Genomic DNA, 57,671 nt, shown 5'->3' on the forward strand with positions numbered 1-57,671 from the left:
CCCGGTGACCGCATTTCGGCCGACGGAACGATCCTTTCTGGCCAAAGCGCCATTGATGAAGCACCCGTAACGGGGGAAAGCGTGCCGGTTCATAAAAAGCCCGGTGACACCGTTTTTGCCGGAACTGTGAATGGCGATGGTGCCATACGGGTGAAAGTGACCGCCACGGCGCAGGATAACACCATTGCTCGCGTGGTGAAGCTGGTGGAGGAAGCACAGGAGAAAAAAGCGCCGACCGAACGGTTCATCGATCGCTTTTCCAGATATTACACACCGGCCGTGGTTGTGGTTGCAGCCTTGGTGGCGACCATACCGCCACTCTTCATGGGGGGTGAATGGGACGAATGGGTCTACAAAGGCCTTGCCATTCTGCTGATCGGTTGCCCTTGCGCATTGGTCATTTCCACGCCAGCTGCCATTGCCGCGTCCCTTTCCGCCGGTGCGCGTCAGGGTCTGTTGATGAAAGGTGGCGCGGTTCTGGAAGGTCTTGGCAAGTTGACGGCCGTTGCGCTGGACAAGACCGGTACATTGACCGAAGGCAAGCCGAAGGTTACCGACATCGTTCCTTTCGAATTCACAGAAGCGGACGTCTTGCGTCTGTCAGCCGCCCTCGAAACAGGGTCCAGCCACCCGCTTGCCTTGTCCATTCTTGCCAAGGCTGCCGAACACGGCGTTGATATTCCAGCGGCCAGCGACGCCAAGGCGCTGGGCGGCAAGGGGGTAACGGCCGTCGTTGAGGGGCAGGAAACATTCCTTGGTTCTCCGCGGGCAGCAGGCGAGCGTGTTGCTCTCTCCGAGCACCATCAGCAGGTCATCACGGCGCTCAACGACGAGGGAAAGACCGTTTCCGTTCTCGTCGTCGGCAAGCGGTTGGCCGGTGCCATAGCCATGCGTGATGAACCGCGTGCCGATGCCATCACCGGTCTCACTCAGCTGAAAGAGCGTGGAATCAGAATCGTGATGCTGACGGGCGATAATAAGCGCACGGCAACGGCAATCGGCCAGACACTGGGAATCGACGTGCGCGCCGAACTGATGCCAGAAGACAAGCAACGGATTGTCGGAGAGTTGAAAGCAGAAGGCCTTGTCGTTGGCAAAGTGGGAGACGGCATCAATGATGCGCCAGCGCTGGCGGCGGCCGATATCGGCATCGCCATGGGTGGCGGAACGGATGTCGCGCTGGAGACGGCCGATGCCGCCATCTTGCACGGTCGCGTTGCCGATGTCGCCCGCATGGTCGATCTGTCCAAACGCACCATGCGCAACATCCACCAGAATATCGCCATGTCGCTGGGTCTGAAGGCCGTGTTTCTGATCACGACGATCATAGGCATCACCGGACTCTGGCCCGCTATTCTCGCAGACACTGGCGCGACCGTTCTTGTCACGCTCAACGCCTTGCGGTTGTTGCGGACCTCGAAGGCTTAAAACTCCGCCACCTTGCCCCATACGGAGGTGTTGAGCCGGGCGGGGCGGTAAGGAACGGGATCGACTATGGGTGGCGCACCGCTGACGATATCGGCCACGAGATGTCCCGCGCCGGGGCCGATACCAAACCCATGGCCGCTGAAACCGGCGGCGAGGATGAGGCCAGGGATGGTTTCCACTTCACCAATGGCTGGGACGCCGTCGGGTGTGCTATCGATGAAACCGGCCCAGCTGTTGGCCATGGTCGTCTTTCGCAACTCCGGCAACAGCGCCAGAGCGCGGCGGAGTGTTTCATCGATCTGTGTCTGGTCGGTTTTAGGATCGAGAATGCGGTTCTTCTCCATCGGGGTGACGTCGTCCATCCGCCATTTTTTCAACGTCTCATGGCCCGCTTTCCAACCTTCCAGTCCGCCGATGGCCAGGCTTTTCCGGCGTTTGAGAAACATCGGGACGAACTCGCGGGAGAAGCGAAGCTGCTGCGGTGTGGGATCGACACGTGCCCTGCCGCTGATGGCCAGCGTGTAGCCGCCATCGACCCGGCTGGTGATGGAAACATCTGCCGTGTGCAGCGCGTCGGGTAGCCCTTGCGCGCCTGCTGTGACGGATAGAATCGACGATCGAACCGATGCCTGCGGAAAGCGGATGCCGAGCTGGTGGCAGAAGGAAGAGGCCCAGGCGCCGCCCGCCAGCACCACGGTTTTGGTCGCAATCGTGCCCTTTTCTGTAACGACACCGCAAACGCGTCCAGCCTGTAACTCGAGACCGCGCGCAGCGCACATCTGGTGCACGCTTCCACCAAGCTTCATGATGGCGCGCGCGACGACAGGTGCTGCCCGAGACGGGTCGGCAATGCCATCCGTCGGTGAAAACACACCACCCTTCCAATCGCGGTTGGTCGCGCTGCCGCGCTGCCTCGCCTCATCTGCACTCAACATATGCGTGGTGACGCCAACGGTACGGGCAAAATCGCGCCACCGCGCCCAACCTTCGATTTCGGCTTCGTTATTGCTGAGATAGAGCAAGCCGCAACGGCGGAAGCCGGTGTCTTCACCGGTGTCGGCTGCGAAACGTTCCCATAGCGCCAAGCTATGCGTGGACATTGGCAGTTCACGAGCATCGCGATTCTGCTGCCTGCACCAGCCCCAGTTTCGGCTGCTTTGCTCGGCACCAACACGGCCTTTTTCGACCAGTGCCACCTTCAATCCGCGCTGGGCCAGATAATAGGCGGAAAACACACCTGCAACGCCGCCGCCGATCACGACGACATCCGCCTCATTGGGTAGGTCGGGGGTGGTTTCGATACGGTGTAGCGGTGCGGGCATGGTATTCTCCTGTAGGCGTCCCATACTATCAGCCACGTCGTTTTGCGCCTGCCGCAGGACGCGGCTCTGGCAGAATTTTATTCTGTAGCGAATGGCCCCGCCGCATCTATCTGCCAAAATCGCATTTCAAGCCTCTGCGATGTTGGCATTGTGGCGGTTTTGCTTGCGCGACCAGCGTTGCCGCATATTATGCTGTGTCACGATGACCCAGCAGGAAATGTGGCACCATGAAGCTTGACCGTATCGACATCAAGATTCTCCATGAACTTCAGAAGAACGGCCGCATCACCAATGTGGAACTGGCGGAGTTGGTGAACCTTTCACCAAGCCCGTGCCTGATGCGCGTCAAGAAATTGCAGTCTGAAGGGTTCATCACCAGCTATTCCGCGCATATCAACATCGGCAAGCTCGGTCAGACGCTGACGGTCTTTACCGAGGTGACACTGAAGAACCACCGGCAGATTGATTTTGCCCGCTTTCTCACTGCTGTCGAAAAGCTGGATTCGGTGATCGAATGCCACCTCGTTTCCGGTGGTTATGACTATCTGCTCAAATTCGTTACCGGCAGCATCGGCGAATATCAGACGATCATGGAGCGTTTGATCGACATGGATATCGGCATCGACAAATATTTCAGCTTCGTCGTGCTGAAGTCACCGATCGTCAAACCGCACATGCCGCTGACCAGCCTGTTCCCGATGTAGTGCCTACGCTTAACGCTTGGCAAAGGCGCGCACCAGTTCCGGGTCTCGCTCGAGGCTATCCAGCCAGTGGGTATCGAGCTTGGGAACGGACGAAAACAGAAGCTTGGAGTAGGGGTGGGCATCGGCGTTGCCGATCGCCGATGGCGGCATTTGCTCCACCTTTTCCCCCGCATACATCACAGCGATTTCGTCGCAGATTGCCTGAACCACCGAGAGATCGTGGCTGATGAAGATGTAGGAGAGTTTTAGCTCGCGCTGCAATTCCTTGAGAAGGTCGATGATGGCGGCGGCAACGACCGTGTCCAGCGCGGAGGTAATCTCGTCGCAGAGAATGACCTTGGGATTGGCAGCCAGGGCACGGGCAAGGTTGACGCGCTGTTTCTGCCCGCCAGAAAGTTCACCGGGCCGCCGGAACTTCATGTTGCGTGGCAGTTGCACCATGTCGAGCAATTGCTCCACGCGTGCTTCGCGGGCACGCCTGTCCATGTCGTAGTAAAATGCCAGCGGCCTCTCCAGAATATCGGAAATCGACTTGGAGGGGTTGAGGGCGGTATCGGCAAACTGGAAAACGATCTGCAATTTGCGTAGCTCTTCACGCTGGCGGTCCCGCGCGTTGGGGGCCAGTTCCCTGCCATCGAAAATGACGTGGCCTGAAACGGGTGGCAGGATACCTGCGATCGCACGCGCCAGCGTGGATTTGCCGCAGCCGGATTCACCGATAATGCCGAGATTGCGGCCTTCTTCCAAGGAGATATCGACCGATTTCAGGGCAAGTGCCAGCGGCAGCCCGTTTGGCTGGATCGGACCGTAACCCGCGGTGATGCCCTTTGCTTCCAGCAAAGGCTTTTTGCCAGCAGACGCATTCGCATCGGCGGCACTTGCATGAATACGGGGCTTAAAGGCTGCCAGCAATTCCTGCGTATAGGGATGCTCGGGGCGGTTGATGATCTGGTCCGTCGTGCCGATTTCCTGGATTTCGCCACCCTTGAGAACGACGATCCGGTCCGCGATCTGCGCAACGACGGCGAGGTCATGCGAGACATAGACACCCGCCAGATGACCCGCCTTCATGACGGATTTGAACGCCCGCAGAACCTCGATCTGGGTGGTCACGTCAAGCGCCGTCGTCGGCTCATCGAAGATCACCAGACGCGGATTGCCGATCAGCGCCATCGCAGCCGAAAGGCGTTGCAATTGCCCTCCGGAGACCTGGTGCGGGTAGCGATCACCGATGGTCTCGGCATTGGGCAGAGCCAGCGCTTGAAACAGCTCGACAGCTTTCTGTTTTGCGTCCGTATCGCTCATCAGCCCATGAATGCGGACGACCTCGATGACCTGATCCATGATGCGCTGTGCGGGATTGAAGGCCGCTGCAGCGCTTTGCGGCACATAGGCGACATCCGTGCCGCGCAGCTTGGATAATCCTTTTTGAGAGGTCGCAGCCATGTCGTTGCTGCCCAGTCGTACGGAGCCCCCGACGATTTTGCAGCCCGGGCGGGTGTGGCCCAGCATCGTCAAGGCTATGGTCGTTTTGCCCGAACCGCTCTCGCCGATCAGGGCGACGATCTCGCCATCGGCGATATCGAAGCTGACGCCGCGAATGATCTCGACGGTGCGACCGGTATCGGTTTTGGCCTCGACCTTCAGGTCACGTATTTCAACGAGATTGGCCATCACGCACTCCTGTCACGAATTTTCTGCGGCAGATTGTCGATCAGCATGTTGACGCTGATGGTGAGTGTCGCGATGGCAACTGACGGGAACATCACCGCTGGCGCACCGAAGGAAAGACCTCCGATGTTTTCCCGCACCAGCGCGCCCCAGTCTGCATTGGGTGGCTGTACGCCAAGGCCAAGGAAGGAGAGACCGGAGAGAAGCAGCACGATGAAGACGAAGCGCAGCCCGAAATCGGCCAGCACCGGCCCCAATATGTTCGGCAGGATCTCAGCGCGAATGATGTAGAAGACACCTTCACCGCGCGCGCGCGCCACGGTCACAAAATCCATCGTGTTGATGTTGACCGCGAGCGCACGGGCAAAGCGGTATGAGCCGGGCATGTAAATGATCGCCATCGTCATGATCAGGATTGGGATGGAAGGACCAAGTGCCGCAACGATGACCAGACCGAAAAGCTTGCTGGGTATGGAAATCAATGCATCCAGAAAGCGCGACAGGCACTGGTCGAACCAGCCACCGGCCACCGCCGCACACATGCCCAGCGTCACGCCCGAAAAGCAGGCTATGAGAACGGATGCCAGGGAGATGCCGACCGTGTAGCGCGCACCCATGAGGATCCGTGAGAAGATGTCGCGCCCCAGATAGTCGGTGCCCATGATGAACTTTTCCGACATGGGGCCGAAATAGTCGAAATCAACGATATCCCCGACCGGATAGGGAATCAGCAGCGGTGCGAAGATCGCAATCAGTGCCCAGAAGAGAATGACACTTGCCGCTGCAATGCCGATGGCATTGAAACGATAACCGAAGCTGCGGGGAGAAAGCGCGATACGGGCCATGGTCAGCGAAGCCTCGGATTGGCGACGATGGCGATGATGTCGGCGATGGTGATCAGGACGAGATAACCGAGGCAGAAGATCATCGCACATGTCTGGATGAGGGGCAGGTCACGGGTGGCGACGGCGTCCACCATCAACTTGGCAATGCCCGGATAGTTGAAGATGGTCTCGACGATGATGACACCGCCCAGCAGATAGGACACCGAAAGTGCCACCGCGTTGACGATCGGGCCAAGGGCATTGGGCAGCGCGTGCCGTAACACCATTCGTGACCGTGATGCGCCTTTCAACAGCGCCATTTCCACATAGGGCGTGTCGAGTGTTTCGATCACGGCGGCACGCGTCATGCGGATCATCTGCGCGGAAATCACGAAGCTGAGCGTGATGACGGGCATGGCGAACACCCGCAGCAACTCACCGAACGAGTGGACCTCGTTGGCGAAGGCGAGTGCTGGCAGCCACTTCAGATAGACCGCAAAAATCAGGACGGCGGAGGTTGCGACCATGAATTCAGGCACGGAGATCACCGCGATGGTGACTGTGGTGACGATGCGATCATAGACGGTGCCGCGCATGATGGCGGCGGTGATGCCGAGCGTCAGCGCGATGGGAATGGAAAACAGCGCCGTGACAGCAGCGAGCTTCATCGTATTGGCCAGACGGACGCCGATCAGATCGGCAATGGCCATGTTGTTGGCGTAAGACTTGCCCAGATCGCCCATGGCAAGACCGCCCAGCCAGCGCAGGAACCGCAAAATGGCCGGATCATCCAGATGCATGGCGGTGCGAAGACCCGCTACGGCCTCAGGCGTTGCGGATTGGCCGAGCAGGATCTGCGCCACGTCGCCGGGCAACATTTCGGTCGCGAAAAACACGGTAAAGGAGACGATCAAAAGGGTGATGATCGTGATGAACAGCCGGTTCACCACAAGTGCAAGGACATGTTTGTTCATGCAGCCTCTCTTTCGAAAACGATCACGGCTCCCGGTGATGGCATTGTCCGACCAAAGGCCGCCAATAGCAATGCGGGGGAGGGAGCAAGCGAACTAGTGCCCGCCACAGGATGCGGCGGGCAAAGGTCCGAAATCAGGCTTCGAGCCAGACGTGTTCGGCAAAGCCGTAACCCATCATGCCACCAAGCGGGCTGGGCAGTAGGCCTTTCAGCTTGGAAGAGATGCCATCGACGTTGGAAATATAGACCGGGATGATCGTGCCAGCCTCTTCGGCGATCATAACCTGCATCTCGTTATAGATCGTCTTGCGTTTTTCAATGTCGAGCAGGCCGCGGGCTTCCACCAGCATCTTGTCAAATTTCTCGGACTTGTACTGGCTCTCGTTCCACGGTGCGTTGGATGCATAAAGCAGGGAGAAGAGGATGTCCGGTGTCGGGCGCGGGTTGATATTGCCGAAATGCATGGGGGCTTTCAGCCAGTAATTCGACCAGTAACCATCCGAAGGAACGCGCTGAACATCGAATTTCATGCCGACCTGCGCGCCTGCGGCCTGCACCACCATGGCCATGTCGATGGAGGACGCGGCGGCTTCGGAAGCGACGACCGGGATCGACTGACCGATGAGACCGGCTTTTTCGAAATGGAACTTTGCCTTGTCGGGATCGAAGGCTTTCGGCTTCAAATCCTTGTTGTGATACATGTTGGCTGGCGAAACCGGCTGGTCGTTGCCGATTTCGGCCAGACCACGCAGCACGGACTTCTGGATCTGTTCGCGATTGACCAGATATTTCATGCCCTGCACGAAATCGGCCTTGTCGCCCGGCGCCATGTCGAGGCGCATGTTGAGGTTGGTGTAGTTGCCGGAGGTCGTTTTGGAGATGACGACGTTTGGCTGGCCCTCCATCAGGCGAATGGCACGTGGGTTGACGGATGCGGCCAGCTGGATATCGCCAGCCAGAAGCGCGTTGACGCGAGCCGTATCGTCGGAAATTGCGAAGAATTCGAAGGAGTCGAGATACGGTCCCTCGGACTTCCAGTAGTTCTTGTTCTTCGTGGCGACGGAGCGAACGCCGGGCTCGAACACTTCGCAGACGAAAGCGCCGGTGCCGTTGGCCTTGGTGAAGTCCGTGGTGCCATCGGCGATGATCATGAAGTGGTGCAAGGCGAGGATGGTGGGAAGGTCGGCATTGGCATTTTCAAGGGTGATTTCCACCGTCAACTCATCCACGGCCTTGAAGCCGGTCATCTGCTTGGCGATCGAATTGACCTTGGAGCCAACCGCAGGGTCGAGATGGCGCTTGAGAGAATAGACGACATCAGCCGATGTCAGCGATTTTCCATCGTGGAACGTGACGCCCTTGCGCAGTTTGACGGTCCAGACCTTGGCATCCTTGCTGTCGATGCTTTCAGCCAGCTCCATCGTCGTCATGCCCGCCTGATCGATGTTGGACAGGCGGTTGTAGAAGGCGCTGCAACGAACATAATCCGTGGAAAGCGATGCCTTGGCGGGATCGAGCGTATCGGCGGTGGAGGAGGACCATCCGGCTGCCTTCAAGGAACCGCCCGAAACCGGAGTTGCGGCGAATGCCTGACCGGCGCGTCCCAGAATGGCGGAACCTGCGGTCATGGCAACACCGCCCGCCATCAGCATCTTGAGAAGGTCGCGGCGGCTCGCACCCTGGCGAATGGCGTTCTCAACCATCGCATCGTCGGTGGAAGTCCAGTTGATGAGTGTGTTATCGGTCATGTTCATTCCCCTTTATTGTTAAAGTCACGGGTCGAACGGCTTATGGATGCCGCTTTTACCCTTGGAGGGCAGCGTCAGGCGTCGTGTTTCTCCTCCACAGCGTCGGCAAGCGCGGCCATGGAGGTGAAATGGAAATCGGGTTGGGTGAAATTTTCAGGCTCGATGGTTCCACCATAGCCCTTTTGTGCATGGCGTCGTTCAATCCAGCAGTTCGTCATGCCAAGCTTTCGGGAAATCCCGATATCGTGGTACTGGCTTTGCGCAACATGCAGGATATCGTCCTTGGTGTTGCCTTCGGACTGAACGAATTCAAAGACGTAGTTGAAAAACGCGGGGTCCGGCTTTTCGGTGCCGGTGTCATCAGCGGTGAAGCCCTGATAGAACGGGTTTCCTAGCTCTTGCGAGAAACATTCGAAAGCCCAGCGCTGGGCATTTGTCATGGCGATCAGCCGGTATCGGGTCGCAAGCTGCGCCAGCGCCTTGGTGCTATCTGGAAACGCCTTCCATCCTTTCGCGGAATCGCGAAGACGTTCGCCAAGAACACGGTCGGCAGGTAGGCCGAGCTCTGGTGCAATCACCAGATAAACGCGCACGAGATCATCGGGAAACAGGCCGACATCCGGCAGATAGCGGGCTGCACGGTACAATGTCAGCGCTGCCTCGGCATCGAGAGTAACACCGTTTTCGCCGGCGATCTGCTGCAGGCAATCCGTCAGGCCGCTTTCAAAATCGATCAGCGTTCCCACCACGTCGAAGCTCAGATATTTGAAGTCTGCTAAACTCTTCGGCAATGTCATGCTCCTGTTTTAAAAGCGGATCGCGGATGATGATGGTGGCCTGGCAGAATTCTATGCTGTGGGTTTTTTCCCCTGATCGCGTCTTTTCCGGCTTTTCTGTCCTATTTGGCCTTCGTTGCGTCCATCATCGCAAGAATTGATCGCGAGATTCGCTGAAAGACCAGACCCCTGCGGCACAATATTCTGAATATGCCATCAAAGCGGTATTTCCAGCGCAGCCCCTCAGGCCATGGCTGAACGAACGTCCGGGTCTTCCAGCGTCTGGTCGAGCGTCATCCGCGTGCGCTCGATGATGGCGTCGATCTCGCTGTCGGTGCAGCACAGCGGCGGTGCATAGCCCAGTACGCCGTTACCGAAGGCGCGGATGACAAGGCCATTGTCCCAGGCGCGGTCGAAAATGCGGCGCGATGGATCGGCGGCAGCGGGTAGAGGCGTTTTCTTTTGCTTGTCGGTGACCAGTTCGATGGCTGCCAGCATGCCGCGGCCGCGGACATCACCAACCAGCGGATGGTCGGCCAGGCTGTGCAATCCGGCCATCAGGCGCGCACCGGCTTTGACACCGTTTTCGAGCAGCCCGTTTTCATAAAGTCTCAGCACTTCCAGCCCGACGGCGGCGCTGACCGGGTGTGCGGAATAGGTGTAGCCATGGCCAATAGCAGAGGCACCGGCACCATCGGCAATCGTATGATAGACCCTGTCGGACATGAAGACCGCCCCCATCGGCACGTAGCCGGAGGTCAGGCCCTTTGCCGTGGTCATGAAATCCGGCACAACATCTTCATCCGAACACGCAAACAGCGGTCCGGTGCGGCCAAAGCCGGTAATGACTTCGTCGGCAACGAGAAGAACATCATGGTCCTTGCACACCTTATGCATTGCCTTCAGCCAGCCATCCGGTGGCACCAGAACGCCGCCCGAACCCTGGATCGGCTCCACATAGAAAGCCGCGACCCGCTCAGCGCCGATCTCTTCGATCTTCGCCCGCAGGGCTGCAACCGAACCATCGATAATTGCCTGAGGATCAGTGCCGACAGGGTTGCGATAGGCATAGTGCGACGGAATTTTGTGCTGCCAGTCAAACGGCAATCCGAAGCCAGCGTGGAAGATTGGCAGGGCCGTCAACCCCGCACCAACAGTGCTGGAGCCGTGGTATCCCTGCTCGAGCGAAATGAACTGGTCTTTCTGCGGCGTGCCCAGAGAGTGGTAATAATAGCGGATGAAGCGGATGGTGCTATCCACCGCATCGGACCCGCCCAGTGTGAAGTAGATGTGGTTGAGATCGCCCGGCGAACGATCTGCAAGTTCCGATGCCAGACGGATCGCCGGTTCCGAACCCAGGCTGAAATAACCCGTCGCGTAGGGAAGCTCACGCATCTGCTTTGCCGCCGCTTCCACGATACTCTCATGTCCGTAACCGGCATTGACACACCATAGGCCCGCGAAGCCGTCGATCATCTGGTGGCCGGTCATGTCCGTCACCGTCGCGCCTTTGGCAGATTTCATCACCCTGACACCGAGCTTTTCATGGCCCCTGTAGGATGCAACCGGATGAACCAGATGTGCGCGGTCAAGTTCGATGAGGGAATTGCTGAGCATAACGATCTCCAGGATCAACCGAGGGCCTGACTGGCCAGTGCAAATGTTTTGACGGTGGTGTTTTCGCGCGGCTTGCCATCACGAACCATGGCAATGCCGCCGCCGACATGGGCAAGGCCAAGCTCCGTCAGCCATGGGGCGAGACCGCTCTCCTCGCTGGTATCGACACGCATGAACCGGCCTTCTTGCCCTGCGAAGAGAAAGGACAGCATATGCCTCGCCTCATCAGCATTTCCTGCTACGATCGGCCCGGCGACTTCGCCACGCCCGAAGCGGCGGATCGCGCCGAAACCCGCAATACGCCCATCGTGGCGAATGACGGCCAAACGGCCGTGGACTGCCAGATAGTCGATCAGATTGTGACGGTCCATGCCGCATGCGGCGTGATCAAGTTCCGCGCATTCGGCCGCATCCGCAGCATTGGCCCATTCAACATGAGCAGGCGATGGTATAGACAATATCGGCCCTTGATGCTGAACGATGCGGTGCGTCTCGCGAAACCCAAGCTTTTCATAAAGCGGCAGGCCATCGCGGGTGGCAACCAGCCTGCATTCGCGCCCGCTTGCTGCATTCAGGGCAAAATCCATCAAGCGCTTGCCGATACCCAGGCCACGCATGGCTTCATCCACGATGACCATGTTGATGGTTGCCACGTCGTCACCATAAAGCGTTGCCATCGCTGTGCCCAGAACGCGGTCCTTGTGAATGGCAGCAACACCCTTGCTGAGCGATAGGCTCATCGCCCAGTCTTCTCGGCGATGGGGCCATTGCGCCTGTTGTGAAAGCGATAGCGCTCCCTCCAGATGGGCTGTGGTCATTTCAACAAGATCGATCTGGTTCGCCAGCATGGCGGCTTCCCTCGCGGCATATGTGCTTTTCTATTTGATAACCCTCAGCGGGAAGAACATCGTCCTGACCTCGGCACCGGTGCGGCAGGTTTACACTGTATGTGTCGCTGGCCGCCGCATCTTATGCTGTGGGGAAAATCGGAGAAACCATGCGGGCGATGCGGATGGGCATTTCGCGCAACTCTCTGCCAAAGCTTCGCATCTATACGCAACAATCTGCTTTGCTGATGGCGATTGCGGTGACTGCAACCGGATTCACGCACCTATGATGGGCGTCATAAAGGAATGCATCCGAACAGCCCATCCAGAGGACAAAATCGTATGACCCAGTTTCGGCCCAAATACATCACCTTCGATTGCTACGGCACCTTGACCCATTTCCAGATGGCCGAAGCAGCGCAGACGCTTTACGGCGACCAACTGGATTCGGACAAGATGGTGCAGTTCATCAAGAATTTTGCGGCCTACCGACTTGATGAAATCATGGGCGACTGGAAACCCTATAATGAGGTCGTTCATAATGCGGTTGAGCGAGCCTGCCGCAAGAACGGCGTGACCTTCAAGGACGAGGATGGCCGTTTCGTTTACGAGCAGGTTCCGACCTGGGGTCCGCATGCGGACGTGCCGGCAGGCCTTGCGAAAGTTGCGAGGGAAATTCCGCTGGTCATTTTGTCGAATGCCATGGATGAACAGATCATGCACAATGTGGAAAAGCTCGGCGCGCCTTTCCATAAGGTCTACACCGCGCAGCAGGCCAATGCCTACAAGCCTCGTTTCCAGGCGTTCGAATATATGTTCGACATGCTGGGCTGCAACCCGGAAGACATTCTGCATGTCTCCTCGTCTTTCCGCTACGACCTGATGTCGGCGCATGACCTCGGCATCAAGAACAAGGTCTGGGTCAACAGGGGCCATGAGCCAGCCAATCCCTACTACGGCTATACCGAAATCAAGGATATCTCCGGCCTTGCTGGCGTTGTCGGGCTTTAAGGTGGTTCATAAAGGCGAATGAAGACCATGCAGTTCAAATCCTACTGGCACGATACCGCTCCGGTCTTCACCTCTGCGACAGAGGGGCCGGTCGAAGGCACGTTCGATGTCGCCATTATCGGTGGCGGCTTTACCGGTCTGTCGGCCGCCCGCACTCTGGCAAAGGGCGGCGCGACAGTGGTCGTGCTGGAAGCGCAACATGTCGGCTTCGGTGGCTCCGGCCGCAATGGCGGGCACCTGAACAACGGCATCGCCCACAGCTTCGTATCCGCCAAGGAACATCTGGGCGTGGAGCGCGCGAGCGCGCTCTACCGCGCTTTCGACAATTCCGTCGATACGATCGAGGCAATCGTTGCTGAAGAGGGCATCGATTGCAACTTCCGTCGGGCCGGTAAGCTGAAGCTGGCGTCCAAACCTGCGCATTTCGATGCGATCGCGAAGAATTTCGACGTGGTCAACAGAGAGATTGACCCTGACACGGCGCTTCTTTCCAAGCCGGAGCTGGAAAACGAAATAGGCTCGGAAAACTTCTACGGTGCGATGCTCTCGAAGAAGAGTGCCATGATGCATATGGGCCGTTTCGTCCACGGTATCGCGGAAGCTTGTGTGCGCCACGGCGCGACGATCTTTGAAAAGGCACCGGTGACGGGTCGCAGCGAGCAGGGGGGTATCCATCGTCTTACCACGTCCCGTGGTTTCGTTGAGGCGCGCAACGTCATCGTTGCCACCAATGCTTATACCGCTGGTCCGTTCGACTATTTCAAACGCCGCATCATTCCGGTTGGCAGCTTCATCGTGGCAACGCGGCCCTTGAGCGATGCGGAGATCGCGTCCGCGATGCCCGGCAACCGCACCTGCGTCACCTCCATGAACATCGGCAACTATTTCCGCCTGTCGCCGGACAATCGTCTGATCTTCGGCGGCCGCGCGCGGTTTTCTGCGACATCGGATGCGCGTTCTGATGCCAAGAGCGGAGAAATTCTCAAGAGCGGCTTGACCGAAATCTTCCCGCAGCTTCGAGGCGTCGACATCGACTATTGCTGGGGCGGTCTGGTCGGCATGACGAGCGACCGCTTCCCCCGTGCGGGAGAAGTCGAAGGGTTGAACTTTGCCATGGGTTATTCCGGCCACGGTGCGCAAATGTCGATCCACATGGGAACGCTTCTGGCAGACAAGCTGCTGGGCAAGCCGGACCGAAATCCATTGAAGGGGCTGGATTGGAACGCCGTGCCCGGCTATTCCGGCAAGCCATGGTTCCTGCCGGTTGTCGGCTTTTATTACAAAATGCTCGATAAATTTCAGTGATGCAAAAAGCCCGCAACGCCAACGTTGCGGGCTCCCTTGTTTCAGTTCAATCCACCGATGTGGAATGACTTCATTTCAAGATATTCCTCGATGCCGCATTGCGCACCTTCACGGCCAAGGCCGGATTGTTTGACGCCGCCGAAGGGTGCGACTTCCGTGGAAACAGACCCGGTGTTGAGACCAATCATCCCGAATTCCAGTGCTTCCGCCACCCGCCAGGAGCGCTTCAGGCTTTCCGTGTAGAAATAAGCGGCAAGGCCGAACGGCGTACCATTTGCAATTTTGAGCGCTTCTTCTTCCGTATCGAAGCGGAAAAGCGGCGCGACGGGTCCGAAGGTTTCCTCATCGGCCAGCAACATATCCGTTGTGGCTCCACCCAGAACGATCGGTGCGGTAAACTGCGAACCTTCGGGCAGCGCAGAAACCTTCGATATGATTTCAGCACCCTTGGAAAGGGCATCTTCGATATGACGATTGATCTTGTCGATGGCGGCGGCGTTGATCATTGGGCCGATATCGATATTGGCATCCGTGCCGGGGCCGACCTTCATGGCTGAAACCCGCGCCGAGAGCTTGGCCGCAAAGGTGTCATAGACGCCCGATTGAACCAGAATGCGGTTGGAGCAAACGCAGGTCTGTCCGCCATTGCGGAACTTGGATGCGATGGCACCCTCGACAGCCAGATCGATATCGGCATCGTCGAACACAATGAAGGGCGCATTGCCACCGAGCTCGAGACTGAGGCGCTTGATGCTGTCGGACGCACCGCGCATCAACAGGGAACCGACACGGGTGGAGCCGGTGAAGGAAATCTTGCGCACCGTCTCGTTGGCGAGCAGTTCGTTGCCGATTTCGGTCGGCATGCCGGTGACGATGTTGATGACGCCCGCGGGAATACCAGCCCGCTCCGCAAGAACACCGAGTGCCAGCGCCGAATAGGGCGTGAACTCGGACGGCTTGATGACGACGGTGCATCCGGCGGCAAGTGCGGGAGCCACCTTGCGGGTGATCATCGCATTGGGAAAATTCCACGGCGTGATGATGCCGCAAACGCCAACCGGCTCTTTCAGGACGACGATGCGTCTATCTGCGGTGGGCGAGGGAATGGTGTGGCCGTTGATGCGACGTGCTTCCTCGGAAAACCATTTGACGAAGGATGCGCCGTAGCGGATTTCGCCTTTGCCTTCAGCAAGGGGTTTTCCCTGTTCCATAGTTAAAAGCAGCGCGAGGTCGTCCTCATGAGCGACCATCAGCGCGTACCATTTGTCCAGAAGTGCTGCACGCTCGGCGTTTGTTCTGGCTTTCCATGGCGCAAAGGCTTTTGCTGCCGCCTCGATCGCTGCGCGTGTTTCCTCGCCGCCCATATCCGGCACCGTGCCCATCACTTTTTGTGTGGCGGGATCGATGACATCGACTGTCTTGCCAGATGCAGCGTCCAGCCACTTGCCGCCGATGAAACCCTGCTGCTGGAACAGGCCCTGATCTTTTAGAAAATTCATTCCATTTCCTCCTTCAAACCAGTGCGGTTAGCACGGCGGCAGTAATAGCGTCTGTCTTGTCCTTGCCCGGCACGGTTCCAATACCCTTGGCCGTCGTCGTTTCGATGGCCGAGATGATATCGGCTGCGGCTTGGGTCTCGCCGAGATGATCGAGCATCATGGCGCCAGACCAGATGGCTGCGATGGGATTGGCAATGCCGAGATGGGCGATATCGGGGGCCGAACCATGGACCGGCTCGAACATGGATGGCGCCGATTTGTCAGGGTTGATGTTGGCCGAAGCCGCAAAGCCAAGGCCACCCTGGATCGCCGCACCCAGATCGGTCAGAATATCGCCGAACAGGTTGGAAGCGACAACGACATCGAGGCTCTCGGGTGCCATGACCATGCGCGCCGCCATGGCGTCGATATGATAGTTCGTCACCTCCACGTCGGGATATTCGCCAGCAATCTTCGCCGTCATCTCGTCCCAGAACACCATGGAGTATTTCTGAGCATTTGACTTGGTGATGGACGCCAGTTTTTTACGACGGGAGCGTGCTTGGTCGAAACCGAAGCGCAGAATGCGTTCCACGCCCGTGCGGGTGAAGATCGAGGTTTCGACAGCCACTTCGTCAGGGGTGCCGACATGTACACGGCCACCCGCACCGGAATATTCGCCTTCGGTGTTCTCGCGAATGCACAGAATGTCGAAGCTGTCTTTCCGCAAGGGGCCCTCCACGCCCGGCAGCAGCCTATGGGGGCGGATATTGGCATATTGCACGAAGGCCTTGCGGATGGGCAGCAGCAGACCGTGCAGGGAAACAGCATCCGGCACTTCCGCAGGCCAGCCAACGGCACCCAATAGAATGGCATCATAGGTGCGCAGAATATCTATTCCATCAGCGGGCATCATCGCGCCGGTTTCCTTGTAGAAGGCGCAGGACCATGGTAACGTCTTGCCCGTCAAGGTGAACGTCCCCTGCCTGGCGGCTGCCGCCTGCAACACCTGCCATGCGGCATCCGTCACCGCAGTGCCGATGCCATCGCCGGGAATGAGAGCAATGGAATGATTTTTCATCTGAATTATCCGTTTCAAAGATCGATAAGAACGCTTTTTGACTTCCGGTTCGCCATGTAGGCATCGCGACCCAGATCCTTGCCGATGCCTGAGCTTTTATAACCACCGGTCGGCAGAATGTGGTCGCGGGATCTTCCGTAACGATTGACCCAGATCGTGCCCGCTTGCAACGCCCTGGTAACGCGAATGGCGCGGGAAAGATCGCGCGTGAACACGCCTGCCGCAAGGCCATAGGTCGGGTGATCTGCCAGTGCCAGCGCTTCGTCTTCATCCTCGAAGGTTTGCAGCGTCAGGACAGGTCCGAAGATTTCCTCTGCTAAAGCGGGTGAATCCTGCGAAACATTGCCAAGCAATGTCGGCGCGTAGAAATAGCCCTCTCGGTCCATGATCTGCCCGCCGGTCAGGCATTCGGCGCCTGCACTGATGGATGCGCGGACGATTGTGTCGATCCGCTCTATCTGTTTTTGTGAAATGATCGGGCTGTACTGGGTGTTTTCATCCCATGTCGGGCCGGTCTCGACGCCGCGCATGATGGTGGTGATGGCGGCGATGAGTTCCTCCGCAATCTCCCTGGCGACGATCAGGCGGGAACCCGCCACGCAGGCTTGTCCGGCATTGGAGATGATACTTTGCGCGACAGCTTTTGCCGTGCGGTTTATGTCGGCATCGGCAAACACCACCTGCGGGCTTTTCCCGCCAAGCTCAAGCGTCATCGGCTTGATCCCGGTTCGGGCGACATTCTGCATGATGGCGGAACCGGCAGCGGTAGAGCCGGTAAAGCTGACCTTGGAAATATCGGGATGACCGGTGATGGCGTTGCCGGTCACCATGCCATCGCCCAGTACGATATTGATGAGACCGGCAGGAATACCGGCCTCGACGGAAAGTTCGGCAATGCGCAGGCTTGAAAACGGCGTCATTTCAGATGGTTTCAACACCACGGCATTTCCTGCCGCCAGTGCGGGTCCGAGCTTCCACCCCGCCATCGACAACGGAAAATTCCACGGCGTGATGGCACCGACGACACCATAGGGCTCGGTCATGATCATTCCGAGACTGGTGTCGGACGTCGGAACGAGGTCACTGCCTTCCTTGTCCGCAAACTCCGCGAAGAAACGGATTTGTTCTGCCGTAACAGCGATATCGCCCGCGACCAGATGGCCGACGGGGCGGGTCGAAGACACGGCTTCCAGCTTTGCCAGATGTTCCGCGTCCTGTTCGATCAGATCGGCCCAACGGTGCATGGCCCGCGTTCGGTCGCGCGGCCGCAGACCGCTCCAGTTGCTGGTCTTCAACGCTTTTTTCGCTGTTTGCACCGCCTGATCCACCAGATCGGGGCCGGCAACAGGGCAATCGCCGAAGGCAGCGCCATCGGACGGGCGGTACATGGCGATGCCTTCGCTGGCAGCCACTGTCTCGCCGCCGATGAAGTGGTAATGCGGCAGCGAAATCGCGTCTGGATCGAAACTGAGCGTCATGGCCGTCGTTCCTTATGCAGGGTCGGTTACGGTCACATAGATCTTGCGAACCGTCTCGATGGTGCGCCATACGCCGACGAAACCGGGCTTCATCATGAAACTGTCTCCTGCACGGTAAGTAACGGTGTCGCCGCCCTTTTCGTCCAGTTCGATCACGCCGGAAATGATGTGGCAGAACTCATAGGTCGTGCCTTTGATGGAATGGGTTTCGCCGGGTGTCGCTTCCCAGATGCCGGTGTGGACGGTGCCATCACGGCAATCATCAAGCGCCCATGTCTTGAAGGAGGGGTTGCCGGAAATCAGACGCTCGGGCGTCGGCAGTGCTTCTTTTGGGGTGGTTTGCGGGTTGGTGTCGATACGGGTGATGAGAGACATGGGAAGTCCTTTCTGACGTGTTCAGTAGCCGCGGTTGCGGTCGATGAGGCCGATGGGGTCAAGGCCGCTGAGGTGGCGACGAATATTGTCGATGACGGCTTTTGCCGCCGTTTCCGGTTGGGTGACGGAAGCGACATGCGGGGTGATCATCACACCGGGATGCCGCCAGAGTGGATGGTCGGCGGGTAATGGTTCGGGGTCGGTAACGTCGAGCATCGCACCGGAGAGGTGGCCGCTATCGAGTGCATTGACGAGCGCAGTTTGATCGAGCTGCGGACCTCTGCCTGCGTGGAGAAGAGCCGCACCCGCTGGCAGTTTCGCAAAAAGGTCGGCGTTCAGAAAACCGCGCGTCTCCCGCGTCAGCGGCAACAAGCAGATGAGAATGTCGACGTTCGCCAGGAAGGCGTCCAACTGCTCTGCACCATGATGGCAGGTCACGCCGTCGATCTCATGGGCGCTGCGGCTCCAGCCAGACAGCGGAAATCCAAAGGGTTTCAGCCGTTCCAGAACCGCCTTGCCCAGATGACCGAGACCCAGTACGCCCACGGTCCTTTCATGCGCTTGTCGAACCGGCAATGCCTGCCACTTTGCCTGGGCCTGTTGGGCCAGATAGTCGGGCAGACGGCGGTGCAGCGCCAGCACACCCAGCGTCACATATTCCTGCATCATCCGGATGATGCCGTCTTCCACCATCCGAACCAGTTTGACATGGGCGGGCAGGGCAGACGCATCGAATTGATCGATACCGGCACCGATGGAAAACAGGATTTCCAGGTTGGCGTAGCGCGCAAGGTCGGCAGGAGCAGTCCAGGTGATGAGATAGCGGACACTGTGCGGATCGACGGTCGCCGGATCGGAGGAGAAGGCGACATCCGGCAATTCCTGCGCAAAAAGTTGAGCGAATATTTTCGCCCGTGCCGCGTCAGAATTGAACAGAAATGTCATGGGCCAGCCCTCGTTCTCATGTCAGTCGAAATTGGCCCAGTTCGAACGGCAGGATGCACTGAAGCGGCGATGGCCCGCAGCACATCTGACCGATTTGCTGGTTCAGGCGCTCAATCGCGCTCCAAGATCAACCAGCATGCTGCGGCAGGCGGAGAGCTCATCGCAGGTAACGAACTCGTTTGGCTTGTGGGCGCGTGCGATATCGCCGGGACCGCAGATAATGCTGTCGATCCCCGCCGCCTGATAGAGCCCGGCTTCGGTGCCGTAACTGACTGCCGCCAGCGGTTCTAAGCCGGTTAGATCATGCATGAGGGTGGCAAGCGGAGCATCGGCTGGCAGCGATAGGGCTGGATACGCGCTCAACATATCGAATGCAGTCTCGAAGCCGCTGATGCGCAGAGCCTCGGTCGCCTTGCGCAACGGCTCCAGCAAGGCTGCGGGTGAGACACCGGAAATCGCTCTCGCTTCGATGTCTGCCATGCAGAGATCCGGGATGATATTCACTGCCTGTCCGCCACTGATCTTGCCGACCTGAAGCGAAGAGTAGGGTGGTTCGAAATTGCTATCGAACGGGCCGTCCCTCAGCACAGTTGCGGCATGTACGGCGCTGGCCAGAACCTCGCTCATGGCATGGATGGCATTCAGGCCTTGATCAGGCCGGGAAGAATGGCCAGAACGTCCCTTGACGGTGATCCGTGCCGCGGCCTTGCCCTTGTGGGCTCTGATCGCGCGCAAACCACTTGGTTCTCCGACGATGCACATGTCCGGAAGCGCGCACAGCGTGGGGATGAGCTTGATGAGGTTTGGTACACCCTTGCAGCCCGCTTCCTCGTCATAGGAAAAGGCAAGATGGACCGGTCTCTTCAAGGGCATTTTTGCGAATTCGGACAGGGCCGCGAGGGCGCAGGCCAGAAAGCCCTTCATGTCGCTGGTGCCCCGTCCATAGAGCCGGTCGCCATCGTCGCGCAGTGCGAAAGGGTCAGACGACCAATCCGCTTCGCCCGCCGGGACGACATCCATATGGCCGGACAGGATGACGCCGGAACGATCGCGCGGGCCGACTGAGATGAAAAGATTGGAGCGATCACCCTCCGGCCCCAGCGCGGTTGTCACCTGTGCGCCACAGCGTCCGGCGTAGCCGGCTATCCATTCGACGATATCGGCATTGGCTTGCCCGACCACCGAGGGGAACGAGACCAATCGCTCCAATATGTCGAATTCCGTCATTGCTGCCTCTCGCCGTTTTGAACAAGGTAGAGCGTTTAGACGTCTAAACGCACTGAAAAGCCTGGCGCTTTAGTGGAAACTGCTGAAATCCCGCCGGATTCGAACGATTTATTTGGTGTGGATGCCGTAATTCTGGAAGGCGGATTTGTGACATTCAGGAATGCTGATGGCGGACGAAGCCAGGAATGTAAGCGCGGTGGATCATCACGACACCTTACAGCTTGAAGCCTTTGAGCTGACGCTTGAGAACATCGCGGACGCCAACATTGAAAAGCTGCATGCTCTGTCGGTTGGTGTGGGTTGGCCGCACCGCCCCAAGGACTGGCAGATGCTTCTCGAAAACGGCAACGGCGTCGTCGCCGTCGATTCCATTGGTCGGCTTGCCGGTTCGGCCATGTGGTTCGATTTCGGTTCGACCTTTTCCACCATCGGCATGGTCATAACACCACCCCGACTTCAGGCCAGAGGTGCGGGAAGCTGGATGATGCTGCATGTGATGCAGCAGGCCGGCAAGCGGCAATTCGGTCTGAACGCGACCCGTGCTGCCAAACGGCTATATCAGTCCATGGGTTTTTCCATCGAGACGACTGTGTTTCAGTGTCAGGGGGAAGCAAAACCGGTCGCCACGCCGCAGCTCGCTGGCGGCGCTACGCTGCGGCCGATGACATCAGGCGATGTCGACACCATCCTTGCGCTGGATGAGAAGGCCTTCGGTGCTGGCCGCAACACGCTGTTCAATTCGCTCCTTCCGGTCTCCAAGGGCGTGGTGCTGGTTCGAGGGCAGCGTGTCGAAGCCTTTTCGCTCTGTCGTCGTTTTGGGCGCGGGGCGCTGATCGGGCCTGTGGTGGCCTTCAACGCGGGAGATGCCATCGCCGTTACCCATCCGCATGTGGTGGAACATGAAGGCCAGTTTCTGAGGCTCGATACGCGGGAGGAAAGCGGTGCTTTCGCACAGTATGTTGCAAGCTCAGGCATGTCGGTTTTCGATACCGTTACGACCATGTCACTCGGTGGACGATGGATGCGGGATCGTGAGAACGAAGAGGGTTTGAAGCCCAGGACATGGGCGCTCGCCAGTCAGGCGTTCGGCTGAGCGCGTAGAAATTGATAAGGCTGCATTCGTTTCGACGAACACAGCCTTACAATGTCATGAAATGCTCGTTTTCCAAGCAGAGACGGCCTGCGGTTCCAGCACCCTGTCTCCCAGCACGAGAGTACCATTTTCAGGGATTTTCCAAGCCTCGGTGCCATAGTTGAAGGCAAAGGTGAGATCGCCGCGGCGACGGATGCGGATATGGTCCGGTAAGGCGATGGTTTCGAGCCCGGCCTTTTTCGCAGCCAGCGTCAGCACGCTCGATAGCAACGTCTCATCCGCCCAGCAGGCCAGATAAAGCATATTGCCGTGTTCCGTCAGTGCCGGATCGCCATTTGCAAAGCGGGCGAGGATATTGGCCGAGGTCTGCACAGTTTCGCGCCAACGGATTGCCGCGCCCTTAACCTCTCCCGACACGGCGTCAGACAGGCCGGGCCGCAATGTGGAAACCTGGATGACACGGTTGCCAGTGTGTTTACCCAGCGGTCCGGGTGGGAGGTTCTTCGGAATGACGAAGTTGCGGTCCCGTGATCCCGTGCGTGCGCCGATGAGGATTTGCCCCGTGGCCTTGGCGAGAGCAGCTTCCGTTGCGACATCGACTTCCGTCATGCAGGGTACGACGACGAGCGAATAGCCATCGAGAGAATCGCCCGGACGGACAAAGTCGATATCCAGACCGAGCCGGCGCAAAATTTCATACCAGCGGAAGCACAGTTCCCCGTAGCGGAAATCCATCCCCTGTGGCTGGATCATCGTCGTCCAGTAGGTCTGGTAATCGAAGACAAGAGCAACCTGCGCCTTGCCGCTTTCCGGCAGGTTGCCGAAGGCGTCGAGTTCCTTGCCAACCTGCTGTGCCTCCAGCCCGCCGGGTGAAAGCTCATCCAGACCTGACATGTTCAGGCCTGCGTGCATCTGCTCCTGCGCAAAGGGTGCTTGCCGCCAGCGGAAATAGCTGACGACCTCAGCGCCATGCGCCAGCGCTTCCCATGTCCATAGGCGCACCATGCCTGGCTTCGGTACCGGGTTCCACGGTGCCCAGTTGACCGGGCCTGGCTGCTGTTCCATCACCCAGAAACGGCCTTTGCCGACGCTGCGATAAAGGTCGTGATGATAGGGCGCGATATCGGGGTGCGATGTCTGTGCCCAGCGGTTACGCTCTTCTTCGGTAAACGGAAACTTCTCGACAAAGCCGATCGGGTAGCTGTCCCAGGATGCGAGATCAAGATTGTCGCCGACCTTGAAATGATCGAAATCTGAAACGAAACCCATGAAGTTGTGGGTGACCCAGCGTCCCGGCGAATGCTTGCGAATGATCTCGCACTGCATCTTGTCATAGGCAGCAACCTGATCGGACTGGAAGCGCCAGAAATCCAGCCGTGTTGCCGGGTTGGTTTCGGTCACGGTCAGGTTCGGTAGCGAAACATCTTCGAAACTCTTCAGCTCCATGGACCAGAAAACCGAGCCCCAGGCTTCGTTCAGTTGCTCTGGCGACTGGTAGCGCAGCCGCAGCCACTGCTTGAACTGCTTGAGGTCTTCGGGACCCCACGACGCGGTGGTGTCATGGCAGCCATATTCGTTGTCGGTCTGCCAGCCCACAAGGCCCGGATGTTCTCCATACCGCCTGGCGATGATCTCGACGATGCGCGCGCTTTCGCGCCACCACGTCTTTGATGAAAACGTGTAGTGTCGACGCGAGCCGAAGCCACGGACCTTGCCATCTTCGCCATAGGGCAGGATATCGGGATGCTCATCCACCAGCCATTTCGGTGGCGTGGCGGTGGGTGTGCCCAGAACGACCTTGAGACCAGCGGCGTGGAGCACATCCATGGCGCGGTCCAGCCATTCGAATTGAAACTCGTCCCGCGCTGGCTCAAGCCTCGACCATGCGAATTCACCGATGCGCACAAAGGAAATGCCCAGCTCGCGCATCCGCCGCGCGTCTTCGGTCCAGCGGCTTTCGTCCCAGTGCTCGGGATAATAACATACGCCCAACATTATCGCGTCAGATCTCCGTTGATGATGGCTTTGCCTTGATCGTCGAACACATGGCAGGCCTTGGCATTGATGCCGAGTTTGAGCTTATCGCCCGGTTTGGCACTTGCCAGACCATCGGCCTTGACGGAGATCTCCGAACCATCGGCCAGTTCGACGAAGAAGAGTGTTTCGGAGCCGAGATATTCGGCAAGACGCACGGTGCCTTCCAGCACGACGTCACCTTCGCCGGTCGCGCTGATGTGCTCGGGACGAATGCCGATGGAGGCGTCCTTCGGTGCGGCACCATCGGGAGCGTCGACCGCGAGGGTCACGCCGCCCGGCAACGTCAGACTGATTGTTCCGCCTTCGCTTTTTGCCGGTACCTTCAACACGTTCATCTTCGGCGAGCCGATAAAGCCCGCCACGAAAAGGTTGGCAGGACGGTGGTAGAGCTCCAGCGGCGAACCGACCTGTTCGATCTTGCCCGCAGAGAGAACCACGATCTTGTCGGCCATGGTCATGGCTTCCACCTGGTCGTGGGTGACGTAGATCATCGTGGCTTTCAGATCCTGATGCAGCTTGGAAAGCTCGCCACGCATCTGCACGCGCAGGGCGGCATCGAGGTTGGACAGCGGTTCGTCGAACAGGAAGACTTCGGGGTTGCGAACGATGGCGCGGCCGATTGCCACGCGCTGGCGTTGACCACCGGAAAGCTGACCCGGCTTGCGTTGCAACAGCGGTTCAAGCTGCAACAGTTTGGCCGCATGTGCCGTGCGCTCGGCGATCATTTCCTTTGAGTGGCCCGTCATGCGAAGCCCGAAGCCGATGTTTTCAGCCACCGTCATATGCGGGTAGAGCGCGTAGGACTGGAACACCATGGCCACGCCGCGCTCTGAAGGGCCGATCTTGGTCATGTCCTGGCCACCGATGGACAGTGCGCCCGAGGTGATCTGCTCGAGACCGGCAATCATCCGCAACAGCGTGGACTTGCCGCAGCCCGAAGGACCGACGAAGACGCAGAACTCTCCGTCTTTCACGTCGAGATCGACGCCCTTGATGACGCTGAGCGCGCCGAACTCTTTCTTGACGTTGCGCAGGCTTACGTCAGCCATTGGTCTTGCCTCCCTTGACAGGTTCCAGTTCGAGGAGCAGCGCGCTTTCCGGTTTCAGCATCGGCAATGGCAGACCTGCAAGGCCAGCACTGGAAAGCTCGAAGCTGATGGTCCCGGCGAGCAGCTTTTTCTGGCCCTCGGAGATGCGAATGAATTCCGGCTCTGCCGGAAGTGCGTTGGATATTTTCCATGTGCCACCAAATCGAGTGACGCTTTCAGGAAGTCTTAGGGGTGCCGGTTGTTCACCCACCATCTGCGGACCCTCCGCGACGATCACCACGATCTTGTCGGCGCTGGCCGCGCCCCAGACGTAACGGCCATCGAGAGGCGCCAGCAGGAAATTCGCGCCCGGCGCGTGCAACACGGGTCTCAGGCGCTTGTAAGCCTCGATGTAAAGTTTCAGTTCTTCGCGCTCGCCCTGCGTCAATTCGAGCGGGTTGAGCTCGACACCCATGTGATAGGCGATGGCGACGAGCGCGCGGAACGCCAGCGAATGACGCCGTCCCGTCTGGTGGTTGGGGGATGCGGAAATGTGACTGCCCAGAATTTCGGGCGGCACGAACTGCGATGCACCACGCTGGATTTCCAGCCGCTCCAGCGCATCCGTGCAGTCGGATGTCCAGACACGATGGGTGCGGGCCAAAGCACCGAAATCGATACGCCCGCCACCGGATGCGCAGCTTTCGATCTCGACAGCTGGATGGGCCGCACGGACGCGGTCCATCAACGCATAGACGGCACGGGTCTGGGCAGACGTTTTCGCCTTGCCATCGCGCCCGCCCGCATGGGTCAGGTCACGGTTCATGTCCCATTTGATGTAGGAGACCGCGTGGTTTGCAAGGACAGCGTCGATCTTGGCAAACAGATAGTCGGAAACCTCTTTGCGTGTGAGGTCGAGCACAAGCTGGGTACGAGACTGGAGCAGAGGCCGCCCTTCGATTTGCAACGCCCAGTCCGGATGCTTCTTGTAAAGCTCCGAAACCGGGTTGATCATCTCGGGCTCGAACCAGATACCGAACTGCATGCCCAGCCCGGTCACATGGTCCACCAGAGGCTTCAAACCATCCGGGTATTTGCGGGCGTCGATATCCCAGTCGCCAAGGCTGGTCGTGTCGTCGTCACGCTTGCCGAACCAGCCGTCGTCGAGGACGAAACGTTCGATGCCGATTTCGGCGGCAGCCGTCGCCTGTGCTTTCAGCGAAACCATCTTGTGGTCGAAATAATTGCCTTCCCACGTGTTGAGGGTGACGGGGCGGGGAGACATCTGTCCGCCCGGCCAGTCCGTAAGTTCGCTGCGGACGAAAGCGTGAAACGCTTGCGTGTCAGGCCCGGCATAGGCAACCGGGCTTTGATAGCTCTCGCCGGTGTCGAGAATGACTTCGCCCGGCTCGAATAGCTCACCCATATGGATCAGGCGCTGTCCGTCGTCGGTGCGATCAATGACAACATGATGATTACCGCTCCAGCCGAGAGTGACGCCGAAACGTTGTCCGGCCGTCTCGACAAAGATCATCGGAAATCGATCATGCGACGTGCGCCCGCGCCGGCTTTCCTGCGACCAGACGCCATTGCCCAGCGTCTCCTTGCGTGTCTGGAATTCGCGTCCCCACATGCCAGTGAAGCTTGTCAGTTCTGTTTCGCCAGCCGGTACCGCAAAGGTTGCAGCCATGCAGCGGTCTAACTGGTAATCAGTTTCTCCGCGATTGGTCAGCGATGTGGACATGGAGATCAAGCCGGATACATGCTCGGTCAGGGTGATCGCAATATCCATTTTCGCCACGGCGTCATGGCCGCGCAGGGTCGTCGCATGGCTTACGGTTGCCACTTTCCATGCGCCGAACTGCAGCGTGAAATCGCGCCCTTGCCGGTGGCCCGATATGGCAGGCCAGCCGAAAAAGCCCATTCCGCCTGTTGGCAGCAGCACCGCTGATGGCACAGCCACGTCCATGCCGTTCACTCGGCTCGAGCGTTCAATGTCAAACAGCGGATCGGCTGAGGTTGCCGGTGTTGCGAAAGACAGGATTTCCGGCATACCGAGTTCGGGCAGGCGCAGGCTGAGCGTGAACTCGCCTTTGCCGATTGTGATGATCTGGCTCATCCCTTGGTCGCTCCCAGTGTCAGTCCGGCAATGAAGTGCTTTTGCATGATGAAGAACATGGCGACCGGCGGCAGCGCGGCGACCAGCGATCCCGCAGACACCAGATGCCAGGCGGCAACCCACTGCCCGTTCAGTGAGTAAAGACCTGCCGTGACAGGCATGGCATGTTGTCCCTGAACCAGAACCGTCGCCCAGAAGTAGTCATTCCACACGAAGGTAAAAACGAGCACGGAGAGCGCCGCAATGGCCGGGCGCATCAGTGGCAGCACGATGTAGCGGAAGATCCTCCACTCCGAGACGCCTTCGACGCGGGCGGATTCGATCAGCGCAAAGGGCAGACCCTTGATGAAGTTGCGCATGAACAGCGTGCAGAACCCGGTCTGGAAAGCGACATGGAACAGCACGAGACCCATTGTCGTGTCGTAAAGCCCTGCGCGCAACGTCATGTCACGCACCGGCACCATCAAGATCTGGAACGGAATGAAGTTGCCTGCCACGAACATGAAGAACAACAGCAGGTTGGCCTTGAACTTGTACACCGCCAGCGCAAATCCGGTGAGGCAGGAGAGCGCGACAGTACCGATAACGGTCGGTATCGTGACCTTGAACGAGTTCAGGATATAGAGCCCGATGGGCGAATCCCGGAAAACGGCGGTGTAGTTCTCGACGCCGGCAAAGCCCGAGGGAATGCCGAAATAATTGCCCGCTGCAAAATCGCCCGCCGGTCTGACGGACGTGATGGCAACGCCGATCAGTGGCAGCAGCCACAGAATGAGCGCGATGGGCAGCAGGATTTTGTAGCCCCGCTGAATGAAAGGCGATGTGTTCTGAATGGGTGCGGGGAACATCAGGAATTCCTTTCCTGGCTCAGCATGCGCACGATGAAGAGCGTGATGAAGATCATCATGATGAGGAACAGGACAACGGCGATGGCTGCGCCGTAACCCATGCGGAAGCCGTATTCCGAGAGCGCCTGTTCATACATGAAATAGGACAGAACCGAACTGGAGCCGTAGGGGCCACCCGCCGTCATGACCGACACGAGGTCGAAGGAGCGCAGTGAGCCGATGACGGTGACGACCATGGCGATAAAGGTCGCGGGTGCCAGTTGCGGCAGAATGATGTTCCACAGCAGCTTGAAACCTTTGGCGCCATCCATGCGCGCGGCTTCCACCTGTTCCGGGTTGATGTTGTTGAGGCCGGTCAGATAGAGGATCATGCAATAGGCGGTCTGCGGCCACAGCCCTGCGACGATAATGCCATAGGTCACGAAGCGTTCGTCTGCCAGGATCGCGATCTGCTCGCCCGTCACCCATTCCAGCAGCTTGGAGAACAGTCCGAAATCCGGTGCGTAGAACCATGTGAACATGAGCCCGACAACGACCTGGCTGATGACGAAGGGGAAAAAGAACAACGATTTGTAAAGGCGAATGCCGCGCACGGTCTGGTTCAGGAACAGCGCCACAGCCAACCCCGCCGGAATGGACAGCAGATAGAGCACCAGCCAGATGATGTTGTTCTTCAAAGAGACGTAGAAGGTATCGTCCTGAAGCAGCTCGGCATAATTGCCAAAGCCGATCCAGGTCATTTCGCCCATTCCGTCCCAGTCGTGAAAACTGATCCAGATCGACTCGACGATGGGTACCAGAACATAGATGACGAACATCAGCAGGCCTGGGGCTAGAAACAGCCAGGGCGCCAGTTTTTGCTGATTGCGCTTCCAGAAACCGGGCGATGGTGAAACGGCGTTGCTCACGGCGGCACCTTTTGAAAATATACATATAAAATAGCAGCCGGGTGCCTGGGCGATGCCGCTGACGGCACCCGGCGCTGGGAGGAACAGGTCTTATTTGTAGACGCGAGCGCGGATCTTTTCGAGGCGCGCCAGAATGGCGTCGATCTTGTCAGGCTTGACCATGAATTCCTGGAAGCCTTCCATACCGGCCTTGGCCATTTCCGCCTGCGCATCGCGGTCATAGAACTGCGCGATGGCGGTTGCCTTGGACAACATGTCAAAGCCTGCAAGAAGGAACGGGTCTGTCGGTTTTTCCGCCTTGTTGTTGACGGGCAGTTGGCCCATCGTCGCATTCATTTTCGTCTGTGCTTCAGGAGACGCAACGTAGGCTAGGAATTTCTTCGCATCGTCCTTGTTTTTCGCACCCTTTGGAATGTGGAACGTGTCGGTCGGTGCTTCCTCTGTGATCGGAAGACCCTTGGTGATTTCCGGGAAGGGCATAAAGCCGATCTGCTCTTCCTTCAGGCCACCATTCTTGAAGGTGGCAACCGCAAAATTGCCCATCAGATACATGGCGGCCTTGCCCTGTACCAGCTGGGGAACGGCGTCCTGCCAGTCGATGGCGGCATGGTTTTCGATGAAGTAGCCCGGCTTGACCAATTCGGCCCACTTCTCGAACACGGCTTTAACGCGCGGGTCCGTGTAGGGAACCTTGCCCGATGTCAGCTCCATGTGGAAGTCGTAACCGTTGATGCGCAGGTCCAGATAATCGAACCAGCCAGCGGTCGGCCACAATGCCTTGGTGCCGATGGTGAACGGCGTGATGCCAGCATCTTTCAGCTTCTTGGACGCAGCCAGAAGCTCATCCCAGGTTTTGGGCGGGGTGATGCTCTGGCTCTGGAAGATGTCTTTGCGGTAGTAAATGCCCCATTGGTAGTAGGTGTATGGTACGCCCCACTTTTTGCCGTCGATGGTCATGGACGGAGACGCGGACTTCAATTGGTCTTCCAGACCGTTTGCAGTCCATACGTCTGTTACATCTTCAAAGAGACCGGCCTTGACGAAAGGCTCCATGCGGTTGCCCGCGTACCAGGCAACGACATCCGGCGCATCGGCGGTCAGGAAGTTGCGGATGGCAGACTTGTAGCCCTCGTGGTCGAAGTTGTTCCACTTGACCTTCACATCCGGGTTGGCCTTCTGGAAGTCAGCAATCAACTCTTCCATCGCCTTCTTCGGGACCGGATCGGAGTGGTCGGAATTGATGGTGATCTCGCCTGCAAAGGCAGATGAAAATAGCGCTGCCGAAAAGGCAACGCCGCTGAGGCTTTTTAAAAGAGTCATGTTTTCCTCCCTATGACCGTGACACGTCGCCGTGGAGACTGTGAACCATAAGCACGCCCTCCCAAGCCAAATTCAAGTTCGGCTTGAACATCTGTCCGAAACCCGCAATAAGCTACCGAAATTCCGGATATTTTCTCTAGGATCCTAAGATTATGGTCTCCATACAGCACGCTCGACGCGACGAATCCGTACCGGTACATCCAGAGCACGATCCACGACATCCGCTGGTGGTCTTCGGCGACCACCGTTTTTGTGCTGGCGAAGCCTCTCTGGTGCAGGTCATGGCCGGACCACATATGCACAGCCAGGTGGAGCTGAATTTCGTGCTGGAGGGCCAAATGACCTACTGGTTCGACGGGCGTGAGCTTTCTCTCGGCAAGGGGCGGCTTTGCCTGTTCTGGGGCATGATCCCCCATCAGGTCATCGCGCGGGCGGAGGGTACGTCCTTCATCTGTCTTTATATACCGATGTCGTTTTTTCTGGGTCTTGCCAGCCTGACGCGTTTTCGAGATGCCGTGTTCCGTGGCGCCATGATCGAGGCCATCGCGTTACGCTCTTACGATCACGACATCTTCCAGCGCTGGCGCGATGAGTTGCGTTCCGGTGACGAGGGGCTCATCGAGATCGTGCGCAATGAATTGAGCGCACGCGTACTGCGCATCGAACGTGATGGCTGGCGTGACCTGCGCGAGGAAGGCTCGGCCATCGCGAGCCTTGGCGCCAATGATAGCGAGCGGATGGAGCACGTTGAGGGCATGCTGCGCTATATCGCAGAGAATGCCCTCAACGAAATCTCCTCCGAAGACGTCGGTCGCAATGCGGGGCTTCATCCCAACTATGCCATGTCCGTGTTCAAACGTGCCGTCGGCATGACCATCAACCAGGCCATCATCCGTCACCGCCTCGACACGGCCCAGTCTCTGTTGATTGCAACCGACATGCCCATCACCGACGTTGCCTTCGAATCCGGGTTTGGATCCGTATCGCGCTTCTATCAGGCCTTTTCCGAACGGTTTTCCATGCGACCGAAACAGTATCGTGCGAGCATGCGCAGCAACGCGTGATCGAAATACTAGCCCCGTCGCAGGACGGCAAAGCCGTGGCCGCCCGTTACCTCCGCAGCATCTATGCCCTCCGTAAGGTCGAACGCCTTGCCTGTCAGCACGTCCACATACCCGCTGTTCGCCAAGCGTGACGGGAGGCGGATGTGCGCAGCGTTCACGAGGGGACGGGCATTGGTGATCGAGGCCAGAGCGAGCCGGGGGACGATGACGATAACGGCGTCATTTTTTGTCGATCTGGCAAAGGCGACCAGATGCGACGCGCTGTCACCGGTTATGTCGAGCGGCAGATAGTCGCCTTCTAGGAAGAGATCAGCTTTTTGGCTCCGCAACGTCAGAAGCAGCTTGATGATGTGTTGTTTCAGCTTGGGTTCGCAGGGATCATCCACCGTATCCAGATGGGCCGGAAGGGCTGATAATTGAGCCGACAGGGCATCGAAGTCCGGTTCGCGACGGTTGTCGGGATCGACAAGGCTGAGATCGAAGCCTTCGCAGCCTTGATAGATGTCGGGAACCCCCGGGGCAGTGAGTTTTATGACAGTCTGCGCAAGGCTGTTTGATGAGCCCGCCTTGATGAAAGGCTCAAGCGTCTGTGTGAAATCGTTGAGGAAGGCATGATTGTCTGGCGACAGAAGATTGCGGGCGTAATTCAGAACGGCGTGTTCATAGAGTTCGTTGCTGTCTCCCCAGTTCGTACGCAATTTTGCTTCGCGCAATGCCTTTTCCACATAGGGAATGAAGCGCGCTTCGAGCGCTCCCAAACCGTCGCGGTCGGTGTGCTGTAATGTGTGCGGCCATGCACCAGCAAGGGCTTGGTAGAGCATCCACTCAACGAGGGGTTCAGGGGCTACGCCGTCATTGATCGTTGTCCTGAACGGGGCGTTCAGATCGCGCCAACGCGTCACGCAGCTATGCCAGAGATCAGGGGCTTCGCTGATCGCGTAGAGCCGCGCGCGCGCGTCTTCGCCGCGTTTCGTGTCATGGGTGGATGTGGTGGACAGCGCATGCGGCTGCGTTTCCAACCGGTGTTTCATTTCCGCGTGGAAGCGGTCCACGGAATAGGCCCGTGGCAAGGGCTCTGCGCCGACCTCGTTGAGTGCCAGTGCCATGTTCTGGCGGTAGAAAAGCGTGTCCTCGACTGATTTCGCCATCAACGGGCCGGTCAGTTGCTGGAAACGGGTTCTGAGCTCCGAGGATTTGCCGGTAGGGTCCGATATTTTGCCGGTGAGGATAGTTTGTAGCCTGTGGAGCGCATCCGGATTTGGGGCAAATTCGCTCTTTTCAATGCTATCAACGACATCTGCCAGAACCCTTTGGCTTTCCTCCGACATGCCCGCAGGTGTGCCGTAGGTGCGGTAAACGGGGAACGAGACGACGAGTTCGCGCAGGGCGCCACGCACATCTGCTTCATTCACCTCCGTGACTTCGCTCTGCAAAGCGAGGATGTCCATGGCCAAGCGGAGCAGCGTCGAAAACTCCCCGGCAAAATTCTTGTCGACCATCAGGAGTTTTGCCGACCGGAGTTCGCCTGCGACATCAAGCGGCTTGCCGATGGTGATGTCATACGCGCCGCGTAAATCTGCCAGCTTGTCGCCGTCCACGAAGACATCGCTCAGTGCGGCAATGAATTCGTAGCCCGTCGTTCCAGACACGGGCCATTGCGACGGCACCGTTTCGCCTTCACCCAGGATTTTCTCGACCGTGAGGTAACAGTCGGGGCCAACGTCCCTGCGCAGGCGTTCCAAGTACTCATTGGGATCGGCCAGACCATCGACGTGGTCGATGCGCAGACCATCGACGTCTCCGCTGCGAACCAGTTCGAAGATTAGTCGATGCGAGTCCTCATAAACGGATTCGTCTTCGATCCGTACGCCCGCCAAGCCTGTGACCTCAAAGAACCGTCGATACGACAGCGCGCTGCTCGCATCGCGCCAGTTCATCAATCTGTAGGGTTGCGCGTCGTGCAGTTGGGAAATCAGAGCCTTGTCCGTTGTGTTGACGATCTGCGCTTCCCGCCCGGCATAGGACGCGGTGGAAAGCGGATAAAGGGCGTCGTAGCAGCGCAGTGATGGTTTGCCCGTTGCAGGGTTAAGCGCAACCGAGATGTCGCCGGCTTCTAGAACTTGGTCAAAATCCTCACCCAGCACCGGCAGGGTCAGGCGGCGGCGCCAGTCGATGTCGAAGTGTCGCGCGTAGGCACTTTGCTCGCCATGTTCGATCACATCGGCCCACCAGGGGTTTTCTAGAGAGGCCGCCATGTGGTTCGGTACGATGTCGAGGATGAGGCCAATCTCGACAGCCTTCAACGCCTTTACCAGCCGGTCAAACCCCGCCCGCCCACCAATGGCCGGATCGATCTGGTTGCCATCTGTCACGTCGTAGCCATGCGTGGAACCACTGGTGGCGGTGAAAATGGGCGAGCCGTAGAGGTGGCTGATGCCCAGTTGTTTGAGATAGGGCACGATTGCCGCTGCACGATCAAAGGTCATGCCGTTGCGAAACTGAAGACGATAGGTGGCTGTGGGAATGGTCATGCGGGGCTTCCAGTGGGACTATCTGTCCGAAACCGCAAGGCAACGATCTGGTTCCACCTGAAAAGACGGAGATGGACGTAATCTGTCGTAAAGAAGCTTTCGTACCTGCTGAACTTTTTTCTCACGCCACAGTTACATCCATATTCCCAGCTCTATTAGAGGCGCCAGATTTTTGTCAGAAAATTTCGATTTCGGACCACTCATCCTCGACAACGCAACGCTTTTCCGCATCTGGGCACCGCTGCAACCCAGCATGATTTTGCAGCTTGAGACAGGCGAACAGCACGCGATGCAGGTTGTCGATGGCGGATGGCACCATTGCCAGTTGCCCGGTGTGGGCGCGGGCACGCAGTATCGTTTCAGGCAGCCGGATGATCTCGCTGTTCCCGACCCGGCCTCGCGGTTTCAGCCGCACGATGTGCATGGCCCGAGCGAAGTCGTTGATCTCAACGCCCACACTTGGAAAACCGGAGAATGGTCCGGTCGACCTTGGGAAGAGATGGTGATCTACGAGTTGCACGTGGGTACGTTTACCCAGGATGGTGGGTTCCTCGCGGCAATCGATAAGCTCAATCATTTACAGACGCTGGGCGTAACCGCAATCCAGTTGATGCCGCTCAGTGACTTTCCCGGGCGCTATGGCTGGGGATATGATGGCGTGTTGCCTTACGCACCCGATAGCAGCTATGGGCGTCCCGAACACCTGATGGCACTGGTGGATGCCGCCCATGCCCGCGGCATCTGCGTGTTTCTGGATGTGGTCTATAATCACTTTGGGCCGGATGGCAATTACATGCCGAACTACGCGCCGCTGTTTACCGATCACCACATGACGCCGTGGGGCAAGGGCATCAATTACGACGACAAGGGTGGCAAGCCTGTCCGGGAATTCGTGATACAGAACGCAATCTACTGGATCACGCAGTTCCGGCTGGACGGTCTGCGGCTGGATGCCGTCCATGCGATCAAGGACGATAGCGAAGAACACGTGCTTCACGAACTTGCCAGACGTGTGAGACAGACGGCCGGCTCCCGACACGTTCATCTGATCGTTGAAAACGAGGATAACAACAGTGATCTTCTGTTGCGGAAGGATGGCGGCGACGCGGAGCATTTTACCGCTCAATGGAACGACGACATCCACCATGTGCTGCACATCGCAGCAACCGGTGAAACCTTCGGCTACTATCAAGACTATGTCGAAGACGACGCAAATCTCGGCCGTGCTCTGGCGGAAGGCTTTGTGTTCCAGGGCCAGCACATGCCGTATCGTGGCGAAGAGCGCGGCAAGTCCACAGGCAACTTACCGCCGACGGCTTTCATCTCCTTCACCCAAAATCACGATCAGGTTGGAAACCGGGCAAACGGCGACAGAATGTCGTCCTATACGGCGCCTGAACCGCTCAAGGCCATCGCGGCAGTCTGTCTTCTGGCGCCGCAAATCCCGATGCTCTTCATGGGTGAGGAATGGGGTGCCAAGGAGCCTTTCCCGTTTTTCTGTGAGTTCGATGACGAACTGAACGAAAAGGTCCGCAAGGGCCGACGTGAAGAGCTATCGCGACTGCCGGGTTTCGATGGCGACAACGTTTCCGATCCGGTCGCATACGAAACCTTTGCCTCCGCAAAGCTGGATTGGTCTCGGGCCGAAAGCGGCGACGGTGCAAAGATGCTGGCGTTCTATCGCTCGTTGATCGATATCCGGCACCAGCACGTCGTCCCGTTGCTGAAAGCGAAGCGTCTCGGTCCAGGCACGTTCCAAACCCGGAGTGGTGTGGTTACCGCGGTCTGGACGTTGGCGAATGGCACGGAGCTTTGGCTTGCCGCAAATCTGTCTGGCGTCCAAGCGGCCGCCGGAGATATCCCGGAGGACAGCCAGCGCATTTTCACTTTTGGTCAGACGAAAGATTCGGGTCTCGGTCCCTGGTCCGTCATCTGGAGCCTGCGCCACCAGAACTGATCGGCTATACCAAAGCCTCGTTGCGGCTTTCAGCGTCGATCAAAAAGACGCTGAAAGCTGCCAGAAGCAACAGGCCTGAGATGACGCCAAGTGCCAGCCCGAAGCTGGACGCCATAACCGGCGCCACGATGGATGGCGCTAAAAGTCCGCCAAAGCGGGCGATCGAACCAGCCGTACCCATGCCGCTTGCCCGCAGGCTTGTCGGGTAGATTTCCGGTGTGAAGGCATAGATCGCGCCCCACGTGCCAAGCAGTGCAAAGCTCATGAGCAGGGATGCTGCCACGACAATTTCGACGCTTTGTCCCAAGCCATAGGCCAGTGTCCCTGCCGCACTCAAAAACAGAAAACCGATTAATGTCGGCCTGCGCCCCCATCGCTCTACGCCGTAAGCTGCAAGCGCGTAGCCGGGCAGTTGTGCAATCGCCAGAATGACGAGGAACATCTGACCGCGCATGAAGCCGAAGCCGTCGCTTGCCAGTTTGACCGGCAGGTAGACGAAAACACCGTAATAGGAGATCGAGATCAGCATCCATGCTAGCATCAGAAAAACCGTACGCCGACGCAATTGCGGCGACAAAAGCGCGCCGATGGATTTGCGCTCAGGAGTTTGAGGCTGAAGCGGCGGAATATCGTCTGCGGCGCCATTGGTTCTGGCGACCCGCCGCAGCACGGCTCTTGCCTCTTCCGAGCGACCCTGGCGATTAAGATAAAGAGGCGATTCCGGGACGTATAATCGTAGTGCGATGCCGATCAGCGCTGGCAATCCTGTGACGAAAAAGATTGTCCGCCATGCTTCGCCTCCCTGGCTTCCGGCGACGAGCGCCAGAACGGCAAGTGCGACAGTGCCGATGGCCCAGAAGCCTTCCAGCAAAACCAGCCAGCGTCCACGCCGGTCCGAGGGCAGGAATTCCGCCATCATGGCGTAGTCGACGGGCAGGGTTCCGCCCACACCCACGCCGGTCAGGAACCGAGCGACGTAGAGCCACTGGAGGTCTGGGGCAAAAGCAGAGGCCACACCGAACACGGCGTCGAGGATGATGGCTGCAAACAGAACCGGGCGTCGACCGATGCGGTCTGCGAGTCGTCCGAAGACGAATGCGCCGATCAACATGCCGAGAAAGAAGATCGTTCCGGTCTGAAGCGCCTCTGGCACTGTGATTCCAAAACTTTTGGCAATCGATGGCGCGGTGAAGCCGATCGCCAGAACCTGCATCGCGTCTGCCGCCCAGACAAGACCAAAGATGACAAACAACCGGCGCTGGAACGTCCCGACACCGGCCATTTTCACGCCCTGCTCAATCGAAATTTTTGATTGCACGTGTGTTACTCGTCTTGTCTCAAGGGTGGATCGTGATCGTAAAATGGAGGTGCCGAACCTGACCTTTCGGTTGGCCACTGTCCAGTCCTTTTCAGGTCCCAGAAACGAAAAAAGCCCCAGGACGACATCGTCTTGGGGCTTCGATTTCATTGATGCAAGATTACACGGCCTTATCCATCTTGAAGTCCGTATTTGCGGCCTCTTCAGGCTTATGCTGGACGAGCGGGCGGTTGCCCGCGAGTTTGCGCACCAACACGTAGAACACCGGCGTCATGAAAATACCGAAGATCGTGACGCCGATCATGCCTGAGAACACCGCGACACCCATGGCTGAGCGCATTTCCGCACCGGCACCCGTGGAAATGACCAACGGCACCACACCCATGATGAAGGCAAGCGACGTCATCAGGATCGGACGCAGGCGAAGACGGCTTGCCTCGATGGCGGCGGCAACCGGCGTTCTCCCTTCAAACTCCAGTTCGCGCGCGAATTCCACGATCAGGATCGCGTTTTTCGCAGAGAGACCCACAAGGACGATGAGGCCGATCTGGGTGAAGATATTGTTGTCACCTCCCGTCAGCCAGACGCCGGTCATCGCAGCCAGTACGCCCATCGGTACGATCATGATGATCGCAAGCGGCAGGGTGAGACTTTCATACTGCGCAGCGAGCACCAGATAGACCAGCAGCAAAGCCAGCGGGAAGACCAGGAAACCCGAGCTGCCGGCAAGGATCTGCTGATAGGTCAGATCTGTCCACTCGTAAGCGATGCCGGATGGCAGCGTTTCGTTGGCGATGCGTTCGATGGCGGCCTGTGCCTCGCCGGACGAGAAACCGGGAGCCGGGCCGCCATTGATATCGGCCGACAGGAATCCATTGTAACGCGTGGTGCGTTCCGGGCCCGTCGTGGCGTCCACCTTCAAGAGGGCGGAAAGCGGTATCATCTGACCGTTGCTGGAGCGCACTTTCAACTGGCCGATATCGTCCGACTGTGCGCGGAATTTCGCATCGGCCTGGACCCGCACACTGTAGGTGCGGCCAAAGGCGTTGAAGTCGTTGACGTACAGCGAGCCGAGATAGATCTGCAACGTCTCGAACACGTCTGTGACCGACACACCCAGTTGTTCCGCCTTTGCGCGATCGAGATCGGCGTAAAGCTGCGGCACATTGATCTGGAAGCTGGAGAACAGGCCTGCAAGTTCCGGTGTCTGATAGGCCTTGGCGAGGAATGCCTTGTTCACCTCATCCAACACCTGATAGCCGAAACCAGCGCGGTCCTCGATCTGCATCTTGAATCCGCCGGTCGTGCCGAGACCATTGACGGGTGGTGGCGGGAACATGGCGATGAAGGCATCCTGAACGGCACCGAATTTTTGGTTGAGCGCCATGGCAATGGCACCGCCAGACAATTCAGGTGTTGTACGCTCTTCGAACGGGCTGAGAGCGACGAAGACCACACCAGCATTGGAGCTGTTGGTGAAGCCGTTGATGGACAGGCCCGGAAACGCAATCGCATGTTCGACGCCCGGCTGCTTCATGGCGATATCGCTCATGCGCTTGATGACGTCTTCGGTCCGGTCAAGGCTGGCGGCATCCGGCAGTTGGGCAAAACCGATGAGGTACTGCTTGTCCTGCGCGGGCACGAAGCCACCCGGAACCGCATTGAACATGCCATAGGTCGCGCCTGCGAGAACCACATAGACGATCATCACGATGCTCTTGCGGTTCAGCAATCCGGCCACGCTTTTACCGTAGCCATTCGAGGCGGCGCCAAAAGCGCGGTTGAAGCCTCGGAAAAAGCCGCCGAGGATTTTATCCATACCGCGTGTCAGCCAATCCTTCGGCGCGTCGTGGCCTTTCAGCAGGAGGGCCGCCAGGGCTGGCGACAGGGTCAAAGAGTTGATGGCCGAGATGACGGTCGAGATCGCAATGGTCAGCGCGAACTGGCGGTAGAACTGGCCTGAAAGCCCGGAGATGAAGGCGAGCGGTACGAAGACCGCAACCAGCACCAGTGCGATGGCGATGATCGGGCCAGACACTTCCTTCATGGCGCGGTAGGTCGCGTCACGCGGTGACAGGCCGTTTTCGATGTTTCGCTCCACGTTCTCCACCACCACGATGGCATCATCCACGACGATACCGATCGCCAGCACGAGCCCGAAAAGGCTGAGCGCATTGATCGAAAAGCCGAAGACATACATCACCGCGAATGTGCCGATGATCGATACGGGTACGGCAATCAGCGGAATGATCGACGCACGCCATGTCTGGAGGAAGAGGATGACGACGATGACGACGAGCGCGATGGCTTCGAGCAGGGTGTCGATGACCTTGTCGATGGAGGCGCGGACGAACTGCGTCGTATCGTACACGATCTCGTACTTCACGCCCTGCGGCATTGCCTTTTGCAGGTCCTGCATCGTCGCAGAGACCTGATCGGAAATGGTGATGGCGTTGGAACCCGGGGCCTGGAAGACCGGAATGGCGACGGCGGATTCCCCATCCAGCAGCGAACGCAGCGCATAATCGGCTGCCCCGAGTTCGACGCGGGCAACGTCACGCAGGCGGGTGATTTCGCCGTTCGTGCCGCTTTTCACGATGATGTTGCCGAACTCTTCCGGGGTGGAAAGGCGGCCTTGAGCGTTGACGTTGAGCTGAAGATCGACGCCGGTCAAGCTTGGCGAGGCACCGATGGTGCCAGCTGCGGCCTGGACGTTCTGTTCGCGAATGGCGTTGCTGATATCGCTGGCAGCCAGATTGTGTTCGGCAGCCTTCTGCGGATCGATCCAGACGCGCATGGAGTAATCGCCTGCGCCGAAGATCTGCACCTGGCCGACACCTTCGATGCGCGCCAGGCGGTCCTTGATGTTGAGGACGGCGTAATTGCGCAGATAGGTCAGGTCATAGCGATTGCCGGGTGAGACCAGATGCACGACCATCATCAGGTCGGGCGAGCTTTTGACGGTGGATATGCCAAGACTTCTGACTTCGGCAGGCAGACGCGGCTCGGCTTGCGAGACGCGGTTCTGCACCAGCTGCTGAGCCTTGTCGGGGTCGGTGCCCAGCTTGAACGTTACCGTCAACGTCATGACGCCGTCAGACGTCGCCTGGCTGGACATGTAGAGCATGTCCTCGACGCCGTTGATCTGTTCTTCGAGCGGCGTGGCAACCGTCTCAGCGATAACCTTGGGGTTGGCGCCGGGATAGGTTGCGCGCACGACGATGGATGGCGGCACGACGTCCGGATACTCGGAAATCGGAAGCGCGCGCATGCCGATGAGGCCCGCCACGACGATGAGGACCGAAAGGACGCCAGCGAAAACCGGCCGGTCTACAAAAAATCTGGAGATGTTCATGAGGTAGCCCTCTCCGGGTGAATGCTGGATACAGAAAGCCGCGCCAGTGGCAAATCGCTACCGGCAGGTCTTCTTTCTCTGTTCTGATCAATGGATCGGCGGGCCGCTGGGAGCTGGCCCGCCGGAATGTTTACTGCGACGCGGCGACTTTTTCTTCCATCTGCGGGGCAACGATGGCGCCGGGGCGGATGCGCTGGAGACCGTTGACGACAATCTTGTCTCCCACGGCAAGACCGCTTTCGACCACGCGTAGACCATCCGCAGACGGGCCGGGCTTGATCTGCCGGTAATTCACCTTGTTGTCACCATCCACCACGAACACGAATTTCTTGTCCTGATCGGTGCCGATGGCGCGATCGGTGATGACGATGCGGTTTTCCGACTTCGGCTCACCCATGCGAACCCGCACGAACTGGCCGGGGATCAGACGTCCATCGGTGTTGGCGAACACGGCGCGAACCCCGATCGTGCCGCTTGCGCTATCGACCTGATTGTCGATGAGGTGCAAGGTGCCCTTGATCGGCGTGCCCTCATCGGCCAGCGTGCCAACTTCGACGGGGATCTGTTCCAGAGCCCGAAGCGCACCATCGGAAACCGGAAGCTGCGACAATGCCTTCGCGACCATGTCTTCGCTGGCGTTGAAGCTTGCATAGATCGGATCGACGGAGACCAGCGTGGTCAGTGCGGGAGAGGCCGAACCGGCCGCGACAAGGTTGCCAACGGTGATTTCAAGCTTGCCGACGCGGCCCGCTACCGGCGCACGAAGTTCGGTATAGCTGAGGTCAAGCTGGGCCGTCGTCAGGGCTGCCCGTGCTGCCCGCGCTTGCGCCTCAGCATCCGCAACATTGCTTTGGCGCTGGTCGAAGTCACTCTGCGAGATCGTGCGATTGTCGGACATTCTGCGACCGCGCTCGAGTTCGGTTCTGGCTAGGCTCACCTTGGCGTCGGCGGAGGCGACCTGCGCTTCGGCACCCGCGACCGTGGCCTGATAGGGTGCCGGATCGATTGTGAAGAGGGCATCGCCAGCCTTTACCAGCGCGCCTTCGCGAAAGTGAACAGCCTGGATCTGGCCTGCAACGCGCGACCGGATCTGGACCCGCTCGACAGCTTCGAGGCGACCGGAGAACTGTTCCCAATGAGTAATGTCACGGCTTTCGACAACCGCGACCGTGACTGGAATCGCCGGTGCTGGTGCCTGCGCCTGCGCTGATGCCGCCACGGCACCAGTTGACATGGGAAAGTCGAATAAAAATGCCGCCGCTGCAACGGACACGGCAAGGCCTAAGCCAGCACCCGCAAGGGCACGGCGCTTGTTCTTGAGCGTCATGGGTGTCTCCTTGGCTCCTCGGGGAGCCTGTCAGTTATGTCGAAAAATACTACTGCTTCAGGTCTTGAACAAAATCCGCAAACTCGGTGCAAACAGCCGGAAGCCATTTGCCACCTCCACCACGATAAAGCCCCGTCCAGCCGGAACCGGTGGGGAAAATATGCTGCCGAACCTGCACCCCCGCTTCGCTCAAACGACCGGCATAATCCACGGTCTCGTCGCGCAGAGGATCGTCCTCGGCTGTAAATATCAACGCCGGTGCCACGCGGTTGAGCCGCGTACACTGGCACGGTGCGGCATAGGGGTGGGCAAACCCACAGGCCCTTGCCAGATAGTGGCTCCAGCCCTCTGCCCAGCGTTGCCGCATGCCAATCTTGTCAGCCTCACGAAACGATGTGGACGCCATCTGCGGGTCGATCATCGGCGACAGCAAAATCTGCCCTGCCAATTTTCCAGGCATCCGGTCGCGTGCTTTCAGCGCCAAACCCGCCGCAACATTGCCACCCGCCTCTTCGCCCGCCACAAACAGCAGCGATTTCGCGCTGCCATAGTCCTTGCGGTTTTTGCTCAGGCAATCCAGAGCATCGAATGCGCAATCGATCACGGCCGGAAACTCGTTGTGCGACGAGGTGCTGTAATCCGCCTCGATCACGACGGCACCCCTGTCCGCCAGCGCTCTTGCCACCGGCAATTCCGCGCACTGGCCACCTTGTTCCAGAAACGAGCCGCCCCGCAAATACAACACCAGCGGTGGGGCGCGGTTTTCGCCTTCGCCTTTATAAACACGAACCGATAGAGGTGGCTGGCTGGTGCCACGACTCTCCATGGTGTGCCATTGCGTGTTCATTGCATTTCCTCAGCAGGTTTTAAAAAAGAACCTGCTCTTGCAGTCATTTCTGAATTAGGTATGATTGTTCGAAAGAGTTCGCGCAAGCGTCCAAAAATGAAAACACTATTCCAAAATTATGGATAATCAGATCAAGGACGGTGTCTATGGATCAACTCGCGGCAATGCGCGTCTTTGCGCGGGTGGTCGAAACCGGTAATTTTACACGCGCGGCCAGTGCCTTGGACATGCCGAAAACCACTGTTACCAATATGATACAGGGGCTTGAGGCGCATTTACGCACAACGCTTCTCAATCGGACGACGCGCAGGGTCATGGTAACGACTGACGGTGCCTTGTATTATGAACGCGCTATCCAGATCCTATCAGAAGTCGACGAACTGGATGCAAGCCTGTCCAACGCCAATGTTCAACCATCGGGCCGTCTTCGCGTCGAGATGGCAGGCGCGTTCGCCGATCACATCATCATACCCAATCTGTGCGATTTCCACGAACGCTTCCCGCTCATTCGGCTCGATATTGGTGTGGGCGACAGGCTGGTGGACTACATCGCGGAAAATGTGGACTGCGCCCTGAGGGTAGGGACGCCGCGCGATCAGTCGCTGATTGCCCGCAAGGTCTCAGACCTCCATCTCGTGACGTGCGCCTCACCGGGTTACATCGAACGGTTCGGTATGCCGCTTGAACCGGAGGAGCTTGAGGAAAACCACTATAGTGTCGGCTATTTTAATGCCACCACCGGACACATCATGACGTTCGCCTTTGATAACGGCACCCGCTCCGTCGAGGTGAGCCCGCGATACATCCTCTCGGCCAATGACAGCCGTACCTATCAGAACGCCGTTCTGGCCGGAATGGGTGTCGGCCAACTCGCCCCCTTCGCTATCCGGGGGGAACTGGCCAAAGGCAACCTCGTGCGCATTCTTCCCGAATGGAAGCAAGAGCCGATGCCGATCTATATCGTCTACCCGCAAACGAAACACGTCACAAACAAGGTCCGCGTCTTCGTTGACTGGCTGGCAAAGCTTTTGCACAAAAGTTCGTTTGGAGAGAAGTGAGGTCTACATTGATCAAAGCCCGGCGCGTGGCCGGGCTCGTGTCCTTGCCAGCGATCACTTTGCCGGGCAGGGTGTTCCGGGCGTAGCGGTTGTTGCCGAACCCTTTGCCGTCTGGCCGCCGGGTGTGCAATTGGCGTTGTTTGTATCGCCGTCGGCCTGTGATCCGGTTGCTCCGGAATTCTGAGAATTGGTACTCTTGTTTCCGCTGTCCATGCCGCTGCTGGAGGAGGTTGTGCCGCTGCTGGATGCAGCGCCCGCCGCTCCATCCGTGCCACCGGTTCCGGTTCCTTGTGCCGCGGCAAGCGAGACAAAGCCAAGTGCAAACACTGTGCCGATTACATATGTTTTCATGGTTGTTTCCTCGGTTATTGATTGTTTTTACCAAGGTTTAACACAGTTGATGCCCAGGAGTTCCCGTCACCATGACAGACGTGGCGTGAACCACTTGAAGGAAACACTCACGCAACGCGCTCAAATCCCAGCGATGCTTCCAGCCGCCACGGGCCACCAAGATATGCCCACAGATCGAAGCCGCTGATACGCAGCTGCCTTGGTTCGAAATCGTGTTTCAATTCGTGAAACAGCGTATCTGCAGCTGCTTTTGACACTTTGTTCTGAACGGTGATGTGCGGACGCCATGGCTGTGTGTCCTGCGGGTTCAGCCAATGGGAAAAATGGTTTTTTAGCTGGGTTCTGGCGACCTGAAGCTCTGCACTGTCAATCGTGAAGGCGACACCGAACCCCAGATGTCGAACACCGTTGACGCTGGCCTCGATCTGTCCTGTCGACCCCGCAACGGTTCTCAAGACCTCCAAGATGGCATCAATATATTCACCGGGCAAACGGTGAAACATGGTGACATGCGCGTGCAGGAAATTTCTGTCCGGTGGAAAATGCTGCGCGCGCAGTGCCGCGAATGGCGCAAGATCGGCGTCAGCGACATGTGCCGTGACGATAAGCGGATAATTCGTTTTCATAGGCGTCCGGCTTTGTTCACTCAGCATCGCGTTCAAGCAGATGGTGAGCGTTATCTGAGTCGGTAATCAGCGTCGTGGCAAGGCCTGCAATCATGCAGGCTTTCAAGATACTCTTCTTGTGGTCGCCGCCCGATGCAATGACGCGTGTGGGTATTTTTCGATACTCCTCTATGGATGGCGAGATGACCTGTCGGTTGAGTGGATGATCCACTTCCACCCCGTTTTTGTCCAGATAACGGCCCAGAAGGTCGCCTACCGCACCGGCGGATGTGATATCGCCAATGTCCGTGCCGTCTGGCAGACCGTAGCGCACCTGGAGCGATTCCGATGAGACGTCTCCAACGCTGAGGATCGATATATCGACGGCTGTCGCCTCTTTCAGAAGACTGTCAAAAACGGGTTGAGAGATAATCGTGTCACGGGACTGCGGGCTATCGGCGTAGATGGGCGCTGCGAGATAATGGCACTCGGCGCTCATCACCTGAGCAAAACGTTGCACGATTTCGAATGTGTTGATTTCAGAGCCGCGCGTCAGACCGCCCATCATCGAGCGAACTTTTACATCTGGCGCATTGGCCGGGGCCATGTGGTGCACGGTTTCCCGCAGCGTCGCGCCCCAACCCACACCCAGTGATGTCGGTTCGCTCGCCTGAATCAATCGCTCGAGATACATCGCCGCTGCACGGCCGATGACGGTTGCGATCTGATTTTTGTCGGACGGTGTTGGAACGATGACGACATCCGTGAGGCCGAAGCACTGCCGCAATTCGGCTTCCAGCTCGATATTTTCCGTCAAAGGAGAGTTGAAGCTGATCCGCACCACGCCCTGATCGAGCGCTGCTGCCAGAAGTTCGTTCACCCTGCGCCGGGTCAACAGCATGCGCTCGGCAATCTGGGCCTGCGTCAACCCCTCGACGTGATAGAGCCACGACGCGCGCACCATGCTTTGCTGATGAGGCATAGGATCCCTCTCTCAAATGTCACAACAGCGTAACATTTGTAACCTAGAGGTAATCGAAGTTGAGAAGCCGGTAAAGAGATTTGATCTCTGCGTTTCCCGACACGAGATCGACAGTTCACTTGAACGGAACCTGACGCGGCGCCCTGCGGCGCTGCGCATGTCTCTGCGCGTCCGTATCGTCCTTTGCTTACACAGGAGTGATCCATGCTTTCCATCAACCGCCGCCACGCGCTGGGGCTCATGTCCGCTGCTGCGGGCAGCATCATCCTGCCGCACATGTCATTCAGTCAGGGCGCTCGCCCATCCGTGACCATCGCCGTTCAGAAGATCACCAACAACAACACGCTGGATATCTGGAACGAACAGTCGAATGTCGGTGAACGGGTTTTCTTCCCCAATCTGTGGGAGGGCCTGATCAATCGAAACTGGATGGGCGACCAGGGGCCGGTACCCGGTCTTGCGACCGAGTGGAAGCGTATCGACGACAAGACGCTTGAATTGAAACTGCGGCAGGGCGTGAAGTTTCACAATGGCGATGAACTGACAGCAGAAGACGTTGCCTTCTCGTTTTCGAAAGAGCGTCTGTTCGGCAATACCGAGCCAAAGGGTGGCAAGACGGTTTTCGAAGACGACAACAAGCCAGTGACCGCCAAGGAACTGCCGGCCATCATTCCGGGTGTCGGCCGTCGTCTTTGGCCTGCTTTGGCCGGTGTCGAAGTCGTTGATAAATATACGGTTCGTTTCCACAACGCGACGCCGGACGTGACACTCGAAGGTCGCCTTTATTCTTTCGGCAGCCAGATCACCAGCCGCCGCTCGTGGGACGAAGCCAAAACATATGTGGATTGGGCGCGCAAGCCTGTCACGACCGGTCCTTATATGGTGGCCGATTATAGACCTGACGTGTCACTGACGCTCGCCGCGTTCGATGAATATTGGGGTGGCCGTCCACCCCTTCAGCAGATCCGTTTCGTCGAAGTCCCCGAAGTGGCCTCCCGCGTCAACGGTTTGTTATCGGGCGAATATGACTTTGCCTGCGACCTGCCACCCGACCAGATTTCCGCCATTCAGGGCGCGCCAGGCCTTGAGGTCCAGAATTCGACCATCTGGAACCACCGCATCTCGACCTTCAATACGCAGAACCCTGTTCTCAAGAGCCCACTCGTTCGCCGCGCCATGACGCACTCCATCGATCGTCAGGCAATTGTGGATGCACTCTGGGCTGGCCAGACCGTCGTTCCGGCCGGTCTGCAGTTTGAATCCTTCAAGGCCACCGACATGTTCGTGGACGGCTGGACCACACCGGAGTTCAACCCGGAACTGGCCCAGAAGCTGTTGAAGGAAGCTGGTTACAAGGGCGATCCGATCCCTTACCGCCTGCTCAACAACTACTACACCAACCAGACCGCGACAGCCCAGATCATGGTCGAGATGTGGAAGCAGGTTGGCCTCAACGTCGAGATCCAGATGAAGGAAAACTGGGCGCAAATCCATGATCCCGAAAGCGTCAAGGGCGTTCGTGACTGGTCGGCTGGCAACTCCATCAATGATCCGATTACACCGCTGGTCGTGCAGTTCGGCCCCAATGGCGAAGCACAGCAGAAGAAGGATTGGGTCAACGAAGAGGTCAACACGCTTTCCGTTGTCTTGGAAACCTCCACCGACCATGCGCTTCGCAAGAAGGCGATCACCCGCATGCTGGAAATCTGTGAACGCGAAGACCCTGCCTATCAGGTCCTGCACCAGAATGCCGTCTTCACGGGCATGAAATCGTCGCTGAAATGGAAGGCAGCCCCTGCCTTCGCCATGGATTTCAGGACTGCCAACTGGAATTCCTGAACCCTTTGATCGTCTGCGCCGGTCGTCTTATGCGGCCGGCGTCTTTCATGTCTGAAATGGAGATGAGCGCCTATGGCTTCCAATCTCGTGGAATTGCGCGGCCTCAAAGTCGCTTTCGACGGTGTGCAGGTGCTGCACGGTATCGACCTTGATGTCGCACGCGGCGAGGCCATCGGCCTTGTCGGTGAATCCGGTTGCGGCAAGTCTGTCACATGGCTGGCGGCGCTGGGACTGCTTCCCGGCAAAGCAACCGTCTCGGGCTCGGTGAAAATCGACGGCAAGGAAATTTTAGGCGCGCCGCGTTCCGTACTGGAGGGTGTGCGTGGCAAACGCATCGCCATGATCTTTCAGGACCCGTCCAGCTCGCTCAATCCCGTCTTGCGCATTGGCAGGCAGATCACCGAGACACTCGCCATTCATCGCGGCTTGATGGGTGAGGCTGCCAGGAAAGAAGCGTTGCGCCTTCTCGATATGGTCGGCATTCCCGATGCCCGCAACAGGTTCGATCTCTTCCCGCATGAATTTTCCGGCGGCCAATGCCAACGCTTGATGATTGCCATGGCCCTGGCGGGAGAGCCCGACCTTCTGGTGGCCGACGAGCCGACAACCGCGCTCGATGCCACGATACAGGCACAGATCCTTGACCTCCTGATCGCTCTTCGCGCCGAGACCGGCATGGCGACCATTTTCATCAGCCATGATCTGGGTGCCGTCAGCCAGGTCTGCGAGCGCGCCTGCGTCATGTATGCCGGTCGCATCGTGGAGCAGGGACCGATTGCGACACTGTTCGATAATCCCAGGCATCCCTATACGCGCGGCCTGTTCGACGCTATTCCGCGGCTCGATGGTCCACGATCGCGGCTTATCCCCATTCCCGGCACCGTGCCGCACCCCCGCGACCTGCCACATGGCTGCGCGTTTTCGCCTCGATGCGTAAATGTGGCGATGGACTGTCGCATCCGCCAGCCTGAGTTGACAGAGCTGGACAATCACCGCCGTCTCTCATGCCACCATCCGGTAGGTAACAAGTCCTCGTCTGAAACCCGTGTTCTGGAGGCCGTGTCGTGACGGCGCCTATTCTTGAGGCGAAAGACCTCGTCAGAACCTATGAGGTTCGCCAGGGCGTGTTCGGCAAGGCTGCAGCGGTACGCGCAGTCGATGGCATCGACCTTGATGTGATGCCGGGAGAGACGCTCGGTATCGTCGGGGAATCCGGCTCGGGAAAATCGACACTCGGCCGCATGCTTCTTGGTATCGATCCGCCGCAATGGGGACAAACGCGTTTCGAAGGCCAACCGATGCCGAAACTCGGTACGCCTGAATGGCGGGCACTGCGGGCAAAGATGCAACTCGTCTATCAGGACCCGCTTGCGGTCCTCGACCGGCGTCTGACCATTGCCGAGCAGATCGGTGAACCGCTTGCCATTCATAATCTGGTTCCCAAAGAGCATCGGCACACCCGTGTTGCCGAACTGATGTCTGCCGTCGGTCTGCGACCGGATCAGGCGGGATCGTATCCGCACGAGCTTTCCGGTGGTCAGCGTCAGCGTGTTGTCATTGCCCGGGCTCTCGCTTCACGGCCCAAGCTTCTGGTCTGTGACGAGCCGGTTTCGGCGCTCGATGTGTCGATCCAGGCGCAGGTGGTCAACATGCTGCGCGATCTGCAGGAGAAGAACCATATCGCCATGGTCTTCATAAGCCACGACCTCAAGGTCGTGCGCAACATCGCAGACCGCGTGGCCGTCATGTATCTGGGTCGCATTGTCGAGGAGGCATCGTCCGATGTCATCTTCGCCACACCCTTGCATCCCTACACCAAGGCGCTCGTCTCCAGCGTGCCGGTGCCGGGCAAAATGCTTCAGGGCCGAACGATTCTGCAAGGCGAGCCGCCAAACCCGGCCAACCGCCCGTCCGGTTGTGCCTTCCACCCACGCTGCCCCGTTGCCGTCGACCTCTGTCGCACGAGCGTTCCATCCCTGAGACCGATCTCGGCTGGCCGCACTGCTGCCTGCCATCTGCTCGCCAGTGCCGATCAGCCGGTCGCGGCGTAAGGAATAGTCCATGCTGCGTTACGTTTCCGTCCGCTTTCTTCGCGCCTTGGTCACCATCATCGCGGTGATGACCTTCGCTTTCATCGTTCTGCGCATGTCGGGAGACCCCGCGCAGATCATGCTGGGTCCCGACGTGCCGCAAGACGCGGTCGATGCCTTCCGCAAGGCCTGGGGTCTGGATCAGCCGCTGTGGATCCAATATCTCGCCTATATGAAGTCGATCCTGACGGGCGATTTCGGTGTCTCGATGCGTGACAAGGCGTCTGCCATGCAACTCGTCATCGAGCGTATTCCCGCGACGTTGCAACTGACAATCCCAGCGCTTTTTCTTAAAGTCTTGATCGGCATTCCGGCCGGCGTCTACGCGGCCCTTCATCGCCAAAGCGCAGTTGATCGCGGCGTCATTCTGGCTGCGATCTTCGGATTTACCATTCCCTCTTTCGTCATGGGCCTGTTGCTGGTGCTGATCTTTTCAATCACCCTTGGGCTGCTGCCATCGGGCGGTCACGATACCTGGCAGCACGGTGTTTTGCCGACGCTGACCATGAGCATTGGCGGCATCGGCATTCTCGCCCGCTTCTCGCGCAGCGCCATGATCGAGGTGATGGGACAACCCTATATTCGTGCCGCGTCCGCCAAGGGCATGCGGTGGCAGGATGTCGTCTGGCGACATGCGCTGCCCAACGCCGCCGTACCCATCGTCACCATCGTCGGCTTTATGGTCGGAACGTTGATTGCCGGGGCCGTAGTGGTGGAATCGATCTTCTCCTGGCCCGGTATTGGCCGTCTGCTGGTCGTATCGGTGACCAACCGGGACCTTGCCGTCGTGCAATGCATTCTGCTGCTCATCGCCGCCACCATGGTCGTCTCGAACCTGATCGTGGACCTGCTGTACGGCTGGCTCGACCCGCGCCTGCGCAGCCAGACAGCCCATTGAGGACACCCGTGATGACCCTTGCAGACAACACTCGTTCACCGGCACGCGAGGCTTCGCTCTACACACGCGTCATCCGGCAGGTGCGGAAAGTGCCTTTCTCCGTGACCTTCGGGATAGCCTGGCTTGCGGCAATGATCCTGATTGCCGTGTTTGCCGATACCATCCGTCCTTATGGTATCACCGCCATGGATTTGCGGGCGCGTCTATCTTTGCCGGGTAACCCGGCACATTTTCTAGGGACCGACGAACTCGGACGCGACGTCTTGTCACGTCTCGTTCAGTCCATCCGCGTGTCGTTTACCATCGCCTTCGGGGCAACGATCATTTCAGCGGTTTTCGGCACGGCACTCGGCTTTGCAGCCGCGAAATTCCGTGGTGTGGTCGAGCAGTTCGTGCTCATGCTGGCCGATTTTCAGGCGGCGCTGCCGTTTCTCGTCATGTCGCTGGCGGTCCTTGCCTTTTTCGGATCATCCATGCCGCTTCTGATCGGTCTGATGGGGTTTTACGGGTGGGAACGCTACGCTCGCATTGCGCGGGGTCTGGCGATTTCGGCCGGTGCTCAAGGCTATGCATCGGCTGTCGTGCAACTGGGTGCCACGCCCTGGCGCGTTTACATGCGCCACATTCTGCCCAATGTCGCCGCAACCCTCATCGTTTCCATGACGCTCACCTTCCCGGAAATCATCCTGATGGAAAGTGGTCTATCGTTTCTGGGCCTTGGCGTTCAGCCGCCGGAAACCAGCCTCGGTAACATGGTCGGCTTCGGCCGCGAATACCTCACCCGTGCACCCTGGATCATGCTGGCCCCGGCCTTCGTCATCATGATGACGACACTCTCCATCTCGCTGGTCGGGGACTGGTTGCGCGACAAGCTCGATCCTACCCTGCGTTAATCAAGGATATCACCCATGACCAAGATCGTCGGCCATCGTGGCGCCCGCAATATCTGGCCTGAAAACTCGCTCACCGGTTTCCGCAATGTCCTGGCGCTGGATGTCGACGCCATCGAGTTCGATGTGCACCTGACCGATGCGGGGGAACTGGTCGTCATCCACGATGCCACGCTTGACCGAACGACGGATAAAACCGGACCTGTCCGGACGCTGACATCCCATGCCCGTGCGACAACGCATCTGGAGGGTTCATCGGATACGGTGCCGACGCTTGCAGAGGTGCTGGCGGTTTTGGCGCAGGCCAGTGGCAAGCAGCTGCATGTCGAAATCAAATCCGACGAAGCAAACCGACCCTATCCCGGCATCACCGAAAAAGTCGTCGCGGAGATCGAGCGCTTCGATCTGTCCACGCGCTGCCACCTGACATCCTTCGACGTTTCAGTGCTGAAGGAGTGCCGCCGGGTTGCCCCACAGGTTGCGCGGCTCGTTTCGGTGAATGCCGAGTGGGCGCAAAAGCAGGGTGGGCTCGAGCGCTTTCTGCACTCTGTGGAAGGGCTGGCAGATATCGTCGCCATTCATCATGACCTGATGTCCGCAGAATGGACACTCATCACCCAACATCTGCCGCTTGCTCGTCTCGGCGTCTGGACGCTCAACGACGAGGCGCTGATCCGTCCGTGGCTGGAGCGAGGAATAGGCCATCTGACATCAGACAGCCCCGACCTTGCCCTGCGGCTATGTCGCGAAATCCAATCCCGAACGCAACCTGCCTGAGAAGGAATACGAATATGGGTAACATCATCGGTACCGGTTTTAATGCTGGCTCCACAGACGGAGAGCTGCAAAGCCTGGAAGAAGACCTGCGCGCGCTCGCCGATATCGGCGTTGACACGGTCGAACTGGGCCTGACCAGTCTCGACCTCATCGCCGGTGGACGCATCGTCGAGGAGCGGGCGGAGCGGCTCGTTGCCCTCACGAAGCAGTTCGATTTCCGCTATACCGTGCACGGCCTCGTCTCATCAAACTTCATGGACCCGGCAACCTGCCGGTACCAGCTGGATGCCGCCAAGGCGCTTGCCGTTGTCTGCGACCGGATCGGTGCGCGTATTCTGGTTCAGCACGGCGGATGCCTGCGCGCCGACCAACTGGCAGAACGCGCCGATGCCGACAGCCGCGAGCGCGACGCTCTGCATGCACTCGCTGAGTTCTGCAAACCCTATGGCGTGCGCATCGCATTCGAAAATATCTTCACGACGGAACTGGGTCAGTATCGCCAGACACCAACCGAGCTTGCGCAGACCGTGAAGACCGTCGGCCACTCCAATCTCGTGGCGCTGATCGATTTCAGCCATGCCTATATCGAATCCACGTATCGTGGTCTGAATTTCCGTGAAGAGTTGCGCGCCATGGCACCGGTAGCAGGGCATCTGCATGTGCATGACAGCTTCGGCCGTCCGCAAGCCTTTTATAAACCGCACCATATTCAGGAAAATACCGCGCTCGGTATCGGAGATCTCCACATGCCGCTCGGCTGGGGGGATATGGATTGGGAGGGGATTTTCTCCGAGCTGACGTTTCTTCCCGACACCGTGCTGATGATGGAAGTCGGTCGTCGCTACCGCGCCGAACAACCTGAAAGCCTCGCACGGGCAAAGAGGTTGATCGCACTGAACGGTGGGCAGGTTGCGATTGCCGCCGAATGATCTGACAGATGACCTCCCTCCGTTGGGGGGAGGTCATCTATTTCCCGCGAACCGGGTTGGTTTTTAAAGCGAAAGCGTCGCGCGTTTTTCATCCTGGCGTTCGAGCGGTTTCGTCTCGCTGCTGTGGACGATGCGATTGCGCCCGGATGCCTTGGCGAGATAAAGCGCCTTGTCGCAGGCCTTGAACAATGTTTCGAAGGTGGAATGATCTTCATGATCGGCAACCCCGCCGGAGATGGTAATGCGAAAGCCCTTGCCTCCTGCGGAAAATGGTTTGGCAGCGACCAGTTCCACGCAGCGTTGCGCCAGAGCCAGACGTTCCGTGCGGCTCAGCGCGGAGACCAGTACCGCAAATTCTTCTCCACCAATCCGTGCGACCGCCTGGCTTTGCGCAAATATGTCGGAAAGCTGGTTGGCCACCGCGATAATCGCCTGATCGCCGATATCGTGGCCATAGCGATCATTGATGGACTTGAATTTATCGATGTCGAACAGAATGAGTGAAGAATTGGCTGGCGCGCGGACGGCTTCCTCCAGAAACGCCCGTCTGTTGAGCAGACCGGACAGCATGTCGGTGCGGCTCAATCTTTCGAAGGTTGCTCTTGAGATTGTCAGGTGATGAATGGCAATGCCAACGATATAGACAATAGAGAACGTGAGACTGGACGCGACGAGCGTGGAGATGATGACGCCGACGGTTGCTGCGGGAACGACGGCATATGGCAGCAGCCCGAGTGCATTCAACGTGTAATGAGCCAGAATATTGAGAACATCGGCAACGATCGTGACGTAGAGCGTGATCGTCAGCGCAAAAAACAGGACATCGCGACGCGTTTCGAAACGGTTTGTAGAACACGCCTCTTTTACGTAACGATCAATAAATGCGAGCATAGCCCGTGGCTCCATAAGCACATATGAAAACGTCAAAGAGCTACAAGACTACAAATGGATTGAGGAGTCATGAATGGGGTTGGTGTCCGCCCGGTTCTCTTTCTCAACACTGCGAAATGGCGACCTCAACGTGACCAGTCATGAAACTTCTCTGAAGCCGGATACCATCGGTTTCGCGCGTACCCAGCCTGTCGATATCTACGTGGATGGTTCCTATGATGTCGTGTCGAAAAAAGGAGGATGGGCGTTCGTGGTGTTCGAAGGCGACGATATCCTCGTCACCCAGTCTGGCACTGTGGCCGCCGGCACCAACAATGCCGTGGAAGTCGTCGCAACGCTGAACGCTGCACGATGGGCAAGCGAAAATTTCCCCTTGGCTCGAGTCACGATCTGGTCAGATTCGATGCATGTGGTTGAAGGTTGCAATCACTGGCGGCCCATCTGGCGCAACAATGGCTGGAAGCATTATAATCCCGATCCCCGCGCCAGAAACCGCCGCATCGCAGACTGGGCGTTGTGGACAGCGCTCGATCGGCATCTCCTTCAAAACCAGCAGCTTGCCGTTGCCTGGTGCAAAGGCCACCAGGGACACATCGGCAACGAGCTTGCAGATAGGCTTGCCGCCGCCGCATATTCTTCAGGTTCCGCCAGATCCTGAAACATGGGGCGTGGCCGCGCCGGACAGGTCTGGGGTGTTTCCGGCTTCAGGGGGGCGTCAGGAGACACTGACTGGCTTGGAGCGCAGCCTGCTTGCCGTCGCCGGGTCTGCGCGTCGGCAAAGCTGTGGTGGCAGGCCTTTCATGATGAGTTCTGCATCTGCGACCGCCATCGCCCCCAATTGGTAGAACGCATCGCGGGTGCCTCCGCTGCGATGGGCAGAGAGCAGCAAACCGGGGATGGAGCGGACCGGGTCGTCAGCCGCAACCGGCTCATCCGGAAACACATCCGTCGCGGCACGGATATGACCAGATTTGACGGCATTGAGCATAGCGGGGAAATCCACGACAGCGGCCCGGCTCATCAGCAGAAATGCGGAGCCCGGCTGCATCAGATCGAATTGGGGTTTGCCGATGAAGCCCTGATTTTCACTGGTCACACTTGCGAAAACATAAACGACCCGGCACTTGGAAAAGACATCGTCCAGCGCACTTGGAACGCAGTCCAGACGTTCGACGATCTCTTTCGGCAGCCAGGGATCGTAGACATGCACCTCGTTCTTGAAGGGGCGCGTCAGTTCGCGAAGTTCCTTGCCAAGGTCTCCAAATCCGATGATGCCGATGGGTGCACCAGCGTACCGGAACGTATCCATGTTGCCAGCAAGACCGTATTCCTCAACGCCATTGCGAAACTGCCTGTCGGCAATCGTGATGCCGCGTGCCAGATCGATTGCCATGCCAAGCGAGGCCTCTGCCACTGGCGACGAAAAGGCAGACGCCGGCGTGATCACCCAGATGCCACGCTCCACACACGCCTGATAGTCGATGTTCGGCATGAAGTTGGATTCGACATTGATGATGGCCTTGAGTTTCGGCGCCCGATCAAGGCGCGCTCTCGGCATATCGGTCTGGCCAAAGATCAGGACCGTATCAGCCAAGAGGGCATCCACCTGATCGCCTGACATGGGCTGCTCTTGCAAGACGATCACCTCTCCCAGCCTGTCCAGCCGCGCGCGGACATCCGGCTCCATGATGAGATCGAGCGTGCGTGGCAGCGGATCGACAAGCACGATGTTGCGTTCAGACATGATGCCTCCCTTCAGATCTTCGGCGCGGGTCGCCGCTAAAGCATGTCGCGTTTCATCGTCCTCAATGAAACGATAACGTACATGCGACAAAAGAAGAGCTAAAGCGTGTCGCAGTGAATCCTATTCACAGAGACACGCTTTAGGCTTTGAATGTTGCAACCCGGTAAATATAGATGGCGATCATGACGACGAGAACGCCGGTTGCAACCGGGTTGATGTAATCTTTCACCGTGCCATAGGCCTGCCCCAGGCCAAAGCCCGCAAAGGCGAGCGCGGCGGTCCAGATGAGGCTGCCGATAGCGGAGTAGAGCAGAAACCAGCCGAATGGCATTCTGGCGATGCCAGCGGGTACCGAGATCAGGGTTCGCACCGTCGGCACCAGCCTGCCGAGAAGCACTGACGTCTTGCCGTTTTTGCGAAAGTGGTCGCCAGCGTGTTCTACATCGGCAGGAGACATGGTGAGCCAGCGCCCATAACGGGCTGCGATCTTCATCAGCTTCCTCTCTCCCAGAAGCCGCCCCAGAAAATACCAGGGCACGACACCTGCCACGGAACCGAGGGATCCTGCAGCGATGACGGAGAGGATCGAGATATTGCCTTGTGTTGCCAGATATCCCGCCAAGGGCATGATCAGCTCGGAGGGAATAGGCGGAAAGATGTTTTCCAGAAACATCAGCAGGGCGATGCCGAATACACCCAACTGATCCATTGTCGCATTCACAAAACTTTCCAAGAGGCCCCAATCATGATGCGCGGCCAAGCCCAGCGCTGGCATTCCATCTCTATTCGACAGGCAAGTTAGACGAAGACCGGGGCGGACGAAACAGGTGTCGAGAAAAATTATGCTATTGCAGGGGCGCATTCTGCCTTATACCGCACAGCAACACATGCGTGGGGCTTGGAATGACGTCTGTACTTGTCGAAGGCGAAACGTGCTGGAAGATAGCCGGTGCTGATCGCGTGAGTGTCATCGTTGATGCAGCCGCGTTTTTCCAGCATGCCCGTAGTGCCATGCTGAAAGCGGAGCGCTCGATTTTCATGGTCGGCTGGGATTTCGACACCCGCATCGACCTTGTGCCCGGCAAGGCCGAGGATGAGGCACCGGAAAAACTTGGCAGCTTTCTGAACTGGCTTGCGAGACGGCGCGACGACCTCGACGTGCGCATTCTGAAATGGGATATCGGCCTCATCAACTCCATCACCAGAGGTGAAACGCCGTTTTACATTCTGCGCTGGCTGTTTTCCAAAAGGGTGCAGTTGAAACTTGATAGCGCACATCCGCCCTTGTCGGCCCACCACATGAAACTGCTCGTGATCGATGATCGCGTGGCGTTCTGCGGCGGCATCGATATGACGGTTGGGCGTTGGGATACGCGCGAGCATTTGGAAAACGACCAACGTCGCCGGTCCCCGCTGGGTTTTTCCCAAGGGCCCTGGCACGACGTAACGAGCTGCATCTCCGGCGACGCCGCTGCCGAGTTGGGACAACTGGCAAGAACGCGCTGGGAGCTTGCAACAACCGAGACACTGGAGCCTGTCGTCGTATCGTCCGACCCCTGGCCCGATGCCCTCAATGTCGATTTTCGCGACATTTCGGTTGCTATTGCGCGCACGCTGCCGCAGTTCGACAAGCAGTCGCAGGTCAGCGAGATCGAGGCCGCCAAACTCGCCATCATCGCCTCCACGAAAACATGCCTCTACATCGAAAGTCAGTATTTCGCCTCACGCAAGGTTGCGGAAGCCATTGCCGTCAGGTTGCAGGAGGCCGACGGCCCCGAAATCATCCTCATCAACCCCGACGGTGCGGAGGGCTGGCTGGAAGCAAAAGCGATGGATTCGGCGCGGATTCGCCTGATGAAACTGGTGCGCGACGCGGACGCCTATGGCCGTTTCAGGCTGATGTATCCCGTCAACGACGAGAGGACGCCAATTTATGTCCACGCCAAGGTCATGATCGCAGATGACAGGCTGATCAAGATTGGCTCTGCTAATCTCAACAACCGCTCCATGGGATATGATTCCGAATGCGACGTGGTCATCGAAGCCCGCCCTGATCAGGACATTCTATCCGCCAA

Annotated in this window: 48 protein-coding genes (2 of these 48 only partly in view); 17 read left to right on the top strand and 31 right to left on the bottom strand. The window is 58.3% G+C overall.

The genetic code is table 11. The annotated features are described in order from the left end of the window. Nucleotides 1-1,428, top strand: the 3' portion of a protein-coding gene (locus EKM04_RS13625; protein WP_183894982.1) for a heavy metal translocating P-type ATPase. It extends 816 nt beyond the left edge of the window; only the last 1,428 of its 2,244 coding nucleotides appear in the window; its start codon lies off the left edge, out of view; it ends in the stop codon at nt 1,426-1,428. Here EKM04_RS13625 and EKM04_RS13630 read toward each other — a convergent pair. Then, entirely contained in the window at nt 1,425-2,750 is a 1,326-nt protein-coding gene (locus EKM04_RS13630) for an NAD(P)/FAD-dependent oxidoreductase (protein ID WP_183894984.1), read from the bottom strand. The genes EKM04_RS13625 and EKM04_RS13630 overlap by 4 nt on opposite strands. Before the next feature lie 227 nt (nt 2,751-2,977). On the opposite strand from EKM04_RS13630, the gene EKM04_RS13635 reads away from it, so the two are divergent. Further along, nucleotides 2,978-3,454: an Lrp/AsnC family transcriptional regulator gene (locus EKM04_RS13635; RefSeq protein WP_174155533.1), complete on the top strand. Its 477-nt coding sequence runs from the start codon at nt 2,978-2,980 to the stop codon at nt 3,452-3,454. A gap of 9 nt (nt 3,455-3,463) precedes the next feature. On the opposite strand, the gene EKM04_RS13640 is transcribed toward EKM04_RS13635, so the two are convergent. The 7 genes from EKM04_RS13640 to EKM04_RS13670 form a co-directional block, all read right to left on the bottom strand. Then, nucleotides 3,464-5,128, bottom strand: coding sequence for an ABC transporter ATP-binding protein (locus EKM04_RS13640; RefSeq protein WP_183894986.1), 1,665 nt, complete (start codon nt 5,126-5,128; stop codon nt 3,464-3,466). Next, entirely contained in the window at nt 5,128-5,970 is an 843-nt protein-coding gene (locus tag EKM04_RS13645) for an ABC transporter permease (protein WP_183894988.1), read from the bottom strand. The genes EKM04_RS13640 and EKM04_RS13645 overlap by 1 nt, the downstream gene beginning before the upstream one ends. Before the next feature lie 2 nt (nt 5,971-5,972). After that, nucleotides 5,973-6,923 (bottom strand): ABC transporter permease, encoded by a 951-nt coding sequence (locus tag EKM04_RS13650; protein ID WP_183894990.1) that lies wholly within the window; start codon nt 6,921-6,923, stop codon nt 5,973-5,975. Between the two features lie 133 nt (nt 6,924-7,056). Beyond that, the gene (locus tag EKM04_RS13655) at nt 7,057-8,670 is read right to left on the bottom strand and encodes an ABC transporter substrate-binding protein (RefSeq protein WP_183894992.1); all 1,614 of its coding nucleotides are present in this window, start codon (nt 8,668-8,670) and stop codon (nt 7,057-7,059) included. Between the two features lie 74 nt (nt 8,671-8,744). Continuing rightward, nucleotides 8,745-9,461 (bottom strand): HAD-IA family hydrolase, encoded by a 717-nt coding sequence (locus EKM04_RS13660; protein ID WP_183894994.1) that lies wholly within the window; start codon nt 9,459-9,461, stop codon nt 8,745-8,747. Between the two features lie 228 nt (nt 9,462-9,689). Then, a complete protein-coding gene (locus EKM04_RS13665; RefSeq protein WP_183894996.1) occupies nt 9,690-11,063 on the bottom strand; it encodes an aspartate aminotransferase family protein in 1,374 nt (457 codons plus the stop codon). Nucleotides 11,064-11,077: 14 nt separating this feature from the next. Further along, nucleotides 11,078-11,911 carry a GNAT family N-acetyltransferase gene (locus tag EKM04_RS13670; RefSeq protein WP_183894998.1) on the bottom strand — a complete coding sequence of 278 codons (834 nt, stop codon included), beginning with the start codon at nt 11,909-11,911 and terminating at the stop codon, nt 11,078-11,080. A 321-nt stretch (nt 11,912-12,232) separates the two neighbouring features. Between EKM04_RS13670 and EKM04_RS13675 the strand changes: the two genes are divergently transcribed. Both EKM04_RS13675 and EKM04_RS13680 read left to right on the top strand, forming a co-directional pair. After that, nucleotides 12,233-12,901 carry a haloacid dehalogenase type II gene (locus EKM04_RS13675; protein WP_183895000.1) on the top strand — a complete coding sequence of 223 codons (669 nt, stop codon included), beginning with the start codon at nt 12,233-12,235 and terminating at the stop codon, nt 12,899-12,901. Nucleotides 12,902-12,928: 27 nt separating this feature from the next. Then, nucleotides 12,929-14,206 (top strand): NAD(P)/FAD-dependent oxidoreductase, encoded by a 1,278-nt coding sequence (locus tag EKM04_RS13680; protein WP_183895002.1) that lies wholly within the window; start codon nt 12,929-12,931, stop codon nt 14,204-14,206. 41 nt (nt 14,207-14,247) lie between these two features. Here the strand turns inward: EKM04_RS13680 and EKM04_RS13685 are convergent, their stop codons facing one another. From EKM04_RS13685 to argE, 6 genes are all read right to left on the bottom strand, one after another. Continuing rightward, nucleotides 14,248-15,705, bottom strand: a complete 1,458-nt coding sequence (locus EKM04_RS13685; protein WP_183895004.1) for an NAD-dependent succinate-semialdehyde dehydrogenase — start codon at nt 15,703-15,705, stop codon at nt 14,248-14,250. Nucleotides 15,706-15,718: 13 nt separating this feature from the next. Continuing rightward, nucleotides 15,719-16,765 (bottom strand): tartrate dehydrogenase, encoded by a 1,047-nt coding sequence (locus tag EKM04_RS13690; protein WP_183895005.1) that lies wholly within the window; start codon nt 16,763-16,765, stop codon nt 15,719-15,721. Between the two features lie 14 nt (nt 16,766-16,779). After that, nucleotides 16,780-18,243 (bottom strand): aldehyde dehydrogenase family protein, encoded by a 1,464-nt coding sequence (locus EKM04_RS13695; RefSeq protein WP_183895006.1) that lies wholly within the window; start codon nt 18,241-18,243, stop codon nt 16,780-16,782. A 12-nt stretch (nt 18,244-18,255) separates the two neighbouring features. After that, nucleotides 18,256-18,618, bottom strand: a complete 363-nt coding sequence (locus EKM04_RS13700; RefSeq protein ID WP_174155520.1) for a cupin domain-containing protein — start codon at nt 18,616-18,618, stop codon at nt 18,256-18,258. A gap of 21 nt (nt 18,619-18,639) precedes the next feature. Beyond that, nucleotides 18,640-19,563, bottom strand: coding sequence for a 2-hydroxyacid dehydrogenase (locus tag EKM04_RS13705; RefSeq protein WP_183895007.1), 924 nt, complete (start codon nt 19,561-19,563; stop codon nt 18,640-18,642). A gap of 102 nt (nt 19,564-19,665) precedes the next feature. Next, nucleotides 19,666-20,790, bottom strand: coding sequence for an acetylornithine deacetylase (gene argE, locus EKM04_RS13710; RefSeq protein WP_183895008.1), 1,125 nt, complete (start codon nt 20,788-20,790; stop codon nt 19,666-19,668). A gap of 166 nt (nt 20,791-20,956) precedes the next feature. Between argE and EKM04_RS13715 the strand changes: the two genes are divergently transcribed. Beyond that, entirely contained in the window at nt 20,957-21,883 is a 927-nt protein-coding gene (locus tag EKM04_RS13715; protein ID WP_183895010.1) for a GNAT family N-acetyltransferase, read from the top strand. Between the two features lie 54 nt (nt 21,884-21,937). Here the strand turns inward: EKM04_RS13715 and EKM04_RS13720 are convergent, their stop codons facing one another. The 6 genes from EKM04_RS13720 to EKM04_RS13745 form a co-directional block, all read right to left on the bottom strand. Next, nucleotides 21,938-23,878: a beta-galactosidase gene (locus EKM04_RS13720; RefSeq protein WP_183895012.1), complete on the bottom strand. Its 1,941-nt coding sequence runs from the start codon at nt 23,876-23,878 to the stop codon at nt 21,938-21,940. Beyond that, nucleotides 23,878-24,969 carry an ABC transporter ATP-binding protein gene (locus EKM04_RS13725; protein WP_183895014.1) on the bottom strand — a complete coding sequence of 364 codons (1,092 nt, stop codon included), beginning with the start codon at nt 24,967-24,969 and terminating at the stop codon, nt 23,878-23,880. The genes EKM04_RS13720 and EKM04_RS13725 overlap by 1 nt, the downstream gene beginning before the upstream one ends. Next, a complete protein-coding gene (locus EKM04_RS13730) occupies nt 24,962-27,067 on the bottom strand; it encodes an alpha-galactosidase (protein ID WP_183895016.1) in 2,106 nt (701 codons plus the stop codon). The genes EKM04_RS13725 and EKM04_RS13730 overlap by 8 nt, the downstream gene beginning before the upstream one ends. After that, on the bottom strand, nt 27,064-27,915 hold the full coding sequence (locus tag EKM04_RS13735; RefSeq protein ID WP_183895018.1) for a carbohydrate ABC transporter permease: 852 nt from the start codon (nt 27,913-27,915) through the stop codon (nt 27,064-27,066). The genes EKM04_RS13730 and EKM04_RS13735 overlap by 4 nt, the downstream gene beginning before the upstream one ends. Beyond that, nucleotides 27,915-28,733: a carbohydrate ABC transporter permease gene (locus EKM04_RS13740; RefSeq protein ID WP_434060050.1), complete on the bottom strand. Its 819-nt coding sequence runs from the start codon at nt 28,731-28,733 to the stop codon at nt 27,915-27,917. The genes EKM04_RS13735 and EKM04_RS13740 overlap by 1 nt, the downstream gene beginning before the upstream one ends. Before the next feature lie 180 nt (nt 28,734-28,913). Next, complete coding sequence (locus EKM04_RS13745; RefSeq protein ID WP_183895022.1) at nt 28,914-30,143, bottom strand: ABC transporter substrate-binding protein; 1,230 nt, start codon at nt 30,141-30,143, stop codon at nt 28,914-28,916. Nucleotides 30,144-30,295: 152 nt separating this feature from the next. On the opposite strand from EKM04_RS13745, the gene EKM04_RS13750 reads away from it, so the two are divergent. Beyond that, nucleotides 30,296-31,207, top strand: a complete 912-nt coding sequence (locus EKM04_RS13750; RefSeq protein ID WP_183895024.1) for a helix-turn-helix domain-containing protein — start codon at nt 30,296-30,298, stop codon at nt 31,205-31,207. A gap of 8 nt (nt 31,208-31,215) precedes the next feature. Here EKM04_RS13750 and treY read toward each other — a convergent pair whose 3' ends face one another. Next, on the bottom strand, nt 31,216-33,738 hold the full coding sequence (gene treY, locus EKM04_RS13755; RefSeq protein ID WP_183895026.1) for a malto-oligosyltrehalose synthase: 2,523 nt from the start codon (nt 33,736-33,738) through the stop codon (nt 31,216-31,218). Nucleotides 33,739-33,910: 172 nt separating this feature from the next. On the opposite strand from treY, the gene treZ reads away from it, so the two are divergent. Then, nucleotides 33,911-35,695 (top strand): malto-oligosyltrehalose trehalohydrolase, encoded by a 1,785-nt coding sequence (gene treZ, locus EKM04_RS13760; protein WP_234910908.1) that lies wholly within the window; start codon nt 33,911-33,913, stop codon nt 35,693-35,695. Nucleotides 35,696-35,699: 4 nt separating this feature from the next. On the opposite strand, the gene EKM04_RS13765 is transcribed toward treZ, so the two are convergent. The 4 genes from EKM04_RS13765 to EKM04_RS13780 all read right to left on the bottom strand — a co-directional run bounded on the left by EKM04_RS13765 (nt 35,700) and on the right by EKM04_RS13780 (nt 42,542). Further along, entirely contained in the window at nt 35,700-36,977 is a 1,278-nt protein-coding gene (locus EKM04_RS13765) for an MFS transporter (protein ID WP_183895103.1), read from the bottom strand. Nucleotides 36,978-37,173: 196 nt separating this feature from the next. Beyond that, complete coding sequence (locus EKM04_RS13770; RefSeq protein WP_183895028.1) at nt 37,174-40,368, bottom strand: efflux RND transporter permease subunit; 3,195 nt, start codon at nt 40,366-40,368, stop codon at nt 37,174-37,176. Between the two features lie 130 nt (nt 40,369-40,498). Further along, nucleotides 40,499-41,695, bottom strand: a complete 1,197-nt coding sequence (locus EKM04_RS13775) for an efflux RND transporter periplasmic adaptor subunit (RefSeq protein WP_183895030.1) — start codon at nt 41,693-41,695, stop codon at nt 40,499-40,501. Between the two features lie 49 nt (nt 41,696-41,744). Further along, a complete protein-coding gene (locus EKM04_RS13780) occupies nt 41,745-42,542 on the bottom strand; it encodes an alpha/beta hydrolase fold domain-containing protein (RefSeq protein WP_183895032.1) in 798 nt (265 codons plus the stop codon). A 146-nt stretch (nt 42,543-42,688) separates the two neighbouring features. Between EKM04_RS13780 and EKM04_RS13785 the strand changes: the two genes are divergently transcribed. Then, nucleotides 42,689-43,600, top strand: coding sequence for a LysR family transcriptional regulator (locus EKM04_RS13785; RefSeq protein WP_174155505.1), 912 nt, complete (start codon nt 42,689-42,691; stop codon nt 43,598-43,600). A 54-nt stretch (nt 43,601-43,654) separates the two neighbouring features. Here EKM04_RS13785 and EKM04_RS13790 read toward each other — a convergent pair whose 3' ends face one another. From EKM04_RS13790 to EKM04_RS13800, 3 genes are all read right to left on the bottom strand, one after another. After that, nucleotides 43,655-43,951: a hypothetical protein gene (locus EKM04_RS13790; RefSeq protein ID WP_183895034.1), complete on the bottom strand. Its 297-nt coding sequence runs from the start codon at nt 43,949-43,951 to the stop codon at nt 43,655-43,657. A gap of 107 nt (nt 43,952-44,058) precedes the next feature. Continuing rightward, the gene (locus tag EKM04_RS13795) at nt 44,059-44,577 is read right to left on the bottom strand and encodes a 2'-5' RNA ligase family protein (protein ID WP_183895036.1); all 519 of its coding nucleotides are present in this window, start codon (nt 44,575-44,577) and stop codon (nt 44,059-44,061) included. A 16-nt stretch (nt 44,578-44,593) separates the two neighbouring features. After that, nucleotides 44,594-45,538: a sugar-binding transcriptional regulator gene (locus EKM04_RS13800; protein WP_174155502.1), complete on the bottom strand. Its 945-nt coding sequence runs from the start codon at nt 45,536-45,538 to the stop codon at nt 44,594-44,596. A 204-nt stretch (nt 45,539-45,742) separates the two neighbouring features. On the opposite strand from EKM04_RS13800, the gene EKM04_RS13805 reads away from it, so the two are divergent. From EKM04_RS13805 to EKM04_RS13835, 7 genes are all read left to right on the top strand, one after another. Continuing rightward, the gene (locus EKM04_RS13805; RefSeq protein WP_183895038.1) at nt 45,743-47,377 is read left to right on the top strand and encodes an ABC transporter substrate-binding protein; all 1,635 of its coding nucleotides are present in this window, start codon (nt 45,743-45,745) and stop codon (nt 47,375-47,377) included. 72 nt (nt 47,378-47,449) lie between these two features. Continuing rightward, entirely contained in the window at nt 47,450-48,445 is a 996-nt protein-coding gene (locus EKM04_RS13810; protein ID WP_183895040.1) for an ABC transporter ATP-binding protein, read from the top strand. Beyond that, nucleotides 48,442-49,428, top strand: a complete 987-nt coding sequence (locus EKM04_RS13815) for an ABC transporter ATP-binding protein (protein WP_183895042.1) — start codon at nt 48,442-48,444, stop codon at nt 49,426-49,428. Before EKM04_RS13810 ends, EKM04_RS13815 begins: the two co-directional genes overlap by 4 nt. A 10-nt stretch (nt 49,429-49,438) precedes the next feature. After that, nucleotides 49,439-50,365 (top strand): ABC transporter permease, encoded by a 927-nt coding sequence (locus EKM04_RS13820; protein WP_183895043.1) that lies wholly within the window; start codon nt 49,439-49,441, stop codon nt 50,363-50,365. Nucleotides 50,366-50,376: 11 nt separating this feature from the next. After that, nucleotides 50,377-51,258, top strand: a complete 882-nt coding sequence (locus EKM04_RS13825; RefSeq protein WP_183895045.1) for an ABC transporter permease — start codon at nt 50,377-50,379, stop codon at nt 51,256-51,258. A gap of 15 nt (nt 51,259-51,273) precedes the next feature. Then, a complete protein-coding gene (locus tag EKM04_RS13830) occupies nt 51,274-52,032 on the top strand; it encodes a glycerophosphodiester phosphodiesterase family protein (RefSeq protein ID WP_183895047.1) in 759 nt (252 codons plus the stop codon). Between the two features lie 14 nt (nt 52,033-52,046). After that, complete coding sequence (locus EKM04_RS13835; protein ID WP_183895049.1) at nt 52,047-52,961, top strand: TIM barrel protein; 915 nt, start codon at nt 52,047-52,049, stop codon at nt 52,959-52,961. A 63-nt stretch (nt 52,962-53,024) separates the two neighbouring features. Here the strand turns inward: EKM04_RS13835 and EKM04_RS13840 are convergent, their stop codons facing one another. Then, nucleotides 53,025-53,852, bottom strand: coding sequence for a GGDEF domain-containing protein (locus tag EKM04_RS13840; RefSeq protein ID WP_183895051.1), 828 nt, complete (start codon nt 53,850-53,852; stop codon nt 53,025-53,027). 73 nt (nt 53,853-53,925) lie between these two features. Here EKM04_RS13840 and EKM04_RS13845 point away from each other — a divergent pair, with 73 nt between their 5' ends. Next, nucleotides 53,926-54,510: an RNase H family protein gene (locus EKM04_RS13845; RefSeq protein WP_183895053.1), complete on the top strand. Its 585-nt coding sequence runs from the start codon at nt 53,926-53,928 to the stop codon at nt 54,508-54,510. A 57-nt stretch (nt 54,511-54,567) separates the two neighbouring features. Here the strand turns inward: EKM04_RS13845 and EKM04_RS13850 are convergent, their stop codons facing one another. Together EKM04_RS13850 and EKM04_RS13855 are read right to left on the bottom strand one after the other, a co-directional pair. After that, nucleotides 54,568-55,596, bottom strand: coding sequence for a hydroxyacid dehydrogenase (locus tag EKM04_RS13850; protein WP_183895054.1), 1,029 nt, complete (start codon nt 55,594-55,596; stop codon nt 54,568-54,570). Between the two features lie 139 nt (nt 55,597-55,735). Next, nucleotides 55,736-56,317 (bottom strand): DedA family protein, encoded by a 582-nt coding sequence (locus tag EKM04_RS13855; protein ID WP_252094070.1) that lies wholly within the window; start codon nt 56,315-56,317, stop codon nt 55,736-55,738. 182 nt (nt 56,318-56,499) lie between these two features. Here EKM04_RS13855 and EKM04_RS13860 point away from each other — a divergent pair, with 182 nt between their 5' ends. Next, nucleotides 56,500-57,671: the 5' portion of a phospholipase D-like domain-containing protein gene (locus EKM04_RS13860; protein ID WP_183895056.1), read on the top strand. 268 nt of this gene lie beyond the right edge of the window; only the first 1,172 of its 1,440 coding nucleotides appear in the window; it begins with the start codon at nt 56,500-56,502; the stop codon falls past the right edge of the window.

This window comes from Rhizobium skierniewicense Ch11 (genome assembly GCF_023757665.1).
GTDB classification, from domain to species: Bacteria; Pseudomonadota; Alphaproteobacteria; order Rhizobiales; family Rhizobiaceae; genus Agrobacterium; species Agrobacterium skierniewicense.

Bases quoted from the DNA above. Each gene is read 5' to 3' on its own strand.
- EKM04_RS13840 (WP_183895051.1), bottom strand. From the start codon at position 53,852: ATGCTCGCATTTATTGATCGTTACGTAAAAGAGGCGTGTTCTACAAAC.
- EKM04_RS13715 (WP_183895010.1), top strand. From the start codon at position 20,957: ATGGCGGACGAAGCCAGGAATGTAAGCGCGGTGGATCATCACGACACC.
- EKM04_RS13655 (WP_183894992.1), bottom strand. From the start codon at position 8,670: ATGACCGATAACACACTCATCAACTGGACTTCCACCGACGATGCGATG.
- EKM04_RS13810 (WP_183895040.1), top strand. From the start codon at position 47,450: ATGGCTTCCAATCTCGTGGAATTGCGCGGCCTCAAAGTCGCTTTCGAC.
- EKM04_RS13850 (WP_183895054.1), bottom strand. From the start codon at position 55,596: ATGTCTGAACGCAACATCGTGCTTGTCGATCCGCTGCCACGCACGCTC.
- EKM04_RS13825 (WP_183895045.1), top strand. From the start codon at position 50,377: ATGACCCTTGCAGACAACACTCGTTCACCGGCACGCGAGGCTTCGCTC.
- EKM04_RS13650 (WP_183894990.1), bottom strand. From the start codon at position 6,923: ATGAACAAACATGTCCTTGCACTTGTGGTGAACCGGCTGTTCATCACG.
- EKM04_RS13665 (WP_183894996.1), bottom strand. From the start codon at position 11,063: ATGCTCAGCAATTCCCTCATCGAACTTGACCGCGCACATCTGGTTCAT.
- EKM04_RS13730 (WP_183895016.1), bottom strand. From the start codon at position 27,067: ATGAGCCAGATCATCACAATCGGCAAAGGCGAGTTCACGCTCAGCCTG.
- EKM04_RS13800 (WP_174155502.1), bottom strand. From the start codon at position 45,538: ATGCCTCATCAGCAAAGCATGGTGCGCGCGTCGTGGCTCTATCACGTC.
- EKM04_RS13720 (WP_183895012.1), bottom strand. From the start codon at position 23,878: ATGTTGGGCGTATGTTATTATCCCGAGCACTGGGACGAAAGCCGCTGG.
- EKM04_RS13680 (WP_183895002.1), top strand. From the start codon at position 12,929: ATGCAGTTCAAATCCTACTGGCACGATACCGCTCCGGTCTTCACCTCT.
- argE (WP_183895008.1), bottom strand. From the start codon at position 20,790: ATGACGGAATTCGACATATTGGAGCGATTGGTCTCGTTCCCCTCGGTG.
- EKM04_RS13700 (WP_174155520.1), bottom strand. From the start codon at position 18,618: ATGTCTCTCATCACCCGTATCGACACCAACCCGCAAACCACCCCAAAA.
- EKM04_RS13780 (WP_183895032.1), bottom strand. From the start codon at position 42,542: ATGAACACGCAATGGCACACCATGGAGAGTCGTGGCACCAGCCAGCCA.
- EKM04_RS13820 (WP_183895043.1), top strand. From the start codon at position 49,439: ATGCTGCGTTACGTTTCCGTCCGCTTTCTTCGCGCCTTGGTCACCATC.
- EKM04_RS13695 (WP_183895006.1), bottom strand. From the start codon at position 18,243: ATGACGCTCAGTTTCGATCCAGACGCGATTTCGCTGCCGCATTACCAC.
- EKM04_RS13750 (WP_183895024.1), top strand. From the start codon at position 30,296: ATGGTCTCCATACAGCACGCTCGACGCGACGAATCCGTACCGGTACAT.
- EKM04_RS13630 (WP_183894984.1), bottom strand. From the start codon at position 2,750: ATGCCCGCACCGCTACACCGTATCGAAACCACCCCCGACCTACCCAAT.
- EKM04_RS13735 (WP_183895018.1), bottom strand. From the start codon at position 27,915: ATGTTCCCCGCACCCATTCAGAACACATCGCCTTTCATTCAGCGGGGC.
- EKM04_RS13740 (WP_434060050.1), bottom strand. From the start codon at position 28,733: ATGTTCGTCATCTATGTTCTGGTACCCATCGTCGAGTCGATCTGGATC.
- EKM04_RS13830 (WP_183895047.1), top strand. From the start codon at position 51,274: ATGACCAAGATCGTCGGCCATCGTGGCGCCCGCAATATCTGGCCTGAA.
- EKM04_RS13775 (WP_183895030.1), bottom strand. From the start codon at position 41,695: ATGACGCTCAAGAACAAGCGCCGTGCCCTTGCGGGTGCTGGCTTAGGC.
- EKM04_RS13790 (WP_183895034.1), bottom strand. From the start codon at position 43,951: ATGAAAACATATGTAATCGGCACAGTGTTTGCACTTGGCTTTGTCTCG.
- EKM04_RS13725 (WP_183895014.1), bottom strand. From the start codon at position 24,969: ATGGCTGACGTAAGCCTGCGCAACGTCAAGAAAGAGTTCGGCGCGCTC.
- EKM04_RS13670 (WP_183894998.1), bottom strand. From the start codon at position 11,911: ATGCTGGCGAACCAGATCGATCTTGTTGAAATGACCACAGCCCATCTG.
- EKM04_RS13640 (WP_183894986.1), bottom strand. From the start codon at position 5,128: ATGGCCAATCTCGTTGAAATACGTGACCTGAAGGTCGAGGCCAAAACC.
- EKM04_RS13770 (WP_183895028.1), bottom strand. From the start codon at position 40,368: ATGAACATCTCCAGATTTTTTGTAGACCGGCCGGTTTTCGCTGGCGTC.
- EKM04_RS13845 (WP_183895053.1), top strand. From the start codon at position 53,926: ATGGGGTTGGTGTCCGCCCGGTTCTCTTTCTCAACACTGCGAAATGGC.
- EKM04_RS13805 (WP_183895038.1), top strand. From the start codon at position 45,743: ATGCTTTCCATCAACCGCCGCCACGCGCTGGGGCTCATGTCCGCTGCT.
- EKM04_RS13685 (WP_183895004.1), bottom strand. From the start codon at position 15,705: ATGAATTTTCTAAAAGATCAGGGCCTGTTCCAGCAGCAGGGTTTCATC.
- EKM04_RS13635 (WP_174155533.1), top strand. From the start codon at position 2,978: ATGAAGCTTGACCGTATCGACATCAAGATTCTCCATGAACTTCAGAAG.
- EKM04_RS13765 (WP_183895103.1), bottom strand. From the start codon at position 36,977: ATGGCCGGTGTCGGGACGTTCCAGCGCCGGTTGTTTGTCATCTTTGGT.
- EKM04_RS13795 (WP_183895036.1), bottom strand. From the start codon at position 44,577: ATGAAAACGAATTATCCGCTTATCGTCACGGCACATGTCGCTGACGCC.
- treY (WP_183895026.1), bottom strand. From the start codon at position 33,738: ATGACCATTCCCACAGCCACCTATCGTCTTCAGTTTCGCAACGGCATG.
- EKM04_RS13675 (WP_183895000.1), top strand. From the start codon at position 12,233: ATGACCCAGTTTCGGCCCAAATACATCACCTTCGATTGCTACGGCACC.
- EKM04_RS13690 (WP_183895005.1), bottom strand. From the start codon at position 16,765: ATGAAAAATCATTCCATTGCTCTCATTCCCGGCGATGGCATCGGCACT.
- EKM04_RS13785 (WP_174155505.1), top strand. From the start codon at position 42,689: ATGGATCAACTCGCGGCAATGCGCGTCTTTGCGCGGGTGGTCGAAACC.
- EKM04_RS13745 (WP_183895022.1), bottom strand. From the start codon at position 30,143: ATGACTCTTTTAAAAAGCCTCAGCGGCGTTGCCTTTTCGGCAGCGCTA.
- EKM04_RS13645 (WP_183894988.1), bottom strand. From the start codon at position 5,970: ATGGCCCGTATCGCGCTTTCTCCCCGCAGCTTCGGTTATCGTTTCAAT.
- EKM04_RS13835 (WP_183895049.1), top strand. From the start codon at position 52,047: ATGGGTAACATCATCGGTACCGGTTTTAATGCTGGCTCCACAGACGGA.
- EKM04_RS13705 (WP_183895007.1), bottom strand. From the start codon at position 19,563: ATGACATTTCTGTTCAATTCTGACGCGGCACGGGCGAAAATATTCGCT.